Below are 57,671 nucleotides of genomic sequence, written 5' to 3' on the forward strand. Positions count from 1 at the left end.
AGATCCCACCTTGAGAATCACGTCAAAGGCTTTCATGCCCGCGGCAGCTGCCTCGCTCTTGCGCGCCACCTGCTTCACCATCAGGCCGTTTTGAATGCCGAGGTAGTCTGCCATCTGCGCCGTGAGCGGCTCAACCAGCGCGCCAACCTTCAGCGTGCTGTTGCCGACAAACGGCATGTGGAATCCGCCGGGAAGCGGCGCATCTCCGGCGCCTCCGGTCCCCAGAATGCCCAGGCCCTCAACCGGCGTGTTGATATCGCTGCCATCATTCAGCTTGTTCCAGATGTCGGTGTCGAGCTTCTTGCGATCGGCTAGCTGTACGGTAAGCGTCTGCGTTGCGCCGTCGCGGCTGACGACCATCGTCACCTTGCGGCCGGGCGGAATCTCGCGCATCATGCGGCCGAAAGCCTCCGCGCTCTCGACCGGTTGACCATTGACTTCGAGCAGCACGTCATTGACCCGAAGCCCGACCTGCGCTGCCGGTGCATCGTGATCAATGAGCGTAACTACCGCTCCCCGGACATCCTTCAGCTTGAGCTTGCTTGCCGATTCCGAGTCAACGTCGCCGACCAGCACGCCAAGATACCCCGGCACGCTTGAATGCAGCAGCAGACGGTTGGGTTCTTCAACAATTTGCGCTATACGTGTCGCCTGCGCCCGCGTCATCGATGGCGACAGTAGGATTGCGGCTCCCACCAGGGCGACTCCAGCTTGGATGTAAGGCCTCATTAGGCGGTTCATGATACTTTCCTCGTGTTCCTTCATCCAGGTCCGCACTCTTGTATTGACGGCGCGGTTGCCTGAAGGTAAGGGGTACGTTATTGAAACTCCGGGGCCCTGCTTAGAACTTCGCGAGACACCGTGCGGATATGGGGATTATTGTCCGAATTGGCAACGGTAGACAATACGCGTCTTACGCCCGTATCGGCTTCCACCGGCTCCAGTTCGCTGATCGCCGCCGCGCGGATCCGCGGATCGCTGTCGTTCAGCAATGCTTCCAGTACGGCGTCGCGAACACGCATGTCCTCGGCCACGTACGGCTGCAAGCCCTCGAGCGCTTTCTCCCGGACGGCCTCGCTCTTGTCATAGCGCAGCGCCACCATCAGCGCGTCGCGGATGCCCTCACCCTGGCAGGAATGCCCAGCCCGGCATTCGGCCGCCAGCAATCCAACTGAGTCGTCCCGCACGCCTTGCGAAGTTGCATTCTCCGAAGCCAGCATCAGCAACTGGCGGATCGCTGGATCGTCGAGCGAACCCTGGATATGCTGCGGCACCACCTGGTTATACGTCACATCGACTAACTCACTGTTCGGCTGGCGCACAATGCTGGAAATGTTGGCTACCTCCGCCGAAACCGGCGCCGCCAGTCCCCGATCACCTTTGTCGACCGGTGCATTCGCGATGCGTCCTGCGGCGTGCGCTGCACGCGCTTGCGCGTACTCATAGCCGCCCAACGTGCCGGCGCCACCCCCCACAATCAGCAGCAGAACTACCGCAACCGGAGCAGCCTGCAGGTTCGCGAAGTTGTTCAGCACGCGCTGACCAAAGCGCTCGAACCAACGCATAGGCGGAATCGCATCCAGAGACTCTTCCAGGCGGATGCGCGACCGCGTGACAAAATTCGGATCGGGCTCTACGACAGGATAGGCCGTGGCCAGCGTCTTCAGCGCCAGCAGCTGTTGCCGCTCCTGGCTGCAATCCGTGCAGGCAGCAAGGTGCCGGTCCAGCTCGTGTACCTGTTCATCAGGCAGCTCGCCGTACGCTGCCAGAACGATGCGTTCATGGGCAAGTTCGCAATTCATCTCTGTACGTCCTTCTAGCCTCTTGGTTCAGTAACGCAAATCCGGTCTAAAAATACCGTTGCCCGCAAGGGCGTTAGCGCAATCCCGCCAGTTGAGTTCTCAACTTTTTGGTCGCTCTGAAGAGCGTATTCTTGGCGGTTTCTTCCGTGGTATTCAACATCTCTCCAATCGTGCGCAGGCGGAGACCCTGGTAGTGCTTCAGTTCAAAAACCGTCCGCTCGCGCGGGGTAAGCTTGCTGAGCGCAGATTGGATGCGCTCGCCCAGCACCTTGCGATCCAGCTCCTTGCTCGGATTCGAAAATGACCGGTTGTCCGAGACCGAAGCCAGCACGTCGATTTCGTCGCCGGAGTGATCCACCACGACGGCCTGATCCTCGCGCCGCGTCTTGCGGCGGCGAAGCTGATCCAGGCACAGATTGGTCACGATCCGGTAAATCCATGTGTAGAACGAGCACTCGAACCGGAAGTTCCCAATATACCGGAATGCCTTGAGAAAGGCTTCCTGGTAGATGTCTTCCGCATCCTGCTCTGAGCCCGTCAGGTGCAGTGCCAGCCGCAATACCTGTTGCTCATACTGGCGCACCAGGGCGTCAAATGCCGCCCGGGACCCGGACTGCGCTTCGCGGATCAGTTCCATCTCCGGCGCACGGGCCTGCAAACGCTCTGCGGCGCGATCCGGTCCGTCCATTGCTCTGGAAGCCATGCCTGCGGAAGATTGTATCCTCCTTTTGGCAGGCCACGCTAAAGCGCCGGGCAAAGCCGTCGGCGAAGTTGGGTAGCTCACAGCATCCGATGCCATCGAGATTTTCGCTCCGGTGGTGCAGACGTTATCGCACTTGAGTAGACTGCGCCAAAGCCTGTTTGTGAGCGGCATTTGCGGCCTAAGCCAACCGAAGGTGACGACCAGAGTTCAGGTACCCGCCGTCCGCGCCTTCCAGGGGCTATCTGGACGACTTCCTTCGATAGAGCTGTCGGCCGGGCACCTTTACACTGGAGAAACATGACCGACACCCTCTTTTCAGGATTGGAAGCCACTCCCAGTGAATCAAGCGGCTGGTATACAGCGCATTGTGACGGCGGATCGCGGGGCAATCCCGGGCCGGCTGGCTACGGCGCCGTCATTGAAGACCCGAAGGGTCAGGTGGTGGCCCGCCTCAGCGCATTCCTCGGACCGCAAACAAATAATTTTGCTGAATACAAAGGACTTCTCGCCGTCCTCGCCTGGGCGAAGGAGCACGGCGTGCGCCAACTCCGCGTAGTTTCCGACTCAGAGTTGATGGTCAAGCAGATGAAAGGCCAGTACAAAGTAGCCAGCCCCGGCCTCCGGCCCTTGTGGGAAGAGGCCAAACTCCTCGCCCGCCAACTCGAGCGCCTCGATATGCGCCACACCCTGCGCGGCGGCAACAAGGAAGCCGATCAGCTCGCCAACGACGCGATGGACAAGGGAACCGGCCGGCCCGCGGCAGGCAGGCCCACTGCCGATCCCACTGCCCCCGGCGCCGGCAGAAATCCCGCCACACCTGCCGCAGCCAGCCAGGTCTTCGAGGGTTATGTAAAAGGCGGCGTCGTGCACCTGCTCGAAGGCGATCTCCCCGACGGAACCTTCGTAAAGATCACAAGAAAGTAGCAGCCCAGCCAAACATCAGGGTGGGAAAGTGCGGACGCGGCTGCGGGGAAATCGATCCCATACGAATCAAGGGGTGCACCGGTCTCGCTTTTGAGACCGGGGAAGCTATTCCATGCGAAACAGAGGGTGCCCCATTCTTGCGACGTACTTGTTTTTGTCGCAAGAGTGGGTGAGCACGAACCCACGTTCAACAGAGGCCAGAAGAGGATCGTCGCTACGCGGCGTTGGCCAGCTTTGCGTATTCCGCAAACTCGGCGGGACGATTGAGAACGACGCTCAAATTCATCAGCGCCCGCGACGAGCAAGCAGGGCACTCGCGATTGGCGTCACTCACGCAATTGCAGTCAAGGCAAAGTACGGCATGATCAAGCGGAATGGTCGATTTGTTCCTGAGAGATTTCATAACTGAGTTCCTACTTCCATTGGACTCCTGTAGGAAGGAAACCGACTCACACTCCGGAGTTGCGCCCTCTACCACCAAGGTCGCAGACCACCCTGCATTCCAACTCAATGTCCTGCAAGGTAGTGATACAAATCACGCAATCGTTTCAAGCAGGCCCGATTTGATGCGAATCTGGCCGGGACATAAAGCAAACACCAGACCCGCCCCCTGCCTCAACTTCTCACCCGATATTATTCCGCCACACGTGCCCCTCATGCTCCAGCAACCGGTCCGCGCAGTCCGGTCCCCATGTCCCCGCAAAATAATTCGGAAATACTTCGGGATTCTTCGCCGCCCACGCTTCGAGTATCGGCGTGTAGAGCGACCATGTCACCTCCACGCCATCGCGGTGCGCAAACAACGTCTGATCGCCGAGCATGGCATCCAGCAACAGGCGCTCGTACCCGTTCGCGGTTGAAGTGCCAAACGCCGCAGCATAATCGAAGTCCATATTGACCGGGCACACCGACATATTCGGCGTGTTGGGAACCTTCGCGCCAAACCGAAGCGCGATTCCTTCATTCGGCTGAATGCGAATGGTCAGCAGGTTCGGCTGGATATCCGTGCACGGTCCGCTCGATTGCATGCGGTTGAAAATCAGCAGCGGCGGCTGCCTGAATTGAATGCTGATCTCCGTTGCGCGCTTCTTCATCCGCTTGCCCGCGCGCAGATAAAACGGCACACCCGCCCAGCGCCAGTTCTCGATCCCCAGCTTCACGGCCGCGTACGTCTCGGTGCCCGACTCGGGATTCACGCGCTCTTCATCCCGATATCCGACTACCTTCTTCCCCTCCACGACGCCGGGGCCATACTGCCCGCGCACCGCGTCCTTGATGTTGATGCTCGGAATCGCACGCCACACCTTCACCTTCTCGCGGCGCACGGCTTCAGCCTCAAAGCTCGACGGTGGCTCCATGGTCACAAAACTCAGCAACTCCATCACGTGGTTCTGCACTACGTCGCGCAGTGCGCCGGCCTTCTCATAAAACGGCCCGCGCCCCTCCACGCCCAGCGTCTCCGCCGCCGTAATCTGCACATGATCGATGTAATTCCGATTCCAGATCGGCTCGAAGATCCCGTTGCCGAACCGGAAGACCAATATGTTCTGCACCGTCTCCTTGCCCAGGTAGTGATCGATGCGGAATACCTGATTTTCGTGGAAGACAGCATTTACCTGGTGATTCAAGTCACGCGCCGAATCGAGATCGTGACCGAACGGCTTCTCGATCACCACGCCCACGCGGCCCTGTTCCGGCTGAGCCATCCCCTGCGCGCCAAGGTTCTCGATAATCGGCGTAAAGTATTCCGGCGCCGTCGCCAGATAAAATAACCTGTCCGGCCCTATATTCTTCTCGGCAGCGATCTTGTCCAGTTCCTGCTTCAATCCCGCATAGTGCGAAGCGTCGTCGAAGCTCAGCGCGTAGTAGCCGATCTTCTTCGTGAACTCCTCGATCCGGGGATCGGCCTTGTCCACGTTTCCAAACTCGATGATGCCCTCGCGCATGTCCGCGGCGAACTCATCCCCCAGCGCCCGGCGCGCTACACCGACGATGGCAAAGTCCTTCGGCAGCAGGCCATCCTGCTCGAGATGGAACAGCGCAGGCAACAGCTTCCGCTTCGTCAGATCTCCTGAAGCGCCAAAGATCACCAGTATCCCCGGATTCGGAATCCGCTCGCCGCTCTTCGGAACCTGCTTGAGATCCTCCGGGCGAATCTTCATTTGCACAGTTGCTGATGCCATAGCGACCTCCTTCGTCAGTCGAGTGAACAATGTGCATGAACAGTGGGCAGTGTACGGCTGTCTCGTTGATGGGACTATCTAACACTCTGCGCCCGCCTTGTTCACTGTTCACTGCCCACTGTTCACTAGTCCTTTTTAACTGCATGTCCGCCGAACGCATTGCGCATAATCGCCAGCATGCGGTCGGTAAAGTTATTCTCTTCGCGCGAACGAATGCGCCGAATCAGAGATTCGGTAATCACCGGCGCCGACACATTCAGATCGATCGCCTCAAATACCGTCCAGCGTCCCTCGCCGGAATCCGCGACGTAAGCCTCCAGCCCATCGAGCGTCGGATTCTTGCTCAGCGCATCCGCCGTCAGATCGAGAAGCCAGCTCCGCACCACGCTGCCGAACCGCCAGATTTGCGAAATCTGCGCAAGGTCGAGATTCAGCTCTTCCTTCTTCTCCATGATGGTGAAGCCCTCGGCGTAGGCCTGCATCAGGCCGTACTCGATTCCGTTGTGCACCATCTTCACAAAGTGTCCCGCACCAGCTGGCCCCACATGGCCCCAGCCTTTATCTTTTTCCGGCGCCAGCGTTTCCAGGATGGGCCGCAGATAATCGACGGCTTCCTTGTCACCGCCCACCATCATGCTGTATCCCTCCTTCAAACCCCACACGCCGCCCGACGTCCCCACATCGACAAACTGAAATCCCTTCGCCGTCACTTCCTTGTAATGGCGCTGCGAATCCTTGTAGTTCGAGTTGCCGCCGTCGATCAGGATGTCGCCCTTGTTCAGCAAAGGCTCGAGCTTGGCGATGGTGTCGTCAACAGGCTTGCCCTGCGGCACCATGATCCAGATCGCCTTGCGGCCCGTGAACTTCTTCGCCATGTCTTCCAGCGAATTTACGCCGATATTGCCCGACGCCGTCAGCTTCTGCACCGCTTCCGCGCTGAAGTCAAAACCGATAACCTGGTGCCCGCCGAGGCGAATCCGCTCGGCCATGTTGCCGCCCATCTTGCCCAGACCAATCAATCCCAGTTGCATATCGCTCTCCTTCCAATCCGGTTAAAAAACTTCCAATGTCTGCAGGTTGCTGCGCAAAGCATCCGCTCCGGTGAAACAAATCACCTGCATTCCTGCGCTCGCGGCGGCGGCCGCATTTTCTGCTCGATCGTCGATGAACAACGTGCGCTTTGCCGGCGTCCCCAGAATATCCAGAGCGCGGCGATAGATCGCAGCACCCGGCTTGCGCAGTCCCATGTAGCAGGAACTGAATGCCACATCCACTTGATCGCGCAATCCGAAGCTTTGAAAGCGATACTCATTCGGCTCCCGGGCTTCATTGTTCAGAACACCGAGCATGCACCTATGCGATGCGGCCAACTCGCTCAGGATGCCAAGTGCACCGTTTGGCAAAGCTTTCGATTGCGCAAAGATCGCAGCCATAAATTCGTCTTTGCTGAAACTTCGCCGCTCGTAGAATACCGTTGCGTCAAGATACTGCGCCGCACTGATCGCATCGCGTTCCCAAGCATCGTTGGGTTCCGCGTGTCGCCGCTCAAACTCCGCGCGGTCCAGTTGAAATTGATCCACGACAGCCGCGCGTTCGCGATGGTCCCAGCCATTGGTCAGCAGGACTCCGCCAACATCGAAAAGAATTACGTCGAAGGGGAACATCGGCGTCTCATAAAAACAGTGATCAGTGAAGAACAGTGATCAGTGGTCGGTGAACAACGATCACAATGCCGGCGTGAGTTTCGAAGACATACGAGACTTAGTTGGAACCGCGTTGATACTTTGCTTCGATGGCCAGAACCTTCTTGAAGCGACGGGTAAACCGTGGTTCATTGGAGATGAACTTCGCCTTGAGGAACGCATCCACCAACTCGTAGGCAAGCGAAGCTCCCACAATCCGCGCGCCCAGCACAATCACATTCATGTCGTCGTGCTCCACGCCCTGGTGTGCGGAATAGGTATCGTGGCACATGCCTGCGCGAATGCCGGGAATCTTGTTGGCCGCCACGCACACACCCACTCCCGAACCGCAAATTAGAATTCCGCGCGGTGCTTCTCCCGCGCGAATTGCCTCGCCCACGCGCTCGGCAAAATCCGGATAGTCATCCTGCGGCTCAACCTTGTACGCGCCCAGATCGAGAATCTCGTACCCTTCACGCGTAAGGTAAGCGCGCACTTGTTCCTTCAGCTCAAACCCCGCGTGATCCGATGCAATCACTAACTTCACGTGCAACTCCTTGAAAAGTCGGAAAAGTGGGAACAGAGAAAAGCCGTCCTGATCCCTGCTCCCTGATCCCTATTTCTTAACCAGCGCCTTCGCTCGCGCTGCCACGTTCTCAGGCGTGAATCCATACTCGGCCATCACCTTCGGCCCTGGTGCCGATGCACCAAACCGATCGATGCCCACAACATCGCCGTCCAGGCCCACATACTTCCACCAGCCCAGCGTCGCGCCCGCTTCCACTGCGATCTTGGGCACTCCCGCCGGCAGCACGGTCGTCCTGTATTCGGCTGTCTGCTCTTCGAAGATTTTCCAGCTCGGCAGGCTCACCACGCGCGCGGCAATTCCCTCGCCGGACAACAATTTGGCCGCATCAATTGCCGTCGAAACCTCCGAGCCCGTCGCGATCAGAATCACTTTCGCGTTCGCCGCGTCCTCCAGCACATACCCGCCCTTGCTCACGCCGCCATACACATCGTGCTTTGTCGCGTCGATCACCGGCAGATCCTGCCGCGACAACGCAAAGAAGCTCGGCGTCGTGCGGTCCAGCGCCAGTCGCCAGCACGCTGCAGTCTCATTGGCATCGGCGGGCCGGAAATCCGTAAGCCCCGGCACCGCGCGCAGCATCATCAGGTGCTCGATCGGCTGGTGCGTCGGTCCATCTTCACCCAGTCCAACCGAATCGTGCGTGAACACGAAGATGGAGTGAATTTGCATCAACGCCGCCAGCCGCAAAGCAGGCTTGCAATAGTCAGAGAAAGTAAAGAAGGTCGAGCCGAACGGCACCAGGCCGCCATGGACCGCCATGCCATTCACCGCTGCGCACATGCCGAATTCGCGTACGCCAAAAAACACGTTGCGCCCGGCCGGATCGACATGGAAACTTGCCCCCGGCTTGAAGATCGTCTTTGTCGAGGAGGTCAGATCCGCCGCGCCGCCAAACAGTTCCGGCACCACATCTGCGACCGCGTTCATTACTGCGCCACCCGCGTTGCGCGTGGCCTGCTTCTTATCCACCGGGAACGACGGGATCGCCTTCTCCCAGCCTTTCTTGCGCTGCCCCTTCTGCGTGCGATCGAACTCAACGGCCAGGTCGCGAAACTCCGCTGCGTAATGCGTGAAGAGATGCTGCCATTCAGCCTCCGCCGTTGCGCCGCGATCGATAGCCTTGCGCCAGTTCTTCAGCGCATCATCGGATACATAAAAACTCTGGTCCTCCGGAAATCCATAAAACTTCTTCGTCGCCGCCGTATCCGCCGGTCCCAGAGCCTCACCGTGCACCTTGTTGGTGCCGGCCTTAGGACTGCCATAGCCGATCACGGTGCGCACCGCGATAAGCGAAGGCTTATCCGTCACCGCCTTGGCCGCTTCAATCGCGGCTTCAATGCTTTTCAAATCGTTTCCATCGCCAACCCGCTGCGTGTGCCAGTGGTACGCCTCAAAGCGCTCCAGCACGTCGTCGTTGTAGCTCAGCTCCGTGGGACCATCGAGCGAGATCAGGTTGTCGTCGTACAGCAAGATCAGCTTCCCCAGCCCCAGCGTGCCAGCCAGTGCGCAGGCCTCGTGCGAAACGCCTTCCATCAAATCGCCGTCGCCGCACAACACATACGTGTGATGATTCACGATCTCAAAGCCGGGCTTGTTGTAGATGGCGCCGAGATGCTTCTCCGCGATCGCCATCCCCACAGCCATCGCCAATCCCTGTCCCAGCGGACCGGTCGTCACTTCCACGCCATCCGTGTCGCCGTATTCGGGATGTCCCGGCGTGCGCGAGTGCCACTGCCGAAATCCCTGCAGGTCTTCGATCGTGACTTTGTACCCGGAGAGATACAACGTGGCATACAACATCGCCGAAGCGTGTCCGTTCGAAAGCACAAACCGGTCGCGGTCGGGCCATTTCGAATTCCCGGGGTTGTGCTTCATGATTTTGTGAAACAGAAGGTAGGCAATGGGGGCGCAGCCCAGAGGCGCGCCGGGATGGCCGCTATTGGCCTTCTGCACCTCATCGACGGCGAGCAAACGCAATGTATCAATCGATAATTCGTCCAATGAAAGATCCGCAAGAGTTGCCATAAAACTCGGTTCCCATTCCTTTCGAAAAAATGCTGCGGAATTTACGCCTCGTTCCGAGGCTCGATGCTGATGCCCACGTTGTACCCGAGCCAGCGGTTCTGCCGCGGCCAGTGGAGAGTCCATGATAGACCACCGCTCGCCAGGTTCGGAGCGGTGGAAAGGTCCACGCTGTAGCCCGCGCTGCCAAGACTGCGGCCCATTGTCGATTGCGATGTCTTCCATTGATCCGTCGTCCAAACCACTTCAAATGGCGCGTCGTCGAGGATGCGCAGCATGTCCCCTGCTGTGATCTTCTGGATCGGCCGCCGCAGGCTGTAGAACTCCAGGTTGGCCCGCCGCATCTTTTTCCCCTCCGGCTCGCAGTAGCGCTCATACACGCTGTCAATGCGATCGAAGACCTTGCCATCCACCGCCGAGCGCAACAACTTCAGATATTCGGCATGAGCCCACACCAGCGGAACTGCCGAACCTGCCGGCTTGCCCTTCTCGAATCCTCTCCGATCCGCCTCGTCCCACACCTGTTCCGGCATCATCTGGCCGAGGGTGGCGAAGCGCTCGTAGGTCGCAATCAGCGGCCCGGGGTCCCCGCCCGCAGCCAGTTCGTAATGGGCGCGCTCCCCGGTGAAGAGCGGCCATACGCGTCCCTGTCCCCATCCTTGAAATGGGCCGCCGTCGGGTCGCTGGCCGTAGCCATCCAGGTTATACCGATGCCAGCCGGGCCCCTGCGGCAGGTCTGTTTTGAGGATTGCGTCGACAACCTTAAGCGAATCGATCATCAGCGGATCATCGGCGCGGCGCACTCCATAACGAACCAGCTCGAGAAAACCGGCATCGATAATTTCGCGCGCTTCAAACTCCGTGCGCGCGCCGGGTGGCCGGTTGTTGATATGGATGGACTCCGTGCCGCAGTCTTCGCATGCGTAGGCTTCGCCCTGCTCCGGTGGCCGGATGCGCATGTAGTGCCGCTTGACCTCGGGCAGCAGCACGCCATTGTTGGTGACCGTCCAATCCTCCAGGTGCCGCTCGATCCAGTCCGCGAACTCCTCCAGGAATACCGCCATCTCCGTCGAATCGTGTGCGCGCGCAATATCCGCCGCGCAGATCAGCCCGCCGATCACCGCCGCAAGCGTCGAAGGCGAATAGCCCGCATTCTCCTCCCATCGGTCCTGGTGGGTAATAGGCGCATGCTGCACCAGGAATCCCGCCGCGCGTTCGATAAAGGGAAATATTTCCATCTCACCCAAAGCGTCGGCTTTCCAAAGGCGCCACGCTAGGATGATGGGGAAGGCCACCTCGTCCAGTTGCTCGCCGGACCAGTAAGGCCGCCCGTCCACCCAGAAATTCTGAGCGAAACCTCCATCCGGCTTTTGCGTACACGCCAGGTACACCAGCGCGCGCCGCGCCGTCTCAGCACGTCCGCAGGCCAGCAGGGCGGTCGCCGTCTGCACCATGTCCCGCGTCCATACCAGGTGATAACCACCCAGGTCGTCGTCGCCATGCGCCTGCCCCCACGGAATCGAGGCCGAGGCTACAAACGCGCCGGAGAATGTTTTGTCTTCGTGCGCCAGCAGCACGTTGTGGCTAGCCCGCATCAGCTTGCCACCGTCGCTCGCTTTCGCCGCCAGCCACTCGGGATTGGCCAACCGATGCCATTGCGCGATGAACCGGTCGCGATGTTGACCAAATGGAGTGGCCAACGCACTCACCGTCTTCTGAAGCGCGGTGTGGTTCCCTTCGCCAAGACCAAAAGCCAGCGTGAACTCGCGCGAGCCGTCTGTCCCTGCGGCGCCCAGGTTTAGTTCGCCGAACAATGCGATATTGCCGTTTGTGGCCGAACCGAATTCCCAATCCATCTCGTAGTTATCGCGCAAGTCGTGCCACCCGTCGCTCGTGCCCACAAACCCGCAACTCACGCGCGAAAAGCCGCAACTGGCGCCCATCGCCAGCGACCACTGGTTCTTCCAAGCCAGCAGCATCTTGTGGCCCGCCAGATCTAGCGCCCTTCCCGTGTTGCCCGCTCCGCCGCCATCCAGATGAGGCGCCAGCAGCGCATAAATCTTCAAGCGAGGAATCAAATCCTCGTGCCCCTCCAGCCGCACATGCTGCAGGATCACGCTGTGGTGCGGATCGCAGATGATCTCCTTGGTCAGTGTGTACCGGCCGCCTGGGTCGCGATTAATGTAGCGAACCCCCAGCGCCTCCGGGTGGATGTACTCAAACGTCGATACCAGGTCGCGCTTCTCCTCGTGCTTGAACGTCGCCCCGTCCGTCACCAGGAACCCCATATCGCGGACCTGGGCGCTGTCGATCGTGGGATGGTAGATCTCGTTCAAAATGCCGTGCGAGCAGGTGAACCAAACCCGGCTCGAAGCCGAATATGCGGTTCCCACTGCGTCTTTCACGCTCGAGGTCCATCGGGGCATCAGTCCGGGAGCGCCAAAAGCCTCACCCTGCTGGTCAAGCCAGCGGTACGACGGTCGATCATTATTCATGGATTCACACCGATAGTACGTTCGGGGAGGTTCGATTCCTGCGGCTCATCACCTTCTAGGGATGTTCCCACATCTCCCAAAGTTTCCATTTTCACACCGATTCGTTGGAACCTTCCCACAGTCTCACCGCATCCATCCAACCATAAGGCACGGCCCGCGGATATGAAGGTTTGGTTTCATTCATTACGGTTTTGCTCGGACCCATCGCACCCGGCACATCCACACACACCCTGCGATGACCTTCCATTGAAACAGTACAATCCCAAATGAGGAGATTTCCCCGATGGCATATGAACTTGCACCGCTTCCTTACGACTACGCCGCCCTCGAACCTTTCATCGACGCGGAGACCATGAAGCTGCATCACGACAAGCATCACCAGACTTACATCACCAACGTGAATGGCGCGCTCGCCAATCATCCCAATCTGGCCGCCAAATCGGTTGACGACCTCATCAGCGACCTGAATGCCGTTCCCGAAGACATTCGCACCGTTGTCCGCAACAATGGCGGAGGCCACTCCAACCACTCCATGTTCTGGACCATCATGGCCCCTCCCAAATCCGGCGGTGGCGGCGCACCCTCCGGCGCCCTCGCTGATCAGATCAACAAGGATTTTGGTGATTTTGAGGCCTTCAAGAAAACTTTCAATGAGACCACAGCCAAGCAGTTCGGCTCCGGCTGGGGCTGGCTCGTGAGCCAGGGTGGCAAGCTCAAGGTCATCACCTCCGCCAACCAGGACTCGCCCCTCAGCCAGGGCATTTACCCGATCCTCGGCAACGACGTATGGGAGCACGCCTACTACCTGAAATATCAGAACAAGCGTCCCGACTACCTCGCCGCCTGGTGGAACGTAGTCAACTGGACCGAAGTCACCAAGCGCTTCGAAAAGGCAAAGAAGTAGCGAATACCTCGTCCCAGAACGAGTAGCATATGTCTCGTCCCACAGGACGGACCCTGTGCCCCACTCATCGCGGTTTCATCGCGATGAGTGGGACCGGTCCACCACCCGCTTCAATCCAAACCAACTCTACAATCTCGCAACCAACAAAATGTCATTCCGACCGGAGCGCAGCGCAGTGGAGGAACCTGCAGTTGCCTTTAACGTCATTTCGCCACAGCGGTAATAGGGGTGAGTCCTTCACTCCGCCCTTCGACCCCACAACCTGCGGCGCTATTCCGTGTCTAATAAATCAGAAAGAAGAAAATGCGCCTCCGCACCCTGATCCCGTTGGTGGGACTTTTTGCCTTCGTTCTTCACGGAGCCACGGCCATCGCTGCGGCACAGTCGGCCGATTTTGCCGTCAGCCAGAATGGCAAACCCGTCGGCACTGCCAGCTTCACCTTCGCATCTAAACCAACCGGCGTCGACTCCGCTTCTCTCGTCCGCGTAGACATGCAGGGCCTCAACTACTCCCTCTCAAAAACCGAGGAGCTGTCTCCCGCCAACAGCCTGCTTCACGTCCAGCTCAGCGCCATCGTCAACAACTCCGCCGTCAGCGTTGTCGCCAAGCCTGATGGGGCGCAGTTCCTCATGAACATCTCGGCAAATGGCCGCGCCAACACCACGCGCCTCGACGTCCACAAATCAACCGTCTTCCTCCCCGACTTCGATGCCGGTGCTCTGCAGACGCTGCTCACCATCGCCGCCACCAACAACAATCGCGACCTATGGGCCATCCTCCCCAAACAGGCCGGATCTATCTCCCCAATTCAGCTCGCCACTTACCCCGATGAACAGGGAACACTGGACGCCAAGCCGATCACCGTCCACCACCTCATCGCCACCATTGCAGGAAACACCACCGATCTCTTCGCGGGCCCCGAAAACCAGTTGCTCCAAGCCGAACTCCCCCAGCAAGGCTTCGCCCTCGTCCGCAAAGGATTCGTCCTCACACCTCCCGCCAAACCGCTCGCCCCACCCCCGGCCCCGCCCGGCGCTGCACCAACCCAGTAATGCACCAGGATCAAGGTCGAGTCCTTCGTCCTACCACGGAACAAGGACAGCGAAATGATCGTCGTGGCTGATGAAGACCCGTTTGAAGTTCCCCGTTGACATCAGTCCATCGAATTCCGAGTTGCTGGAATCCTTCTGCCCGCCGACAAGGGTAATGAATGGCACTCTGGATAGTTCAAGAGAGCCTATCTTCACGTTCTGTGGTGGGAGCGCCGTGAAGGCATCTTGCCTTCCATTCGCGCCACTCCCGTGCCACGAAGCTCCACGGAACAGTCCAAGCGCCATGTACTTCGAAGTGTTGTACAGGAACGGCGTGTTGGTGCCAGAGTCGAGCTTCAACCGCACCGGCCTCAGTCCGTCGGAGAGGTGAGCCGAGACGATGAGTGAATTTCCCAAGGGTTCCCCGGGCGCTTGAGCCCGCGCGAGCAATGCAATATGCGATCCAGGGATGGCGGTACGCATCGCGGTCGAGTCGTCGAGACACAGAAATCGATGTCCATTGTCGATAAGCATGTCGAAATGTTCAAGAAAGTCTTCGCCCAGGATTCCCTGAATTTGAAGATCGGCAGATTTGAGCTTCTGCAGGTCGTACACCAGTACTTTCTGGTTGGCAGCGCTATGGGAGCCCATCGCAATCTCGTCAAGTCGTGAAAAGGAAGCAGCCGATTGGGACCCGATGCCTGCCACCACTGCGGTCCCATGAGTCTCCAAGTGAAGCTCACCTGCCAACGAGACATCGATCATCGTGATCTCAGTGCCTGTATCCAGGAGAAAGTTGTAGGGGCCGGAATTGTTCAAGGAAACCGCCACGATCATCTGATAGCGGTTCACCAGATGAAGGGGTACACTTGCAACATTTCCCGGGCAATGAGTTTCCGCCGACAGCGGTTGGATAATGGTTGCCGCAAGAACGAAGGAAGCGAACCACTTGTAAGTTGCCATCGCAAGAGCTCCTCAGCCGGTTGGGCTGAAGGAACACTGGGCGCATGGCTCCACATGGTCTTGATGGACTCCGGATCAATTTCGGAGCACGAGGATGAATTTCAGAGGGCGGATCAGGGAGCTTTGTGACGGGGAATAAGTCCATTGTTTTCAAATTCGCTGACGTGGAGGTTCGCGAGCGGGAGTTCCGCCTCGTTAAGGCCGGTGAGGTGATACCGGTCGAACCGAAGACGTTTCGCGTGCTCCTGTTCCTGCTGCGCAATCCTCAAAAGCTGATCGCAAAGGAAGAACTGCTGAATGCCGTTTGGGGCGACGCGGCAGTTACAGAGAGTTCCCTGACGCGCACCATCGCGCAACTCCGTCGCCTTCTGGGTGATGAAATCCGTAACCCCCGCTACATCGAAACCGTGGCTACAGTCGGATACCGTTTCCTGTACAAGATAGAGATTTCTGAAGATGCTTCGGGAAATCTGGATGCGACGGGCAAGCCGAATGGTCTCAGCAAGGGGGATTTTGTCCCCACACCTGTGCATGAAGACGTTGCGGAGGCCGCCGCCAAACCTTGGGTGCAGTTAGACAAAAGCGCGAGCGGCAAGGCACAAGACGGAAAGCAGACCGATGGAAGACCCAACAGCCTCAAGAGTTGGTTGCTTTCCGGCGCCGCCATCTTCGTTGTTGTCCTTGCCGTGGCAGCCTGGTACCTCCGCCGTCCGCTGCCGCCACTGCGGGTCGCTGAAAATGGCTATACGCAGATCACCCACGACGGTAACAACAAGGTACTGGCCGGAACCGACGGCAGCCGGCTCTATTTCACGCAGGAGTCCGTCATCGGACCCATTGCACAGGTTGCGATATCCGGCGGAGAGATCGCGCCAATTCCAACCGCATTGCGTGTTTTCTCTCTCCAGGATGTTTCGCCAGACGGGTCGTCGCTTCTCGTAACCACGTTCGATGGCGGCCAATGGGGGCTATGGAGCGTCCCGATTCCCGCCGGCTCGCGCCGCCAACTGTTGACAGGCGTTTCGGTCAATTCCGCAGCATGGTCTCCTGACGGGAAGTCCTTGGTGTACGGCGCGGGGGGCAACGAACTCTATGTCATCCGTAGCGATGGAACGGCAAATCGAAAGCTGGCCGATGTGGGAGGGCCTTCCAACACGCTCAGTTGGTCGCCGGACGGCAGCAAAATTAGGTTTGTCAAGGGTAGTCGGATTTGGGAGATGTCGTCGGACGGATCGGGGCTCCACGAGTTGCTGCCGGGTTGGCGCGCCTCGACGCCGCTTTGCTGCGGACGTTGGACTGCCGACGGCAAATTCTTCGTGTTCCTGCTTCAGTACCCTTTCCGTAATGGCTATGAACCCGAAAATCAGCTTTGGGCCCTCGATGAGCGTCGCGGGCTGTTCAGGCACTCGGCCACCGAGCCCGTTCAACTGACTTCAGGGCCAATCCGTTGGAACACGCCCATCCCCAGCAAAGACGGGACGAAGATATTTGCCGAGGGTGTCATCCTGCGGGGGGAACTGGTTCGCTTTGACGCTCAGTCCCATCAGCTCCAGCCCTGGCTCGGAGGCATCTCTGCGGAGTATGTAACCTTCTCTCCAGACGGCCACTTCGTGTCCTACGTTACCTTTCCCGATGGCGTCCTGTGGAGGGCCAATCGGGACGGAAGCAATCCCCTGCAACTCACCAACCCTCCCATGTATCCCATTGCTCCCCACTGGTCGCCCGACGGCGCCCAGATTCTGTTCTTCCAAATTGAAACGTCGGGACGCTCGCAAGGCTTCGTCGTATCTTCCCAGGGCGGTACACCCCGGTTGATTGTCCCGGAAGAAAAGGGGGGAACGGGCGACGCGAGCTGGTCCTCCGACGGACGCAAGATTGTCTTTTCTTCTGTGCATTCATTCGATGAAATTTCTTCTTTAAACTACGTCCTGCGGGTTCTCGACCTCGACAACCGTCAGATCACCACGCTGCCCGGGTCGCAGGGCATCTTTTCGCCTCGATGGTCGCCCAACGGGCGCTTTATTGCTGGGCTCCACATTGGCGCCCCGGGAGGGCTGAAAGTCTTCGACCTTCAGACGAACAGAGGGTTCGCGCTGCCAGAAAAGGGCCGGGTCGATTGGCCCACTTGGTCGTCCAATAGCCAATTCATTTACTTCCTGCGCGGAGGGGATAATCCGGGAGTTTTTCGAGTCCGCATTTCCGATGGCGCTGAAGGACGCGTTGTCGATCTGAAGGGATTCCGTTCCACGGGAGCGTTGACAGCCTGGTTCGGCCTCGATCCGAACGACGCACCGCTGTTGATTCGTGATGTGGGAACAGCCGATATTTACGCCCTGACTCTAGAGCAGAAATGAGGTAACTGGTGATACGCGTGCCGCCCGGAGAGAACGAAGCCCACGAGAAGAAACGAGAGCTCTCCTGCGCGATGATCGCGAATCAAAATGGACTTCTTCTGCGACCTGAGAGTCTGTCTCTATCCGACAACGACCCTAAACTGCTCTTCCCGCCGCAACCGCCGAGGCCCACGCCCACTGGAAGTTGAAGCCACCAAGATGGCCGGTCACATCCACGCCCTCGCCGATAAAGTGGAGACCCGCGACCGTACGCGCTTCCATGGTTTTGGAATTCAACCCATCCGTATCCACGCCCCCAGCCGTCACCTCGGCCTTCTCGAACCCTTCCGTTCCCGCTGGGTGAAACGGCCAACTGCGCAAATTGCGCTCCGCTGTATCGAGAGCCGCATTGCTCCAACCGGCAGGAGCGCCCACATCGGCCAAATGCCCTGCCAGCCGCTGCGGCAGTATCGCGCGCAACGTCTGTTTGAACGCAACGGCATCCCGGCGCGCTCCGTCTTCGCGCAAAGATTCAAGGAGCCTGCCTTGTCCGTTCGCTTCCGGAGCGAAATCCACCTGAATCGCCTCGCCCGGCCGCCAGTACGACGATGCCTGCAACACCGCCGGCCCGCTCAATCCGCGATGCGTCACCAGTAGCTTTTCGCGAAACTGTGGTCCACGGTCGGCCTGCGCCGTCACGTCCGCCGCAACCCCGGCCAGGTCCACCCAGCTCTTTTCCCGCCCACTCAGCACCAGCGGCACCAGCGCCGGCCGCGGCTCCACGACCTTCAGCCCGAATTGCCGCGCCAGCTCGTACACCAGGCCCGTCGCACCCATCTTCGGAATCGACAGCCCGCCCGTCGCAACCACCAACGCACCCGCCGTGAACGTGCCCGCAGAGCAATCAACTCGAAACGCACCGGATCTGCCCTCAACGGCAATCCCGCGCGTATTCAGCAGAACTTCAACATGCCCGCGCTCGCACTCCGCCAGCAGCATATCCACGATCTGTCGCGCCGAGTGATCGCAGAAAAGTTGCCCCAGCGTCTTTTCGTGCCACTTGATTCCATAGCGCTCGACCAGCTCAAGAAAGTGCGGCGGCTCGTAAAGCGCCAGCGCCGACTTCGCAAAGTGCGGATTCTCCGAGATGAAATTCGCAGGCGTGCAGTGAATATTGGTGAAGTTGCAGCGTCCGCCGCCGGAGATCAGGATCTTCCTCCCCGGCTGCGCGTTGTGCTCCAGCAGCAGAACCCGCCGGCTGCGCTGGCCCGCAACCGCCGCGCACATCAACCCCGCGGCCCCCGCGCCCAGCACAATCACATCGAATTTGCGAATTTCACCCGGCACATTCCAATTGTCGCCGAGCACGCTTGAAGGAATCTCGAATGCCTCGGCGCTAGGCGCGCGAATTGCCGAGCCAGCCTACTGCGCGACCTTTATCTTTTCGAGAATATGCGCCACATGGTCGGTCGCTTCAGCCAGTCCGATCTTCTGCGTGCTCCGCACCAGCTGAATTGCATCGATCCTCCGGCCCTGCTTCAGGAGCGAAACGACAGAAGCCTCGTCATCGATTCCGCCAACGAGGGGAGCGCCTTGGGCTGACTTGGCCTGGTCCGAATCCAGATGCAGGAATGCCAGAATCTCTTGTCTGATCGATTCGTAATGTCCCTGATTGCCGCTGTACACATCGGACATAGGAACCGGCTCGTCGCGGGTAAGAATCGTGAGGCGGTACGTCAGTACCCCATGGCTGGCCGTCGTAGTCTCCATCCCGATGCCTGTGATCTCGCTGAAAGGAACAGTTCCGCTCGCCACCTTGAAGGCGCGGCGGCGCTTCCATTCCGCCTGCTGGCGACCCGCGTCGAAGGTGACAATCTCCTTCCGCCAAAAGAGAAACGAGAAGAGCAGAAGGAAGCCAACAGCCAAAAACCCGCCACGGGAACTTTGAACATAACTTCTGTAAGCAGCAAAGATCGAGAACCCAAGAAGGAGAATCGCGAGCCAGATCGTACTGTCTACGAAAACCAGTTCCTGGTTCGTCTTGCGCAGGGCGTGCATGACTGTCACTATGCCACGAATCGGCTCAAACGCAACAAACCTTTGGCCATGCGCCCTGACGCTGGTCACCTGGAACCGTTCGCCTCTCCATTCCGTAATAAGCCAGCATGGAGCGCGGCTACAACTGGGCGTGGGTCGAGTCAGAAGTCTCAACAACCATCGCGGAGTGGCAATCTTGCGGCCTCTTCCGCGCCCCCTATTGTGCCCAGGATCGCCCTCGGTTCTCGCGCGCTGACCAGCAGCGAAAGGAGGACGCCTACGATCAAGCTCTTCGCACCGTTGAGCGCGAAGCGAAGCAGGCGCGGCGCAGCCATGCAGAGCGCATTGCCGCTCAACGCCGCATCGTAGCCGTCTTTCCACCGTTTGCCTCTGTTGCTCTCGGCCTTGAAGAGGATGCCGTCAACCTGCTCAAGCACGGTTTCCTCCCCATCGGCACGCAGTTTGCGCAATGGGCGCGCCGCTTCGATCCAAACCTGACCATGGCCGATACGATCCAGGCCTGCCGCAACGCCTGGACCGTCTGTGGTATTCAGCCGCTCTTCGGCGACCGCATGCAAATGACGCCGTCGATCCTTGGCTACAGCCTGCTTTATCCCTACAGCGACAACTATCTCGATTCCGAAAAAATCCCCACCGCCCGCAAACTTGAATTCAGCGCGCGCTTTCGCGACCGCCTGTGCGGCCTCCACTTAGTTCCACGCGACCGTCATGAATCCGCGGTATGGGCCATGGTGCGATTGATTGAAGAGCAATTCCCCCGCCCTCGCTTTCCGCGCGTATACGAATGCCTGCTCGCCATCCACCAGGCACAGGAAAACAGCATGGCGCAGCTGAAGCGCGGTGGGTGCGCGAGCGAGGCCGAACTGCTGCGGCTGAGCTGCGCGAAAGGCGGCACCTCGGTGCTCGCCGATGCCTGTCTCTCGCATGGATTTCTAAGCGATGACGAGGCGCACTTCGCCTTCGACTGGGGTGTCCTATTGCAGCTGGGCGATGACCTGCAGGATGTCCAGGATGACCTGAAGCACGGAGCGGCTACTTTATTCTCGCGCGCCGCCGCTGCCAGACTGCCGCTCGATAATCTCGTACGCCAACTGCTCGCCTTCAGCGAACGGGTCGCCGACAAGATTGAACAGTTGCCGCATGGAGACCCTGCACTTAAGAGCCTGCTGCGCACCAGCTGGCGATCGCTCATCCTCATGGCCGTAGCGCGCTCGCATCGATTCTTCTCCCGTGAATTTCTCGCTGAATTCGAGCCGGCGTCCCAGTTTCGCTTCGGATTCCTCCGCGCACGCCACAAAATGCTGGCCGGTCGCCGCGGGCTTTACAAAGTGCTGTTCGAGTCTTTTCTTGATTCCGGCGAGGCCGATCTTTCCCACCTGCCCCTGCCCGAAGGGTGGCTTGCATACGCGCTCGACCAGAATTGCGCGCGACCGCTTCAGGCTGTCGTCGGTTGACTGAGCCCCGCCTCCTCCGTGCGATAGAGTAGGTGCAGTTCCCTCAAGCTCAGCCGAGCATCAACGGAGCGAAGCAAATGGCCAGCAAAGGCACGCGCGAATCGGCGGCGAAAGAGCCTGAACCCGCATCCGTAGCGCCACTGAAAGAGACTCCATTCGAGACCCTCGCCGGCCTTTGCTCGGTCCTTGTCATTGGCCTGTTCGCGCTCGAGCTTCTCGGTCAGAATTTCGTAATCCCCAGCGGCTCAATGGAAGACACCCTGCTCGTCGGCGACCATCTGCTCGTCGATCGCATCACGTTTAGCCCCGCCACAAGCTGGATGCCGCTGGTCCATCACCGCAACCCGCAGCGCGGCGACATCGTTGTCTTCTATCGTCCCGCGCCTCAGCCCGAACCCGACGCAGACGGCAACCCCGTCTATTCCATCCTCGTCAAGCGCCTGGTCGGCATGCCTGGTGATCGCATTCATCTCCACGACGGAACGGTCTTCATCAATGGTGTCGCGCAGCCCATGCCCAAAGAAGGCCTCGACACTCCGATCGCCCCCAGCGAACGCGCCTACGCCGACGAATTTCCGTCAGTCTTGCCGACCGTGGAGGACTCACACGGTGCCGTCACCACGTGGGTGGTCGATCTGCCTAACCACATTGAGAACGGCGATCTCGTCGTGCCGCCCGATAAGTACTTCATGATGGGCGATCATCGACACGCCAGCCTCGATTCGCGCTTCTGGGGCCTCGTCCCGCGCGAGAACATCATGGGCCGGCCTCTCTTCAACTACTGGTCATTCAAGACGCCTGGAGATCAGGAGGATCAAAAGGGCCTGGGAAATCGATTGGCCTGGATGGGCCACGTTGCGATCCATTTCTTCACCGACACGCGTTGGAGCCGCACATTTCATCGCGTGCACTGACGCGAGCACTGAACGTATAATCGGCAAGTCAAAGGATCCGCGTCACGCAGGTCCCAATTTTTCTCGAACCAGTGCCAGCGCTTCTTCCTGCGTCCTGATCGATCCCTCCAGTTGCGCGTCCTCAACCGCTCGAAGCACTTCTTTGAACGCTGGACCAGGCGTGTAACCGGCGGCAATCAATTCGCGCCCGGTGATCAGCGGCGCCGGCCGCACCGCTTCCTCGGGCATGGATTCGTATCGCTCGCGGACAAAATTCCAGGTGTCGACGTTGCGATGCGCAGCCATGCAGTCCATCCGGTGCAGGGCAAGGTGCTCGGGAAAATTCTCAAGACGGAAAAAGCGCTTCAGCGTCGAGGCCCTCATCCGTGGAGCATCGGCAAAGCGCATGTGATTTTCGATCAGCGCAAGAATCTGATGCGTTTCGTCATTGGAGAAGCGGAAACTCCTGCAGATCTCCGCACCGATGGCCACGCCCACATCCACGTGACCGTCAAAACGAATGCGGTCGGGCGCCTCGCGATACGTCGGCGGCTTGCCCACGTCGTGCAGCAGCGCGCCCCAGGCCAGCGTCATCGCGCAGCCGGGCTCCAGTTGTTCCAGCAGCATGAGCGTGTGAATCCACACGTCGCCCTCGGGATGGAACTGCTGCGGCTGTGCGACTCCCTTCATCCTTGAAACTTCAGGGAGCACCTGGACGAGGAGATCGGTTTCATCAAGCAATTCAAAGGCGCGCCGGGCGTGCCCCTCAGTCAGCATTTTTGTCAGCTCATCGCGTATCCGCTCCCGGCTAACCGCATGGATGCGCGCCGCGAGTTTGCGCATCGCGGCGAGGGTTGCCGATTCAATCGAGAAACCAAAACGTGCAGCAAACCGAACCGCACGCAGCAACCGAAGCTGATCCTCTTCGAACCGTTTCTCGGGCAGGCCAATAGCGCGAATCAGGCCGGCATCGATGTCATCAAGACCGCCAACATAGTCGATGACATCAAGCCGAAGGTCGCCCGATTCGCGCAGCGGATCCAGCAGCAACCCGTTGATCGTGAAGTCCCGTCTCTGCACGTCCTCCGCGGCGGTCTTCGTGTAACGCACCGCGTCGGGATGTCGCCCGTCGGAGTAAGCCCCATCCGAACGGAACGTTGCCACCTCCGTCACGCACCTCTCCTCTACGGCGCCATCTTTGCAGGCATCGCCGGTCTCCGAAGCCACCAGCACCACCCCGAAATGCGCACCGACGGCGAACGTGCGCGGAAACATCTCCAGAACGGTGTCCGGCGTCGCCGACGTCGCAACGTCATAGTCCTTGGGTTCCCGCTCCAGCAGCAGATCGCGCACGCACCCGCCTGCAAGATAGGCCTCGTAGCCCGCCGCACGCAGCGTTTTGATGATCTCCAGCGCGGCTTCGAATTGAGGCGAAGTTGGCAACATCTCTCTGCTTGAGGATAGTCCGTCTCAGCCGCCAGATTCGAGACCGTTAAACTTGAAGTATGCCTCGCGGCCTCATCCTCGGCATTGAATCCTCCTGCGACGAAACCGCGGCCGCAGTCGTCGAGCGCGGTGCGCGCACCCTCTCGTCCGTCGTCGCCTCCCAGATCGCGACCCATCTGCGCTATGGCGGAGTGGTGCCGGAACTCGCCAGCCGCGAGCATCTGCGCGCCATCGTACCCGTGGTTCGCGCGGCGCTAGCCGAGGCAGGAGTAACGCTGGCCGATCTGGATGCCATTGCCGTCACTTCCGGCCCGGGTTTGGCAGGAGCGCTGCTCGTCGGCATCACGTATGCCAAGGCGCTCGCCTTCGCGCAGGAGCTTCCGCTCATCGCGGTGAACCATCTCGAAGGACACATTCACGCGGTGCTTCTCCAGGAGCGCTCCCTGCCCGACGCGCAATATTCTGAAGCCGACGAGGCTGCGCTGGCCCTCGTTGTCTCCGGCGGACACACGCATCTCTACCTTGCGCAGACCACAGATGGAAACTGGCGCTATTCACTGATCGGGCGGACGCTCGACGATGCAGCAGGCGAGGCCTACGACAAGGTCGCCAAGCTGTTGGGGCTCGCCTATCCCGGCGGCCCCTGGATCGACGCGCTGGCCCGCTTCGGTGACCCGCATGCCGTGCCGTTCGCGTTCGCGCAGATCAAGGCAAAGGCACATCTCGGCGGCGAGGCTCCCCGCACGAAGGCAGCGAAAACCGCGCCCATCGCCGCGCTCGACCCACATTTTCTTTTTTCTTTTTCGGGAATCAAGACGGCTGTCCTTCGCTATGTCGAGTTGCACGGCATGCGCGAAGAGGCCGTCGCGCGCGTTCCGCGCATGCTCGCCGCCGGACACCCGCCGCAAACCAAGGAAGCAGCCCTGGAATTGTGCCCCCAACCAACGCTCGACCTCATCGCCAGCTTTCAGCACGCCGTCGTCGGCGACCTCATGAAGAAGACCTTCGGCGCTGCCGAATCTCTCGACGCTAGCCGCATTCTGGTCACCGGGGGCGTTGCGGCCAATCGGGAATTGCGCGAGCGTTTCACCGCGGAAGCGGCACGACGCGGCATTCAAATCGCATTCCCCGCCCTCGCGCTTTCGACGGACAATGCAGCGATGATTGCCGCAGCCGCATGGCCGCGCTTCATAGCCGGACAGTTTGCACGACCCGACCTTTCCGCTGATCCCTCGCTCGCCCTGGGTGGATAATTCCGTCCGCAGTCAGCGCTCTAAGGCTTCCGAAACGTGAGGCAATACAGCTTCCCGCCGCAGATCTCCTTGGCAGTGATGTCCTTCATCTCGCTGGGAACGAGATCGGCGAGGCATTTCACTTTTTCAGTTCCCGGCCCGAAACTGTTTCTAACCACAGGCGTCCGCTGGTAGTTTTCCCGAACAGTGCGCTCCGTCTCGTCCACAATCACGATCTTGGTGCCCGACTTCGCCACCCAGATCATCTCCTTGATGGCGCGCACCTTGTCGGTGAAGAAGTTAATGCCGCCCACGTGAAAGACGCAGTCGAATGCTTCCACCTTGAATGGCAGCCGTTCAGCCTCGGCCTGGAAGATGTGGGCTTTCCGCTTCCAGGTGAGCAGATTGCGCTGGCACTTTTTCAGCATCCCCCACGAAATATCTACACCGTAGAAGTCAATGTCGCGCGGCAGAAAACGCAGGTTCGCTCCGGTACCCACAGAGGTTTCAAGCACCTGGGCGTTCGGCCTCAATTCAAGTTCACCGATAAAATCAAGCCGGTAGTTGGGCTTGCGGGTGAACCAGTGATAGAGCCGTTCGGCCAGGTCATAGCCTGGCGCGATGCGATCGTAGAGCGTCTGGTATTTCAGGTTCGATCCGGTGACCGTACTGACAAACAGAGGAATGCCGTCGCGAATCGGATAGATGCGTCCGGTCGCGGTATTCCGCAGATTGCCGCTGGACATCTCCAGGGCATAGCGGGTATCCGGGTCGCAAAGCAAAGATAAGACGCATTCTTCCATCTGATAGCTGACGACCACACGCCGCCTTGCACCAAGCATACGACGAAGTCAAGGTCACAATTTCGACCACAAAGGTAACCGGAATCCCACCCGTAATCCCCACTGCTACAATCAGAAAGGCCAACTTGCCTCTGTTTTTGACCCGAAATATGAGTCGCCTGCCCGCTGCCCCAATTCCTATGCGCCTGTTCAATACCCTCTCGGGACAAATAGACTCGCTCGTCCCCATGGATAAGAAAGAGTTGCGCATGTACGCGTGCGGGCCCACGGTCTACGACTATGGGCACATCGGCAACTTCCGCACATTTCTCGCGATAGACGTGTTGCGGCGCTCTCTGAGGCTGATGGAGATGCCGATCCGCCACGTTATGAACATCACCGACGTGGACGACAAGATCATTCGCAACGCGTCGGCAGCGGGAGTGCCGATCGGTGAGTACACGCCCAAATACGTCGACGCATTCTTTGAAGATCTCAACGCCCTGGGCGTGGAGCGGCCGGAGATCATTGCCCGTGCCACCGAAAACATCCCGCGCATGGTCGAGCTGATTCAGAAACTCGCCGAAGCAGGCGCTGCCTACCAGACCGACGATGGCTCCTGGTATTTCCGGCTGAAGTCATTCCGGGAATACGGCAAGCTGAGCAAAAAAGATTTGAGCGGAATGGAAGACGGTGCCCGCGTCGATGTCGACGAATACGAAAAGGACTCGGCGCGCGACTTCGCCCTCTGGAAGGCGGCGAAACCCGGCGAGACTTCGTGGGAAACCGCAATCGGCCGCGGCCGGCCGGGATGGCACATCGAGTGTTCGGCAATGTCGATGAAGTACCTGGGCGATAGCTTCGATCTCCACGCAGGCGGCGAAGACCTGATGTTTCCCCACCACGAGAACGAGATTGCCCAGAGCGAAAGCGTCACCCACAAACCGCTCGCCCATCACTGGATGCACGTGCGCTTTCTGCTCGTCGACGGACGCAAGATGTCCAAGAGCGAAGGCAACTTCTATACCCTTCGCGATCTGCTGCTGAAGGGTTACAAAGCGTCAGCTATCCGCCTGGCGTTGATCTCGGTTCCCTACCGGCATCAACTCAATTTCACCTTTGACGGGCTTGTCGATGCGACCGCAGCCATCGACCGCCTCCGCACCTTCCACGACCGGCTTGTCAAAGGCGCATTCCCCGCCGGTGAAAATCCTGAAGTCCAGGCCGCCGCATCGAAAGCCCATGTGGACTACCTGGCCGCTCTTGCCAATGACCTGAATACCGCCGAAGCGCGCGCGCCAATCTTCGAACTGGTGCGTCTCTCCAATACCGCCATGGATCAGGGCAAATTCTTCCAGACCGATCGAGAAGCAGTCGCCGCAGTGCTGGCAGCCTTCGATGCGGTGTTCGTCGTCATCGAGGACCGCGATACCGAGCCGACGCGACGCGCCGTCGAGTGGGCCGAGCAAGAAGGCCGCATCGCCGACGTCGCACCGGAGTTGCTGGCACAGCAGTCACTCACAGATGAGGCCATCAACGCTCTGATCGCCGAGCGGGACGCCGCCAAGAAGCGGCGCGACTTTGCCCGCGCCGATCAGATCCGCAAAGAGTTGACGGAAAAAGGCATCATCATCGAAGACTCGAAAGACGGCGTGCGCTGGAAGCGCAAATGACGCTGCCCCGACACATTCGTCACGGAGGAGATCACGCCCCCATGGAAGCCAATGAGGCCCAGGAACTGAAAGAACACGCTGAGCACGGCTCAAGTGAATCCGCCTTGCGCCCCGTCGCCTTCACGATGAGCGTGCTGGCCGTGTTGGTCGCAGTCACCACCGTTCTCGGCCATCGCACCCACACCGAGGCCGTGCTCGACCAGAACAAGGCCACCGACCAGTGGAATCAGTATCAAAGCCAGAAGATCCGCGCCTACAACACCGGCCTGAACGCCGACCTGCTGAATAGCTTGACCGTTGCCGATAAACAAAAGGCGCAGGAAACCCTTAAGCACTATGCCGATCATCAAGCGAAATGGAACGACGATCTGAAGGAAGATCAGGAAAAGGCCAAGGGGCTGGAAGAAAAAGTCGAACACGCCGAAGCTCGCGCCGATCGTTTCGACCTCGCCGAAGCCCTGCTCGAAATCGGCCTCGTCATCACCTCCGTCACGCTCCTCACGCGCAGCCGGATCTACTGGTACCTGGGGATTCTGTTTTCCCTTGGAGGCATCGCCTCCGCGCTTTCAGTGTTGCTGCTTAAGTAGTGCGCTTGAGTGTTCCTAGCAACCAGCGCACCCTCTCGGTCCGTGGTAGACTTGCCGCGAAATGAACATTCGCTATCTTGTACCGAGCCTTCTTCTGATCGCCGCACCATTGCTGGCGCAGGCTCGGCCTGCCACCCCTCCAACCGCCGAGGACTTCGGATTCACCTATCGCATCCCGGGAAGCTGGGACGCGATTGACGCGCAATCCACCCTCCCCGAGATAAAACAGCAACAGGCAGCGACAGCCAAGTCCGAAGACGAGAAAAAAGAGATCGCGTGTGTCCAGATCCCGATCAGTGCGCGACACGCAACGCCGCCCTCCTTTCTTGCGGCCATGGCGCTCCCCTTCGATTGCTTCGGGCAGATTCTTACAGCCAAGGATCTTCCCGGCTTTGCCCAAGGAAGCTCTGAAGGGCCAAGAAAGATTTTCGACTTCGGCGATCCCGTATACGGGTCCTATTCCATGGGAAGCCACAGTTTGTGGATCGAACGCGCGAAGGGAAACCCCAAGGGGCATCCCGAGATGCCGTATACCCTTGAGATCGCGTGCGGCCTGCTGAAGAAAGCTGCCGTTTGCTGGATGGTCGTCGCCGGCGACGATCAGGCGCTGAAGGATTTTGAGGGGACCGCCATCGTACTCGACGGAGATTTTTATCCCCAGCTCGTGCCTGCGACGGCATTCGACAAGAAGCCCGCTTCCTGAATCCGACTGACGAGCAGCAGCGCGGGTTTCAACATCAGGCGACTCTCGCTTTCATCTGCGCCGTCGTCAGCAGAAACACCGCAAATACCACTGCGGCCATGCCAATGAATTCCGCAGCTTGGGGACGCTCGTGCAGGATGAGAACGCCGAGCAGCACGGCGACCATCGGGTTCACGTAGGAATAGGAAGCGACCTTGGCGACGGGCACGTGCTCCAGCAGGTAAATGAAACCCGTATATCCAAGCAGTGATCCTCCCGTAACCAGCCACGCCAGCGATCCAATCGCCGCTCGAGTCAGATGAAACTGTGGCCACTGCCCAAGCAGCGATCCGAGCATGATGTTGAAGACTCCGGCAAAGAGCATCTGCCAGGATGCGGCGACGAAGCTGTTAACCGGCAGTTTGGTTCGGCGCGAAAGGATGCTGCCGACGGTCCACACAAGCGCTCCGGCGAGCAGAGCGATGATTGCTGCCAGCACCGAGCGATTGCCGGCGAGTCCCATGTGGAGCGAAGGCCACAGCAGCGCCGCCAGTCCAGCGAAGCCAACCACCATGCCCAGCCATCCGCGCGCAGGCACGGGCTCTCCACCCGGCAGAAACTTTTCGATAAGGGCAACATAGAGGGGCGTGACCGCAAGGATAAGCGACGAAAGCCCGCTGGGTAGTGTTTCTTCCGCGTAGACAAGGCCGAGGTTGCCGCAGCCAAGCAACAACAGGCCAATGATGGCGAGCATCAGCATCGTCTTTGCTGGGAACAGGAGTTGCAATCTGCGCCAGCGGCACCACGCGATCAGGATTGCGCCTGCAATGGTAAAGCGCACTCCGGTGAGCAGCAGCGCAGGCATCTCCGCCGCGCCAATCCGGATCGCTGTGTACGTCGATCCCCAGAAGAAATAGACGCTGGCAAATGCGAGCACAATGGACAGCCGTGTCGCCGGTTTGCTCGCGAAGTGTGGCGTTTCAGCAGTCACAGAGGGCATGCGTCAAATTCATCGTAGCCTGTAACGCTCCTCTTTGCTTCCCGCATATTGCGCCTTATTCGTTTTTTGATCGGCCCTATGCAGCGCAGGGTTTTCAGCTCACATGAACGATGGGCCGGCGCTCGATATCACGGACAGCCTTCCGCAACACTTCATGAGTAATCGGAGCCGCATCCCCCTCGCCAAGGAAGAGAAATCGAAAGATGTTCGCCACCGGATTTCCTTCCTTCCACTTGAAGTAGATATGCGGAACGTGTCCCGTCATCTTCTCGATATGAATCAGCAATGCCGCGATGGAGTTTGAGACCATGGGGCTTCGCGCGCGCAGAACGCAATGGCGACCGATCCTCTGGCCCTGCACCGAGAGGCGCTGATTGAACTCCGAAGCATCTGTGCGCTCCACCTGGAGAAAGAGAATGGGCACTTGCTCGGGAAGGCCTTGAATCTCACGGACAAAGGCTTCTGTTCGGTCAAGATCATCGGCCGTCGTCTCTTTGGGTCGATGTGGAATGATCCGTATCGGTTGATCGCCCGCGGAACGGATAAAGGCCGTCGCATCCTCTGAAAGTTCGACGCCGGTGACCCGAAGCTCCGTCGACCGAGTGGCGCGTGAAACAAACGAAACCAACATCATGGCTGCAATGAAGAAACAGGAAATCTTCAATCCTTCAGGACGCTCCCATATGTTCATGGCCGTGGTGTAGATAAAAACCAGCGTCACCAGCAAAGACGCCAGGCGCGCACGCGGAGTCTGAACCGAAAGCGTCACAGCGCATGCCGCGGACGTGATCAGCACCAACACGCCGGTCGCGTATGCGCCGCCCTGTGCATCGACGTTGGCGCGAAATGCATAGGTCACATAAAACGCCACGCCCATGAAAACCAGCACCAGCGGCCGCGATGCGCGCGCCCACTCGGGTGCCATGCCAAGGCGCGGAAGATAGCGAGGAATGAGGTTGAGAAGTCCCGCCATGGCCGAGGCACCGGCAAACGCAAGAATCAGGATCGTGCTGATGTCGTAGACAGACCCAAAAACATTCCCGAAATACTGATGCGCCAGGTAGGCCATGGCACGGCCATTGGCTTCCCCACCATCGGCAAATGCATGCGATGGAATCAGGACGGTAGTCACAAAACTGGTGGCAATGAGAAATACGCTCATGATTCCGGCAGCGGTCGTCAGCAGCTTTTGTGTGTTGCGGATGCGCGCCTTGAGATCAGCGCCAGCGATCAGCGGCATCACGGCGACTCCGGTTTCAAACCCCGACAGTCCCAGCGCGAGGCGAGGAAAAAGAAGCAGGCATATGGCAACGATCCCGAGCCAATGAGGATGCTGCGCAAAAAGTGAAATCCGCCACTGCATGACAAGTTCAGGACGATGCAATATCTCGAAGACCGCGCGCGCGGTGACGATCGCATTCAACACGAGGTAAGCAGCCACCAGAACGACCGCAATCTCAATCGCCTCCTTGAATCCCTTCAGAAAGATCGCCCCCAGGATTGCAAGCAGGACAAGGGTCACCAGCATCTGGCTGGCAAGCCATCGCGGTGCGAAGGGATTGTGAACGAAGTGTGCCGCCGCGTCCGCAGCCGAAAGCGTCATGGTGATGATGAAATCGGTCGTCGCGAATCCAAGCAGTGCAAGAACGAAGATCTTGCCGCCCCACTCGGGAAACAGCCTCTCCAGCATGGCGATGCTACCCTGCCCGTTGGGACTGGCCTGCGCCACCCGCTTGTAGAGCGGAAGTGCCGCAAACAGGGTAACCACAACAAGCACGAGCGTCGCAAACGGCGAAAGCACGCCGGCCGCGAGGAACGCGATTCCGGGCTGGTAACCCAACGTGGAGAAGTAATCCACGCCTGTAAGGCACATGACGCTCCACCATGGATGGATTGGTTCACAAGACCCGTGTGCTCCCAGAGGGTGTTTTTGATCGGCCAGGAGCCAGTCCGCCAAACTCAGTTTTGTCATCCGGTTCCGTCGCCTCTTCCAGAAGCCACCAAGTGATTTGGATGCTGAATGCACGTTTAAACAGCGATGCATATTGTATTGCTGAACCAGAGGTTCAGACGCCTCTAAGAGGATGCGAGGCCAGAACGCGCGGAAACCAATGGAAAGTCGTCCAAAGCGCGTGCTATCCTGCGACAAGCGGGGGCTCTCATGCACAGGCACTTCCCATGCGCTCTGCAGCCGATACCAGCTACAAAACGCTGGTCGCGGGCCCGCGCGCGGTGCATCTGCCCTCGACGCCACCTGCGCATACTGCCCATCCGCACACGACCTAGTCTCTTCGGCGGCGATTAGTTTAGACACCGCCGAAGGCCCTCGCCTTCTGTCGCAGACGTCGCCAGTCTGCGAAACGGAAATGCCCCTTCCCCGGGGCCACGGCGTTGCTACATCTTCCGCCGCGCAAACCAATCTGACGAGGAGACTAGAGATGCATAAACAAGAGCTACATGCCAAGTTCGGACCGAAACTGCTTGGACCCGTGCCGGGCCCCAAAGCCAGGGCCGCAGTCGAAACCGATGACCTCCTGATCTCGCCCAGCTATACGCGTTCCTACCCGCTGGTGGCCAGGCGTGGACGCGGCATTCGCGTCGAAGATGTGGATGGCAACGAGTTCATTGACTTCGCAGCCGGCATCGCCGTGACATCCACCGGCCATTGCCATCCCGAGGTTGTTGCCGCGATCCAGAAACAGGCGGCGGAACTGATTCACATTTCTGGCACCGACTTCTACAACGAGCCGCTGACGGATCTTGCCAAAAAGCTTTCGGCTGTTGCCCCCATGCCGGGACCGCATAAGTTCTTCTATGGCAACTCCGGCGCCGAGGCAATTGAATGCGCGCTCAAGCTGGCTCGCTATCACACGGGCCGCCAGCATATCATTGCATTCCTCGGCGCATTCCATGGACGCACAATGGGCGCGCTTTCGCTCACTGCGTCCAAGCCCCAGCAGAAGCGCCGTTTCGCACCGCTCGTTCCCGGTGTGACCCATGTGCGCTACCCCTATGCGTATCGCGGATGCACGGGTGGCCCTCAGGGGGAAGAAGCTTTCAGCCTCGGTTGCGCACGCTACATCGAGGAGAAACTTTTCAAGACGATCCTCCCTCCAGAAGAAGTAGCAGCAATCTTCGTCGAACCAATTCAGGGCGAGGGCGGCTACGTCGTCGCGCCAGACAACTTCCTGCGCGAACTGCGCGGCATCTGCGACCGGCACGGCATCCTGCTGGTTGCCGATGAAGTGCAATCAGGCGCAGGGCGCACCGGCAAGTGGTGGGCCATCGAGCACTCAGGCGTGCAGCCGGACATTGTCTGCATGGCGAAGGGCATTGCCAGCGGCATGCCGCTCGGCGTGTGCATGAGCCGCGCTGAAATCATGGATTGGGTTCCGGGCTCGCACGCTTCAACGTTCGGCGGCAATCCCGTTTCGCTTGCGGCGGCGCTGGCGACCGTCAATATTCTCGAGCAAGGGGCAATCGACAATGCTGCGAAGGTGGGCGCCAAAATGCTCGACCGGCTGCAAGGCTGGAAGACAACGCACCCGCTCGTCGGCGACGTACGTGGGCGCGGCCTCATGATCGGCGTCGAGCTAGTCAAGGACAAAACCACGCGCGAGCCCGCAACTGCTCTGCGGAATCGCGTCGAAACCCTCTGCTTCGAAAAAGGCCTGATGATCCTCGGCTGCGGAGAGACTTCCATCCGCCTCTGCCCTGCGCTGATCGTCACTGAGGATGAAGCCACCGTTGCTCTCGACATTCTTGAAGAATGTTTGTCGCAGGTTGAAAAAGAATCGGCCGCAACGCGTGAATTGGCGGGCGTCAACCGATAACAAGGTGCAGCGGCGCAAGCAACAAAGGCCGGGGCGAAGCTGCCCCGGCCTTTCATTTTCGTTTGGCTCATATGGCGGGATTTTCGAGACGCCAACGGAGTATCGCCGATTCGCCTCTCTGATTCCGTCTCTTTGTGCGTTGCGTCAGCGAATCCAGTACGTAGCGATTCCTCTGGCCGGCGCATCTCTTCCGATCCTGAGGTGATCGGCGTCGATTGAGCCTGAATGCATATCGTGCTACGATATATCTGTGGCAGTAAGAACAAAACCCCTGACTATCCGTGAGTTTCAAGCGCTGGCGGAGTTTCGATATCAAATCCGTCGGTTTCTACGGTTCAGTGAAGACCAGGCGCGTCGTAACGGAATCGAGCCGCAACAGCACCAGCTTCTCCTGGCCATCAAAGGCCTGCCAGACGGCGTGAAGCCAACTATCGGCGAGCTGGCCTCGCGGATGCTCATTCGCCATCACAGTGCGGTGGAACTTGTTAACCGGCTGGCAGAACACGGCGCGGTGAAGCGTGTCCCCGGAGAAGATGACCATCGTGAAGTGCTGCTTCGGCTTACCCCAAAAGGGGAATCTCAGTTGCACAACCTGTCGATTGCACACCACGACGAACTCCTGGATGGTGGCCCCGAATTAATGAAAACACTACGGAAGGTGCTGGACGGCGCATGAAGCTCTCGAAAGAACTTAGGAAGCTGGGCGATTTCACGACCACCATCAGAGTGCTGCCTATCGCTGGGTTAGCGATGGTAATCGGCGTGATTGCCGCGTATGTCGCGCTCGCGCTGTTACGCCTGATCGGACTCTTTACCAATCTGTTCTATTACCAGCGTATCGGCACTGCGATGGTCTCGCCCGCAGGCAATCACCTTGGTTGGTGGGCTGTCCTGGTGCCAGTCGCCGGCGGATTAGTCATTGGCTTGATGGCGCGCTACGGCTCGGAGCGAATCCGCGGCCACGGCATCCCGGAAGCCATTGAGTCCATTCTCATCGGCGGAAGCAAAGTGCAGCCACGGCTGGCCATTCTCAAACCTCTGTCGGCGGCGTTATCGATTGGAACCGGAGGACCTTTCGGCGCGGAAGGCCCGATCATCATGACCGGCGGTGCTTTCGGATCGATGATCGCACAGTTCTTCCATCTCACAAGCGTTGAACGGAAAACACTGTTGGTGGCCGGCGCAGCGGCAGGCATGTCTGCCACCTTCGCAGCGCCGTTGTCGGCGATCCTCCTCGCGGTCGAACTGCTGCTCTTTGAATGGAAGCCGCGCAGCCTCATTCCGGTGGCGCTGGCCAGTGCCACCGCTGGCGCTGGACGGCGATACCTCATTGGTCTCGGTCCGCTGTTCCCCACACCGGCGCATCCGGTGTTTATCGGTCCAGCCGGGCTCCTGGGTTGCGTTGTTTGCGGTATTCTCGCGGGCGCGCTTTCCGCGCTGCTGACCGGCGCCGTATATGCAGCTGAAGACGCCTTCGCCAAGCTGCCGATTCACTGGATGTGGTGGCCGGCAATCGGAGGTCTCGTAATTGGCGTGGGAGGCTTGATCTTTCCGCAGGCGCTCGGCGTGGGTTACGACACTATCGGATCGCTCCTCCAGGGCAACGGAACTATCGGCCTGCTGCTAGGCGTTCTTCTGGTGAAATCCACCATCTGGGCTGTCTCGCTGGGGTCGGGCACCTCTGGGGGAGTTCTGGCTCCGTTGCTGATGATGGGCGGCGCGTTGGGCGGCCTTGAAGCATCGTTTCTTCCTGCGGCGGGCGCCGGATTTTGGCCACTCGTTAGCATGGGAGCGATTCTCGGCGGCACCATGCGCTCCCCTTTCACGGGAATTGTCTTCGCAATTGAACTAACGCACGATGTCAACATGATTCTGCCGCTGCTGGTTGCAGCCGTCATCGCCCACACATTCACCGTCCTGGTGTTGAAGCGCTCGATTCTAACCGAGAAGGTGGCGCGGCGGGGATTTCATCTCAGCCGCGAATACAGTGTGGACCCGTTGGAGGTTATCTTCGTTCGCGAAGTGATGCGCACCAGACTCATAGCATTCGAGGGTACCGGCACGATTGCCGAGGCACGGAGCATGGTGAAGGACGGCCACTCTCCACGTGGGCAGCATCTTTATCCTGTTATCGGAGCCGACCGCCGGCTGAGCGGAGTGATCACGCGCAAAGACCTGGCCTCCCACCGCGGCGAATCGACTCGGATGTGCGATCTTGCGCGCCCCAACCCGATCATGGCGTTTGCCGAAGAACCGCTGTCGACCGTCGTCTATCGAATGGCAGAGACAGGTTACACGCGGATGCCTGTTGTGGATAGCAACGAAGATCGCAGAATAGTTGGGATGATCTCGCTCGACGACTTGCTGCGCGCACGCGCACGCAACCTTTCCGAGGAGCGCACCCGAGAGCGGGTGCTCCAAGTCCGACTGCCGTTCCGGAGCGCAGGAAGTTCGTCCCCGGCGACCAAGTAAGCGCTGTTGCCGTCGAAGCGACCATAGCCTCTGGCGGCCGATCACGCACCCGCTACAACCGGCTATCGTTGGCAGAGAGCAGTGCCCACACTCTGGAGATGTCTGTGATTGTCGATCCTACGCGATGCATGCTTGTTTCCACCTTCATTGCGGCATTTTTCCTGGCTGGCCCAAATGGCTCGTTAGCCCGGGATTGCGCGGTCTTGCCAGGCGTTCTGGCTTGCCCGGTTCTTCAGCAAGATGGGCCTCCCAATCCATCAACAAGACCGCTCTACGAGACCCGGGCGAACCATGACCCCAACGGTACGGGGAAGTTCTATATGGGACGGGAAATTGCTGAGGTGATGGGCCCAGGTGGCATTGAGTGGCTGGACCGGCGTGAGCGCGAAGAAGAGGAGCATCCTGCCAAGGTAATCGACGCGTTGGATCTTCGTCCCGGGGAAGTCGTTGCGGACCTGGGCGCAGGATCGGGTTATTTCACATTCCGAATGGCGCCAAAAGTAGGCGGAACTGGCAAGGTGCTGGCTGTCGAGATCCAGGAGGCGATGCTAAATACCCTCCGAACACGTGCGGCCGCTCTGAAAGCCACGAACGTGAAAGTAGTGCAGGGCAGCGAGATCGATCCTCACTTGCCCGTAACAGGCGTGGACCTGGTGCTTCTGGTGGACGTTTATCATGAGATGGCTTATCCATTTGAGGTGATGACGAAGGTTCGCGACGCGCTGAAGCCAGGCGGTCGAATAGTCTTTGTCGAATATCGGAAGGAAGACCCTCGAGTCCCCATCAAAGAAGTACACAAAATGTCAGTTGAGCAACTGGAGAAGGAAATGAATGCGGTCGGGTTGGTGCGCGTGCGTACAGTAGAGACCCTGCCGCTGCAGCACATCGTAATTTTCGAGAAACGCAAATAGACTCTCGGTGATCGAGGTTTCCGATTTAGGACCGATCGCGACAGCCATTTTGAAGCTCGCGCGGCCGACGAAATAGGCGCCGATCAGGCCAAGACCGAGTCCGATCGCGGCGAGAGCCACGCCATCACGAATGATGAGGCTGACAACCCGATGGCGCGTGGCGCCCAGAGCCATGCGAAGCGCGATTTCGTGCGCACGCTGGGCCACGGAAAACGACATCACGCCATAGATGCCGAGTCCGGCCAGAAACAAGGCAACAGCCGCGAAACTGGTGAAGAGGATGAGTGTGAATCGCTGGTTGGCCATAGATTCGTCGACGACTTCGTCGAGAGTCTTGGGCTCGGCAAGGGCGACGCTCGAATCGACCTGGTGCACCGCGGCGGAGATGCTGTTGAGCATCGCAGACGGGTTCTCAGACGTCCGCACTGCAAAGCCCGCCTGCGGCCAGGGGATCTGGTAAAAGGGGATGAGCATCTCGGGGTTTTCGTCGCGCTGATCCGCCATGTGCACATTGTGGTAGGTCCCGACGATCTGCCATGGAATATATCCGCCCAACTTGGTGACGCCGGGAATCAGCTCTTCGACAAGCACGCGCTGACGAAGAGGGTCCTTGCCCTGCAGGTATTTGTGCACGAAGTCCTGGTTCACCATGGCCACTTTGACCGTGGCTGCCGCGTCCTGATCAGTGAAACCGCGCCCCGAGATGAGTTGAACGCCAAAGGCCTTGAAGTAATCCGGAGTCACCATGCCGAAGCCGGTCCCTGGCCGTTGCGACGGATCTGCGTAGGTCTGGCCGCCTTCGAGCATGAACGGCATGCCAAAGCCCGCCCCGTAGGGCGGTTGGCCTGTCATCGCAGCGGTGTGTTGCACGCCAGGAACAGCAGCGATGTGGGCGAGAATGTCGCGGTAGTAGGCGGAGATGACTTGAGGATCTTTGGAGCGGGTTTCCGGCACCGGTAGAAAGAAGTTGAGAACGTGGTCGGTCTTGATGCCAAGATCGACATGAGCGAGATTCCAGAAGCTGTGAATGGTGAGGCCGGCGCCCGCGAGCAGAGCGAGCGCAAGCGCGAACTCGCCGATGACCAGAATTCGCCGCAGGAAATGCTTGCCGGCGCTGGTGGCGGCGCGTCCACCTTCTTTCAGTATCTCGGCGGGATCGACGCGCGATGCATACCAGGCGGGAGCGGAGCCGGCCAGAAGACCAGCCACCGTGGTGGCGACGAGAGCGAAGAGCAGGATGGGAATGTTGAGGCGCAGATCGGCCTCGCTGGGCAGTGTATTGCGCGGCATGGCGAGGACGAGGCCCTGCAGCATGGCGTAACCCGCGCCGACTCCCAGGGCTCCGCCGGCAAGAGCAAGGATCAGGCTTTCCGTAAGAAGCTGGGCGAAGATGGTGCTGCGGCCGGCACCGAGCGCGCCACGAACGGCTAGTTCCTTTTGCCGCGCCATGCCGCGCGCGAGCAGCAGATTGGCGACGTTCACGCAGGCAATCAGCAGCACGAACCCGACGGCACCCAGCAGCAGCCAGAGCATCTTGATGCGCTCTTTGGGCAGAAAATCGTTCTTAAGTCCCTCGACATAGGAGTTCCAGCCCGTGTCGCTTTTGGGATAAACCTGTGCGATGTGGGCAGTAACGGAGTCCATGTTTTGTTGCGCCTGCTTCAGGGTGACTCCCGGCTTAAGACGTCCCATGACGAGGAGCCAGTGAAAGTCGTGGTTGACCTGTTCCGGCTTGAAGACCAGGGGAACCGTCAGCTGCGGTTCCTGGCGATCGAAGATGCCGGGGCGCTGAACTCCGACGACGGTGTAGGGCGCTCCATCCATCCGCAGGGTGGTGCCGACGATGTTAGGATTCGCGCCCAGTTTGACCCACAGCTTATGGGTGAGGATGGCGACGTGATCGCGGCCGGCCACGCCTTCTTCCGGCAAGAAGTAGCGGCCCATGAGGAGCGGCTCACCCATCATCTGGGGCATGCTGTACGTCTCTCGAGTCCCATTGACGTATTCCGGCTTGTCTTTGGTGGCCAGGTTGAAGCTGGTGCCGGACCAGGCGCAAAGATCCTGAAACACCGTGTTCTGCTGCTTCCAGTCGAGGAAGTCGCCTGCGGCAACTCCATTGTGATAGGTCTGGATTTTTGACCAGACCATCACCAGCTGATCGGGTTGCGGATAGGGCAGCGGAGCCAGGAGCGTCGCATAGTCGACAGTAAAGATGGCGGTGTTCGCACCGATGCCGATGGCCAATGTAAGCAGAACCGTGACGGTCAAGCCGGGGTTTCGCGCCAGCATACGGAAGCTGAAACGGATGTTCTGAAGCAGAGTCTGCATACCTGTCTCCCCTGGGTACGTGTACTGGACAGCCCTCCAACATTCTCGAAGAAATTCGAGAGTCTAGCTTGGTTTTGTGACGACTGTATGGCAGGAATCTGCCGTGAAAATGACATCAGCACGAACGAAGGTGCCCCATCCAAGCTCCGCTCGGGTGCGAAAGCACGATCTGACCAGCAGCGATTTTCATTCCTTCCGGGTGTAGCGCAGCGACATCCACAACTGCTGTCGGTCTGTCGCAGCTCTGCCACGATGCTACGGAGCGGTCCCCAGTGAGCGGCATACAACAAGCAACGCACTCAAACCGCTCCTGCGACAGCCGCAGCGCTCGATCCATTAACTCCGTATCGGAATAGACGAATGAGGAAAGAAAAACGCGCCAATGCTCGATAAAATACTCGTCTCGCAGATCGCCGCGATGCAGCATTGCCGTGTGTTCCAAGGTTAGACGCGCTAGCCAATTCGGCTACACGTGCATAAATTTCCGCTTCGTGAGCGGACCTCGACAGCGACAATGTGCCGTGACCGTTGTATTCAAACCCGTGACGCTCGGCGCGGCCCCGCGAAAGCGGCTGTACCGAAGCGATTTGCACCTTCTCTCCAATCAGCTGAGAATGGTTGCAATGAATCTCAGAGAGATGCGCGTCAGCTTGGCGGAGCGATCGCTCGCCGGACTCAATAAGGTTGCCAGCAAGCGTGGACGGAATGCGCTGCCCGCTCATCTCACGGTAGGCATTGATGGCGAAGACGCTGCGCTGTTCTATCTGCAGCGCAAGGGATACACCATCGTCGCGAGGCGATGGTCCTCAGGCGAAGTCCCCGGCGATGTCGATCTGATTGCCTGGGACGGCCCCATGCTTTGCTTCATCGAGGTAAAAACCCGCACAGCCCGCGACCTCACCCCCGCCGAGACCGCCGTCGACAACCACAAGCGCAACGTGCTCCGCCGCCTCGCGCGCCGCTATCTGCGCCAGCTTCCGCAGACCACTGCTCCGCCGGTCCGCTTCGATGTAGTCAGTGTTTATCTCGTCCCAGGACAGAAACAGGAATTCCAGCACTTCGAAGCTTCATTTAGCTGGGCCGAAACCTGGCGCGACTAGCAACCCATCGTCCATTAGTTGATTCGCACCAGAATAACGGCCGCCCGCAAATATCGGCGTCAAGCCTCTTTTCTCAATCTTCCCGCCAAGTCCCTCATTCCATTCAGAATTTTCCCGGCGCAGCTTTGCAGATAATTTCCCGGTTCCGGCGCACAATGGAGTTGTGTCCGATCAGAAGCAGCAAAATCAGACCCACCGTGCCCGACTCTGCGTTCCTAAGCCGCTGCTCTCCGGGTCTCTCCCTCCCGTCCCCAGCCTTAACTCCTTTGCCGAGAGGACTCTATAGCGAACTTCAATAGGAAGAGGACTCTGGCGAGGGGTCTCGCTTTAAACCCATGAATCGAATAAACTTCCTGAAAGAGAGGGGATAATAGGGGTATCTCCGGTACCCGAGGGAGAACATAGCCAACATCTTTAACTGCGGAGATTCCTGACATCGCGACCAGGGCCCAAATCAGCCCTTCGCGTCCTTGAACTCTTCGTGCCACGCCATCTGGATCGCTTCAAGCCGCGCTTCGTTCGACTTTGCCGGATCATCCGCAAAGCCCTCAAGCTCCGTCACGTATTTGTGCAGATCCGTGAACCGCACGGTCAGCGGATCGACCTCTGGAAACTTCTCCTGCAATTGAATGCCGATCTCCTCGGAGTCGGTCCACATGATTTCGCGGGGCATGCTTTCCTCTTCGTTTTTTCTATTTGTTCTCGGCCATTGCCAGCGGTTTGCCTTCCGACGTGTAGTTCCGATTCCACTTGGGAATCTCGACCACATAGTTACCAGGCTTGGTGATGACCGCCTGGCAGCCAAGGCGCGAGTTCAATTGCTGATCGGCCGCCATATCCATCCGGTCGAGTTCGTCGTCGTCGGCAGGGCTGATGCCTTCCTGGTCCTTGATCCACAAGTGGCAAGTGGTGCAGGCGCAAACGCCGCCACAAGCGTGATCGAGAAAAATACCGAAGTTCTCCGCGACGTCGAGGAACGACATCGGTTTGCCATGATGCTCATAAGGCATGGTGTCGAATTCGAATTCGACAGTCTTGCCCTCAGGCATAAACGTAACCCGCACCAGCTTCTCCGGCGGAATGTTTGTAGTGTTCACTTCGCTCATATATCGACCCTCAAATCTCGTTCAACCACTCTCACTTGAATTCCGCACGCGCCATCGGATGCGGCGCGGTCACTTCTTCGCCCAGCTCTTCATCGGCGGCGCCCATCGTTTTGCCGCGTATAGCTGATCCGACTGCGGCATCCATCATCAATTCAGCCAGCCGTTGCGTCGAGCGATCAAGTGCAACGGTCGCCTCACGGATTGTGCTAAGGTCGTCTCCTGCCTTTGCCGAGGCAAGCCTGTCGCGCGCCGCATCGATCACTCCAATCTCTTCGCCGCGCAACTGTCCCCACGCGGGGTGGGTTCGCGCCATCTCGACCTTGGAGAGGATCGTATCAGCTTCAATCTTTGCCTCGATCAGCAGCCGCTTTGCAAAATCCTCTTCCGCATGATCGAACGAATCCAGAATCATCCCTTCGACCTGCTCGTCCGTCAATCCATAGGTAGCCTTCACTTCGATCTGCGCTGCCTTGCCGCTGCGCTGCTCCCGCGCGGAAACCTGCAGAATCCCGTCAGCATCAATGAGGAATTTCACTTCGATCCGCGGCAACCCCGCGCTCATCGGCGGAATCCCCTTCAAATCAAACCGCGCCAGCGATCGGCAATCCGCCGCAAGTTCGCGCTCCCCCTGCACCACATGAATCGCGACATTCGTCTGTCCGTCAACACCTGTGGTGAAATGCTCCGTCGCCGACGCCGGAATCGTCGAATTGCGCTGAATGATCCTAGCCACAGTCCCGCCAAGCGCTTCGATCCCCAGCGAAAGCGGCGTCACATCCAGCAACAACATCTCCTCCGTCGTCTTAGACGCGCCCGCCAGAATGTCAGCCTGCACCGCCGCACCGAGCGCCACCACTTCATCCGGATTCAATTCAATGTGCGGCTTCTTCCCCCGCGCGCCGAGATGAAACAGGTCGTCCACCAGCCTGCGCACCGCAGGAATCCGCGTCGACCCGCCCACGAGCACAACCTCATCGATCTGCTCTGGCGTAATGCCGGCATCGGTGATCGCCTGCTTACACGGTCCAACTGTCCGGTTCAGAACGGGCTCGATCAACTGCTCGAAAACAGCACGCGGAATCTCACGTCGGTAGCGATCGCCATTCGGCAGCTCAATATCGAAACGGGCAACACTCTCTGCAGAAAGCGCGATCTTCGCGTCAATCGCGGCCTTGCGGATCGCCTGCACCGCGCCGGGATGCTTGCGCAGATCCACACCGTGCTCGGCGTGAATCTCATCGAGCGCAATCGCCAGCAGCAGATTGTCGATGTCATCACCGCCAAGATGCGTATCGCCATTGGTCGACTGCACTTCGAAAATTCCATCGCGCAGCTTCAGAATCGAAATATCGAAAGTCCCGCCGCCGAGATCATAAACCGCAATCGTGCCTTCCTTGGCACGATCGAGTCCATAGGCCAGCGCTGCCGCCGTCGGCTCGTTCACCAGCCGAAGCACATCAAGCCCGGCCATGCGGCCCGCGTCTTTTGTCGCCTGCCGCTGCGCGTCGTTGAAGTACGCGGGAACCGTGATCACCGCCTGCGATACCGGCGACCCGAAAAAGCGCTCTGCATTCCGCTTGAGCTGTCGCAGAATGTACGCCGAAATCTCCGGCGGCGTAAACCGCATTTCGCCAAGCTGAATGCGCGGCACCTCGCCGGCCTCCACGTCGTCCGCAAGGCGAAACGGAAACAGCTTCAATTCGCTTTGCACTTCTTCGAGCCCGCGTCCCATCAGGCGCTTCACAGAGTAGATGACGCGCTCGGGCGTCTCGATCAGCACGCGGCGTGCGCTGTTGCCCACGGTAACGGTGGGCCTGCCGCCGTCCGCCGGCATGGGATCGAGAGCTACAACCGACGGCACCAGGTTCGAGCCGTCGACGCCGGGAATGACCACCGGCTTATCGCCCTCCATATAAGCGACTAGGGAATTCGTTGTTCCCAGGTCAATTCCAACTACGCGTCCTTCTGCCATGATTCTCTTAGGCTCCCAGTGTTTCCGTCACGTCGCGGACAAGATTGTTGATATAGCGCCGGCGATCGAGCAGCGCCACCATCTTTTTCTGCGATTCCTGGCGGACGTTTTCGTCACCCACATCCCATACCTTCCACTGCGCGCGCAGGTCGCGGTCGACTTCATCGAGCAAGCCGTCAAACTTTGTTTTCGCCTGTTCGAGACTCGATTGCAACTCCGGATCGGTGTCGCCCATCTTCTTCGCCATGCGCATCTCTTCAAGCTGCATGTTCAGATCGAATGCCTCTTCCAAAAGGTCCGCCGGCACACGCGACGGGTCTTTGCGATCCTTGCCGGCATGCTCCTCGCCAATCTCAGCCCCGTGCAACTTCAGCAGATACTCGGTGCGTCGAATCGGATTTCGCAACGTGCGATAGGCATCGTTGAGCAGCGCGGTGTCGGCCAGGCTCCATTGCTTTTCGTTTTCTTGTGCGCGCGCGAACCGATCGGGATGCAGCTTGCGGCTGAGTTTGTGGAACTGGTGCTCAAGCATACCCAGATCGAGGTCGAGCTGCGGCACAAGTCCGAAGACAGAAAAATAGTCCCCGCCCGGAGGAGGCTGAATCTTGCTGCAATGCGGACAGAACAACGTCGCATCATTGTGCGCAACGGCGCACGACCAGCACGCGACCGGTACTGCAGAATCGAGAACTTTCAACATGAACTGACTCCAGGGCGGAGGACTAAGAGAAGGACGAACCGCAGCCGCAGGAGCGCGAGGAGTTCGGATTGATAAAGTTGAAGCCCTGCCGCATCAGTGTCTCTTCATAGTCCAGCGTCATGCCGTGCAAATAGACGAACGACTTGGGATCGACGAAGACGCGCACGCCGTCAAACTCGTAAATGCGGTCCCGCTCGCGTGGGCGTGTGTCGAACTTGATCGAATACGAAAGCCCTGAGCAGCCACCGCCCATCACGCCGAGGCGCAATCCGCCTTCTGCCGGCGACACGCCTTCCTTTTCCATGGCCACACGAATGCGCTTAACCGCGCGGTCGGTAACCTGCAGGCCCTGCGCGACAGGCCCACCAGCCGGCTTGGCCTCCGGCTGCGCCGGTGCAGCGCTTGCGCCCTGCGCCGGCTTCGATTCGATGGATACAAAGTTCGACATTGGTTCCTTCTTGCCTTAAGAGCTGCTCTTACTTGGCTTCAGCAGCCACAGCCACGTTTTCCGCGACGCCGTTCTTTTTCTTCCAGTCGCCGATAGCTGCGCGGATGGCGTCCTCTGCCAGCACCGAGCAGTGAATCTTGACTGGTGGAAGCGAAAGCTCCTTCACGATGTCGGTGTTCTTGATCGTGAGAGCTTCTTCCACCTTGCGACCCTTGATCCACTCGGTGGCAAGCGAAGAGCTGGCAATCGCCGAGCCGCAGCCGAAGGTCTTGAACTTCGCTTCTTCAATAACCTGCGTCTCCGGGTTCACGCGGATCTGCAGGCGCATCACGTCGCCGCACTCGGGAGCGCCGACGAGACCTGTACCTACATCGCCGGAACTCTTGTCGAGCGTACCCACGTTGCGCGGGTTGTTGTAGTGATCTACGACCTTATCGCTGTATGCCATTTTCCAAATTCCTTCCCGCGGGGAAGCCGCGTTTCTTGAAAATCCTTGACCTCTTGTCAGCGGTCGGATCCGTCGATCATTGGATGCGCTACGTTAAATTCAAGGCGCATTTACTGACCACTGATCCCTGTTCACTGACCACTCGCTTCTAGTGCGCCTGCCACTCGATCTTGGTCAGGTCAATTCCCTCTTTCACCATCTCGTAAAGCGGTGAAAGCTCACGTAGTTTCTTCACAATGTCGATAACCTTCGCCGCAACATAATCCACTTCGGCTTGCGTGTTGAAGCGGCCCAAACCAAATCGAATAGAACTGTGCGCAACATCGTCGCCCAGCCCAAGAGCCTTCAACACATACGAGGGCTCGAGCGTCGCCGACGTGCATGCGGAGCCGCTGGATACGGCGACATCGTTGATCCCCATCAGCAGCGACTCGCCCTCAACATAAACGAAGCTCACGTTCAGGTTGCCTGGGAGCCGGCGCTCCATTGACCCATTCACGTGAATGTAGTCGAGCTCTGATTGGAGCTTGTCATTCAAGCGATCACGCAGGCCACGGAGATAGGCAGCTTCGTTCTCCATCTCGGCGTTGGCGATTTCGCATGCCTTGCCGAGTCCCACGATACCGGGAACATTCAAAGTGCCCGAGCGCATGCCCCGCTCGTGGCCGCCGCCATCGATCTGCGCGGCAATCTGCACGCGCGGATTGCGACGCCGAACATAGAGAGCGCCCACGCCCTTCGGCCCGTAGATTTTATGGCCCGAGAGCGACAGCACGTCGATGTTGTCGGCGAGCACGTTCACGGGAACCTTGCCCACCGCCTGCACCGCATCGGTGTGGAAGAGGACATTCTTCTCATGACAGATCTTGCCGATCTCGCGAATGGGCTGCAGAACGCCGATCTCGTTGTTGGCCGCCATGATCGAGACGAGGATTGTTTTGTCGTCAATGGCGCGCTTCAAGTCTTCGAGATCGATGAGCCCGTCAGCCTTCACCGGAAGATACGTCACGCGATAGCCGTACTTCTCCAGGCGCTTGCACGTGTCCAGCACGGCTTTGTGCTCGGTAACTTGCGTGATGATGTGGTTGCCGCGTTCGCGATACATCTCCGCGATGCCCTTGATGGCGAGGTTGTTTGACTCGGTTGCGCCCGAGGTAAAGATGATTTCCTTTGCCGTCGCGCCAATCAGCTTCGCGATCTGCTCGCGCGCGGTCTCCACGGCCTGCTCGGCCTCCCAGCCAAACGAGTGGTTCCGGCTCGCCGCGTTGCCGAATTTCGCTGTGAAATAGGGCATCATCGCTTCCAGCACGCGCGGATCCAGCGGGCTGGTGGCATGGTTATCCATATAGATAGGCAGCGTGACACCTTCCGGCACTTCAACGTGACTCGTAACTGTACTCATCCCGACCTCTCCATCGTTGTTGCTGCTCCGCTTCGTGCGGAGAGTTAGCTAAATCGTCAGCGAAACCAGCTTCGGCTCCAGGACGTGCCCTGGCGGATGCTCATGCTCGGCCAGGTCTTGAATGCTGATGCTTTTCAATACGCCCGCGATCGTTTCGTTCACTCGCGCCAGCGGTTCTTTGATCGTGCAACTCGGCGTCAGGTCGCATCCCTTGGCGCCTTTCGTACACGAGGTAATAAAAAACGGTCCATCGATTGCCAGGATTACCTCGTAAGCCGAAATCGACACCGCCGGCTTCGAGAGCGCATACCCACCGTTCATTCCGGCGTGCGACTTCAGCAACCCCGACTTCGTCAGTTGCTGCAGAATCTTGGCCAGCAGCTGCGACGGGATGCCGTATGCATCGGCAATGTCCTTGGCGCTCAGGGCAACCGTTTCCGGGTGTTCCGCCAGGTATTTCAGCGCCATCAGCCCGTAATCGGCCTTCTTGGTAAGCTTCAGCATAATATGCGACTTCTTCAGTCCGTATTTAGTATACGACCGATTATGTCGGCTTTTCAATCTTCCGATGCCCAATTCGAAGAAGGTCCTCCACGCCATGGTTGGCGTGCAAGCCATCCCCACGTCCTTCACGACTCCTCACGAAGATAGCCAACCCGGTAGCATTGGGTTCGCCACGAGACGTCAAGTCCCTGAGCCCATCATCATCGCCTAACTTGCTCAAAGAAAAGGGCAAAAAGTTTGCCCACTTTTGCAGGTTATTTCGCCGATCGGCCTATCCTGAATCTATGCGGCAAACCTCGACCACTCTTCTGATCTTCCCAAGCGGCGAACCTTCGACCACTCATCTGATTTGGGTGCTCACCACAGTTTCACAGGGGTGCTAAGCCTTACACATGCCCAAAACGGCGCAAAAAGTGTCAAAATGCCGCCAAAAAGCGCCAAAAATCACGTTTTAAAATTGCTTAACCATAAACTAATCAGTGAGTTAGTTCTTCCGTTATCCACTCTCAAATTTGGGTCCGCGAAACTGTGAAACTGTGAAACGGGAAAGCCCCGTAAGTCCAATGCTGAGAATATTCTTTGGCTAACTTAAATATAAAGAATAGTTTGCAGTCAATTATCTCTGGACGACTATTGAAGACAGGGACTTTGTTAATAGAGATAGGGTTCAGGGAACTACGTGCTCAAGACAAGCCATTTCCTCGCTTGCGTTTCCTCAGAGACAAAGATTCACCAAAATGCCGTTTGAAATTGTCGAAAAGCTCGCTACAATCTGCGGCAAAGAGTTTTCAAATCCAAGCCTGCCCAATACGATGGTTACCGCCTGCAAACACCCTAGGGTTCGAATTGTCTCCCGCCAAGAAGACACCGAGTACGTTGAATGCCTCGAATGTGGCGATGTCTTCGATTCCGACGAATTTCACGACATGGCGATTGAAGAATCTGCCGAAAAGAAAGAAGAAATCGAGGACGAATGAGGCGGATTCGCAAAAGAATCCGGGGGCCCATCACATTGACTTGGTCAACAAATCAACCGTATTAACGTTGACTCCGGCGGCAGTGCCGCATCAATTCGCGCCGGGTGGATTGGTCTGGGCGCTACTGCGGTGTGATGCGATCATCCACGCATAGTGCAGCCCTGAAACGATGGTGAGTCCGACCGTCGCATCCAGCGCCACCAGGCGCAGTATGACGACCCATTTTGCAGTCGTCAGTTGGTGCAGCAGCACAAATGCCACAGCCGCAACCTGGGCAACCGTGTTCGCCTTGCCGAAGATGCTCGGCCCAAACTCTCGTCGCCCCACCACGGCGTAAAGGACGGCCGCGACAAGCAGGATGCCGACGTCGCGGCCAAACACGAGCACTGTCACCGTCGTAGGCATGAGGCCCTTGTACATGAGGACCAGGAACAAAGTGCTTAAGAGAAGTTTGTCCGCAATGGGATCCAGATACTGCCCCAGGCTGGTGCGCTGCTTCAACATCCTGGCCAGTAATCCATCCAGTGCATCCGAAAGACCAGCCGCAATGAACAGCGCAAACGCCAGGCTAAACCGGTTTTCAAGGATTGCGGCCACCAGAAAGGGTGCCAGACAGATGCGCATCACCGTGAGTAGGTTTGGCGCTGTACGCAGCGGGTTCCGGCGCGTGGTTGGGACCTCAGTCATCGAAGCGCAGCTTCTGAGACGTTGTGATCTCGCCTCGCCTGCCCGTTTCGATCTTGCAAGCCTCGACGGACCTTGGAGTTGCAAGCGTCAACGTTTCGTTGATAGATGGTACAGCATTCAGAAGTTGCGGCGACAGCTCTTCTTTTCCCGCAGCACTGATCTTCTTTTCCCGCTCCATTGATGCTGGTAGACTACTAATGTCTGTCGCATTACAGGCGCGTAGCTCAGTTGGTTAGAGCGCTTCCTTGACACGGAAGAGGTCGCTGGTTCGAATCCAGTCGTGCCTACCAGGATTAGATTCAAAGACATCCAGAGAAATCCAATAGGCCAAGCTAAGCCGCTGAAAAATCAGCGGCTTCTGTCTTTTTGTGTCCAATGGGTATTGTGGATGCCAACTCCTAATTAATGGGGGTATGTGTGGGGGCATAGATTTCGGGATTGGGGACATTTCAAACTTCCACCTGAACTGGAGGCGTAAAAGACGGCTCTGACTGATACCGCAATTCGGCGCTCGCAACCTTGCTCGAAAGTTACAAACTTTTTGACGGTGGCGGCCTGCATCTTCTGATCACTCCCACCGGTAGAAAGTTCTGGCGCCGGAAGTACCGCTTCCAAGGGGCTGAGAAGCAGCTTGCACCTGGCAGCTATCCGGAGATCACTCTTGCTGAGGCACGCGAACGCAACGCCACGGCTCGCAGGCGCCTAGCGAACGTTTCGCGATGTCTGGGCAATTCCATCACGTGCGGACGGTCATAAGTCTTGTCGGCAAATTCCTTTGTCGTTTCATCATGATTCGCCGTGCCGACGATCCGATGCTGGCATCGAGGAGGACCATCGCCCGTTCACGTTGTTGAAGCCTCTTCAGAAGTGTCTGCAGTTCCTTAGGAGTGAGGAATTCCGGATTCGCGCAGCCATTTCGCCGACGTCCGAACAGCTGCGATTGGTTTACATACACTCCACGACCGGCCGAAGAAAGGGAATGTATCAAGCGGCCTAAAGCTTGTTGGAAGAATGTCGTTCGTCAACTTGGATTTGGGAACGAGAGAAAGGAAAACAGAGCTGGGCGCCGGGATGAAAACCCCGGAGCCCACAACTCCATCTGGAGCAGATTATCGTGCTGCGACAAGAACTGATTCTGTCGGTGGAAGTTTTGCCTCTTCCTGATGGGCACGCGCTTTCCTCTCTGACTTCGAGGAGCCAATATCCAAGTTCAGGCTGCTCGTAGAGGGATCCAAGATCCGGTGAAGGAAATAGTTGCTTCCATACCGGCTGAATACCAATTCTGTCCTAGCTTCCGCCTCATGATTGCTGTGAGAGGCGGTCACCTTCACAAACAGTTGGTGGTTAGCGCTCTGAATCTGGACAATCCCAGATGAGGAAGAGGAGAGGGAGTATTCACCAGCAGGCAATACTTTGTCGCCAACGGTGAAGTTGAAGGGAATGTTGGCTATCACGGCGCGCTCCTGGGCCCGAGCCCCGGCGGTAGCGCTAAGAGTAGCGATGGTCAGCAGAGCGATTGCATGGATCCGTTTCATGGAAAACCCTCCTTAGGTTGACTGGTCTTGATTCGACTGCCTTCGTTCAAAAAGCCGGATTCGACCACAATTAGTGACATCTGGCCCGCTTCGCTTCATCCATTTCCCAAAAAGGGGGACAAACTACTTCGCCTGGATCTTGCTTCGTGCGCGGCTTACGGAACCGGACACTGTGGTCGCCAGGAGGAGAGTAAGAATCAGGGATTCCTTCAAAGCGCCAGGTACACGTCGCCCGAATGCGAGAGGCCTGCCTCCAAGTGGCGGGACCGTACGATCCTCTCGTGCTTGGAGCCGGGGAAAGCGACGTTCATCCCGCAAGCGGAGCAAAGGATCTCGTGCAGGAAATACTGTTCGCCATACCTCGTGAAGACCAGCTTGTTCCGATTCGATATTTGGCTGTCGGGCTGAGCAATGGTCATCAGAACAACCTTGCGGTCCGCGCTCCGTATGAAAATGTGTTCGGGACTGTCTGCGTCCGAAGTTATGGTGTATGTCCCCGGAGGAACCCACTTAGCCCCCACGTTGAAACCGAAGGGAACCGTGGCTGTGGCAGCATGATCTTGTGCCGACACAGTGCCGACGACGGCAAAGCTCGCGAGAAGGCACACTGCAAATGCGATTACTGTGATTGGCTTCATTGGTGACTCTCCTTTTGTGAGGCGGCGATTCCCTCGCGCCTACACCATCTGGGGGTTGTAGCTGTTGACATCGCATTTTCAGGGAAGTTGAAAATGCATCAACAAGGCATATCCCAAAGACACTTCCAGGTCTCGTCGTTCATGGTGAACTCGGTACTTGGCTGTTAGGGAAGCCTTCATCTAGCTATGCGCATTTTGGAAAAACATTTCACGCAAAATCACGTGAACTCCCGAACGCATAGGTCTGCGCAATAAGTCCGGCAGATACGGAACACACGGACAGCAGACCGAAGCGCGACTCTTAGAGAGATAGCTTGGAGCAAAGTTATAAGCGTGCTACTGGAGCTTTAATACTGAGAACCAATAAGATATTGCGCCGTCCCCTGCGGTCTTTACCACAAGCTCGCATGTGCCCTGAGTAAGGACATCAGCAGGAATATCCAGTCTTAAGATTACGCCACCCGGAACGGCGATAGCATCGACTCCGTCCCGAGACCAAACCATCTTTCCGGTGTGTCGCAGCTCGACACGAGCGCTCCCGGGTGCGCTGGACGAGAGTGCGACTTCGACGTGGAGCAACTTGGTTCCTGAACTCACCTTGACCTCGGGTAGCTCCAGTTTCCCACGCAGTAAACCCGGCCTGAAGAGGTTGAGCATCGCGACTGCTGGTTGCAATGACTGTAAAGCGTTCTGTAGTTGCTGATTTGAGGCCGCCGAGCGCTGGCGCTCCTGACTTAGCTGCTCGTCTACTTGCTTTCTCGCGATATCGAGTTCGCGGCGTTGATTCGAAAGAGTCAGGATCGAAATAACGAACACGGCGGAGGCTGCGATTTCGGCACAAGTTCTGAAACTTGGCAATGCCCATCCGACTCGAAACACTTTAAACAGACTACGCACAGGTGCTGGCTGCTCCGTCGTCACGTTGCGGGATTCGCTTTCGAGGTATCGGCTGAATAATCGAGCAGTTTTGAGCTTGCGCTGCCGTTCGGGAGGGCGGAGGAAGTGTCTTTCTACTGCTAGCATATCTTCTGAGTTAAGGGAACCTTCTAGATATTCTTCGATAATCTCGTCTTCGGTCACATCCACACTTATTGAAAACTCAGGATCCATCAGAATCTTTTCGTCGATGCTTTCGACCAGTTCGAGATTCGAATCCAGACGACCAAGCAAATACTCGCGAATGTTCGCATCAGTGATCATGGGATTTTCTATATACTCCGTCTTGCATTCCTTAGTTCAAAGCCGAACCCTGCACACAGCTACTGATGCAATCGTGAAGTCGAGCGCGAATCCTGCAGGCTGTGATCCGCAGCTTGTTCAGTCCTCCGTATATCTGAGCAAGATGCTTGCGATTCTCAGCCTTTTGACGGCCTTGGAACCGGTGGTATTGCGTAATTAGCTCGCGATCACGTGACGAAAGCTGATCCAGACAGTGGCCTAGGCAATTCACTTCGTCTTCGGTAAACTCCTCCTCCGGCAGAGCGGGCACCGGAACATCCTTGTCTTCCAACGCTTCGGGCGTTGACTCCCGGAGATACTCCAACAAGACTTTTCTGCCTACGCCATAGCAAAGGGAGATTGGCGAGGTGTACTTTTTCGGCTCATGATGCACAATCAGCACGACGCGATCGAGCGTCCGGTCCGTTAACTCCTCAGAATGTGTGCAGCCCTTCCTGACAAAGAACTTCATAAGCGTCTTTCTGATGTCCAGATATTCTCGGGCCGCCCGTGCTGGATCAGTTGACAGCCAGAAAAGAAACGACGCAAACACCTCCGGTGTCAGGTATCGTTGCTTTTCCGTGGCTGGCTGAGGATCCATGGGACTTAAATTCTACACGCTCCTCAAAGTGGCCCGTTCCTCATTGGTAGTCTCCTTCCAATACGAATGCGGCCCAGTAATAGGGGTCCGACAATCGTGCGTTCTTGAGCAGATCGAGTTGCGCGCCCTGCAGGGCCCGAGCGGGGTTCTCACCTCGCTGGAGCCGGGAATAGAACATCTTCATTAAGGGCACAGTCGCCTCGTCATCCACCTTCCATAGGCTGGCGATAACGCTTCGCGCTCCCGCGTATAGAAATGCCCTGGGCAGGCCGTTGATTCCTTCCGAACCGAGGTCTTTCCCCAACGCGGACTCGCACGAACTGAGGACAACCAGATCGGCAGATAGCTTGAGATTGTAGATATCGCTCAGCCGTAGAAACCCGTCCTGGGCCTTTCCTCTCTTGTCAAACATTGAAAGTACCAGGCCCGACATCTCTGGATGACGAGTATCCATCATTCCATGAGTTGCGAAATGAATGATCCGTTGCCGCGCGATCGAACTACCCATGATCGCTTCACGGTTGGCCTCATAACCCATGACGAGTCGTGTGCGCGCGGACCCAGTTATCTGCTGAATTGCGAGTGCCTCGTTCCGCGAGCCCGGGAGGTTGGGAATCCACTGTGAGTCCCGCATATCGCGTAATGCTCTCGTCAATTCCCGCGAACGCGGAGATCCCGACGAACTGGAGACAGACGCCGGAATTGGCTTTCCTGGCGGTTCAAATACCGGGTCAGCGAAGACTGTCACTTCATCGGCCGGCTGAGGCCTCCTGCCTGCCGTCTTGCGCAGGGACACAAGTGCAGAAGCCGAAGGCAGCATCGCCAATTCATAGAGCTCTACCAGCGGCACAGCATCGCGCCCATTCTCCGCGATAGACAACGCTGCGAAGGGCAGGTACTGCAGGGAACCGTCAGGCACGATCAACAATCGTCTTCGTGCCGGAAGATGCACCGGCCCGAGCAGAAGATTTGCCAACCTTCTTGATTGGAGAAGCAAGGTGCTCCTTGCGGCCGCACGTCTTCGCAAATAGTCGGTCGGCGCCTCATTCGCCTTTGTCTCAATCGGTAAGAGGACTTCTCGAAACCTGCGGACGCGATTGCGGATCTCCGCTGCAGGTCCGATGTCAAAAGCCGTCAGATTATCCCCTTCTATCAGAAAGGCAAAGCTACGATCCTCACCGAGCGCGAATTCCAACAGGAGCGTATTGCCATCTCCGATCTGGGCCTGTACGTCACCCAGGGTCAGCGGCTGTGTACTGGACCGCGCTGGGGTTTCCGAAGATGCCTTATCCGTATCGATCGTGGCAGAGTTCGAATTACGCGCCAGCAATGTGTCACAGGGAAAGGTTTGCTGGCTATTGTCGAGCAGATCCAGCAAAGACCGTACCTTGCTTCTTTCCGCGGCTTCAAACGCCAATTGCGCATACTTTTGATCGGGATGGAGCTTATCCAGCGCCATGAGCACTTGGATGTACAACGAATAATATTCGTGCACCGAAGAGAAGTAGTGCGCCCGCGAATCAAATTTCGCGATACGCAACCTCTGCGACTCAATAATAGCGATGGGCTTCTCAATTTCGAAGCGCGCCTTTTCCAGATCATTGAGCTGGAGATAGATTCGTGCACGCGAATATTGAATTCTGGCAAGGTCTTCGATCTCGCCAGCCTGATCCCTCAAGGCTTGAGCCTCACCTAATATCTGAAGGGCCTGCTGGAATCTTCCCTGTTCGGCTTGGAGCCTGGCCATTCGCTCCAGTGCGATGCTTTCCCCATCGGAGTTTCCGGACACACGATACTCTGCCATGCCTCGCTGATAGGTCTCGTCAGCTTGCGCGTATCGATGTTGCCGAGCGTAAACGCCGGCCAGGTCCAAAAGAGCGGAGGCCAGAAGAGCATTGTTTGAGGTTTTTTGAGCCAGATGAAGCTTGCGAGCGTACAGCGGCTCGAGATCGACGTATCTGCGCTGGCTTAATAGAATGTCGGCTATCGCGCTGATTGATTCTGCCTCGCCCAAATCGTCTTGCACGGAAGCGAAGTCATTCCGGGCACGCTGGTAATCGCTCAACGACTCTTCGAGATCGCCAGCCTCTCTGGCAACCATTCCAAGAATATTCAGTGCAATCGCCGCATTGTCCTTGTCCGCGATGCGCTGGAAAACGGGCAGGGCGCTTTGGCAGTGACACCGTGCTCCCTCGAAATCCCCTTCGCCGCTGGCAAAATAGGCCAGATTCAAGTGTGCTCGCGCGGCACTGTATTCATCACCGGATTCGATGAAGTCGGTCAGCGCGGACCATGCCAGCCGGTTTGCCTGCGGACGGTCGTGTGCATTAACGGCCTCAGACAGCATCATCGTAGCTAGCGCCTGCCCATTGCGATCCTCGACTTCTGATGCAAGCTCGCGCGCCCGGGTAAACGAGGTTATCGCGTCGGTCATGTTGCCCGACCAGAAGCGCGTCTCACCCTGGGCCTCAACTGCGTCCGCTTGTGCTTTCTTATCAGAAATGGTCATGCAAACAGCCACGGCTTGATCGGAGTACTGCTGCGAATCAGGAAACCGACCGACGTTGGCGTAAGTACGCGCGATCCGGCTCAGCGCCGTGCACCGCAGATCCACGCGACCCTCAGACATCCTGAGTGCCTGGCGGTAAGCGACAAGTGCTTGTGGATAGCTGCTCATCATGAGATACACATCGCCGGCTTCGAGTTCTGCAGCAGCTGCTCGGTACAAAAGTCCTGAAGAGGCCAACCTCTGCGCGCTGTCTGCAAGCAAACGAAGAGCCATCCGGAGATCACGCTCGCTGAGTCTTTTGCGCAGCACCCGCGCTTGTTCCAACTCCGTCTCCGGGTTGGCCATTTTCGCGGAGTGTACGACCTGGTAATCCACCGTCCTCTGGGCAACGGCTGGCTGTTGAGTTGGGCCGGTTCCGTTTACCTGCGCGACGTTAACCGCACAGACTCCCAGCCCGAGTGCAGTCAGGGTGCATGCAAAGCGAACCATAGTGCCAAGCGAACCTGTCTTGTTCATTTACGTAGCATTGTGGGCCCATGGGAGACGAGGTTGATAGCACTTTGACGGGCCGAATACCGCAAGTCAAGTTCTGCCGGAACCGTCTTGATGAGGATTCTCGGCCACGAGCCGGCTATAAAGTCGTACCAGCTTTTTCCAGTGTTGTCAGACACGAGCTGCAGACGCGGGTAATAACTTTCGGTGATCATAATCAGGTCACGCCGGGCAGAGATCCGATAACCGATGGCGGCATTGTTCAAGAGGTCACTGACGCTGAAGCCCTTACCGACCGTTTCTCGTCCACCTTTCACCATCGGCTTGTCCACCTGTGCGGATTGTTCATCGCTGAGATAGGGGAAATAAATCGAAATCCCATTGCCTGTCGTATCAGCCGAGTAATTTTCCAGGATGAGGGAATCTGATGATCCTTCGGCCAACGCATCCAGCACGCCCTGACATGCAGCCCGGATAGGCTTCTTAACATCTGATCCACTCCCGTTAAGCCGCCCATTGAGCTGCTTGCATAATTCAGCGAGGTCAACGTACAAGCCGCCGGCATAGTCTTGTGATTTCTGGCGGGCCCCGATTAGCAGACCCGGTAAGTCTCCATCGTCCTGTGCATCCAGGAGTGCGGATGCAAGGGCGTCCACGGCAGTCTTGAGACTGGAGCAATTATTCAAACGAAGTGCTGAAAGAGTGACCGGTTTCATTCCGGTGATTGGGCCGCAGATGGAATCCCGGTAGGCGCTGACATATGCTTGTACGCCTTCTTTCAGCAATGAATCAGGATTTCCTCCGAATTTCCGGAAGAGCTCGATCAAGCGGTCATAAGGGAAACTTGGATCAGGGACCTCCTCCTGAGAAGCGACCATATAATCAGCCAGGTCTCGTATCTCATAGGCCATCTCGAACATGCTCATGGAGCAGGCATCGAAACCAACGATGTCAAGGCGGCTACCCCCTGGGGGGGTACATGACTTCAGGGCCTGGCTCAACTGATCGGGAGCTAGGTAAAGACTGGCGGGATCGCCGGTCGGACGGCCCGGAGGGGGCTGAAGGAAGAGTTCGGGCCCGTGTGACCAGAGAATTAGAGCATAGCGGGTGCTCTTGTTGCACTCCGGATTGGTATACACCCAGTTCAGGAAATTCTTCAGCGCCTGCTCCTCTGTCATGTCATCTGGCGCATTCAGAGGATCCCGAGTGCCGCTACCGAGAGTCTCGCCGATGGAGTCATTGAAGATATATCGCGGAATACTCTGTCCGCCAGGAGCATCGATGGAAAACTGGGCCGCGACAACCACACTTGCCTGGTCATCGTTACCGGGAGCTGTGCTGGCGGACTTACTCAGTTGCTTGAGCGACTCGACCGCGAAGTTAGCTAGGAGACCATCGGCCGCGATGTACAACATGATGGTCCAGCTTGTCTTTGTTGCCGGAGTCGCAACTTTCGTGGCCTCCAGAGAATTCTGTATCGTGTCCATCTGTTTTTCCTCCTTCGGACGCAAAGCATCTTTCCGAGCGATGCCTGATCGTCTCGATCGGCAGCACAAGCTTGTTGAACCTCCGGAGAATTGGCCTCGATTCCCAAACGGGTGTTTCCGAGGCTTCTCCGCCGGTGAGGACATAGTGGTCATGCCACGCCCTCGTAATGGCATCCCTGTCGATGCCTCCGCTGCCTTCTAATTTGATATGCGGATTCTGCCCGAACCATTTCAGTCAAAAGCTAGACTTGGCCCATTAGGTATTGGGCAGCCAAAGGCCGTACTTCAACGAGGACATCGGTTGTGCATAGAATAATGATCGTGTATCCCGGTCGAGGCAAGCGAAATCTCCCGAGTACGATTGGATTCGGATCGCATGACGATCGACAAAGTATCAATAATTTAGAGCAACAGCTACCAAGCATACCGCCAAACATCCCCCGGCTCTGTTTGGCAGGAGCGAGACTTGTTTTGGCTGAAGTCGCCAAGCAGTTCCTTGACCGCGGTTGCCTATCCCTCCTTCGGTGATCGTCAGTTTCTACATGTCGATGGTGATCCGGCCGTCAGCGTTCGGCGAATGGGGCATCTTTGCTGGGGCCACTTGACAGATGGCTTTGGATGATCAACAAACGCGTCGTGCTCTCTCGCGACCCGCCTCTTTTGACCTCTTCTTTCTGCGCGAAAACATGGTTCGATCTTGGTTCGATTGCCTGAAAATCGGTGCTTGTAAACGCTTTCTGAGCAATGGCTGTGTTCCGTTCCTCTGAACTGACGGGAAGAGGTAGTCCTGATCGGAGCGGTAGAGCGACGATTCGCGCCAACGGGTCAATTAGCCCATCATTAACGGTTGCAGAGGAACTGGTT

50 protein-coding genes and 1 tRNA gene (1 of these 51 cut by a window edge) are annotated in these 57,671 nt (G+C 58.1%); 18 read left to right on the forward strand and 33 right to left on the reverse strand.

What is annotated here, in order from left to right:
* From VK574_RS12315 to VK574_RS12325, 3 genes are all read right to left on the reverse strand, one after another.
* Window positions 1-741, reverse strand: partial view of a PDZ domain-containing protein gene (locus VK574_RS12315; RefSeq protein WP_472800158.1) — the 5' portion only. It extends 564 nt beyond the left edge of the window; 741 of the gene's 1,305 nt are visible here — the first part of the coding sequence; its start codon is at window positions 739-741; the stop codon falls past the left edge of the window.
* A gap of 77 nt (window positions 742-818) precedes the next feature.
* On the reverse strand, window positions 819-1,802 hold the full coding sequence (locus tag VK574_RS12320) for an anti-sigma factor family protein (RefSeq protein ID WP_472800159.1): 984 nt from the start codon (window positions 1,800-1,802) through the stop codon (window positions 819-821).
* Between the two features lie 73 nt (window positions 1,803-1,875).
* Window positions 1,876-2,505, reverse strand: coding sequence for an RNA polymerase sigma factor (locus VK574_RS12325; protein ID WP_472800160.1), 630 nt, complete (start codon window positions 2,503-2,505; stop codon window positions 1,876-1,878).
* A gap of 297 nt (window positions 2,506-2,802) precedes the next feature.
* Here VK574_RS12325 and VK574_RS12330 point away from each other — a divergent pair, with 297 nt between their 5' ends.
* A complete protein-coding gene (locus VK574_RS12330) occupies window positions 2,803-3,429 on the forward strand; it encodes a ribonuclease HI family protein (protein ID WP_472800161.1) in 627 nt (208 codons plus the stop codon).
* Window positions 3,430-3,643: 214 nt separating this feature from the next.
* Here VK574_RS12330 and VK574_RS12335 read toward each other — a convergent pair whose 3' ends face one another.
* From VK574_RS12335 to VK574_RS12365, 7 genes are all read right to left on the reverse strand, one after another.
* Window positions 3,644-3,832, reverse strand: coding sequence for a hypothetical protein (locus VK574_RS12335; protein WP_472800162.1), 189 nt, complete (start codon window positions 3,830-3,832; stop codon window positions 3,644-3,646).
* Window positions 3,833-4,052: 220 nt separating this feature from the next.
* Window positions 4,053-5,612, reverse strand: coding sequence for a glucose-6-phosphate dehydrogenase (gene zwf, locus VK574_RS12340; protein ID WP_472800163.1), 1,560 nt, complete (start codon window positions 5,610-5,612; stop codon window positions 4,053-4,055).
* A 125-nt stretch (window positions 5,613-5,737) separates the two neighbouring features.
* Window positions 5,738-6,643, reverse strand: a complete 906-nt coding sequence (gnd, locus tag VK574_RS12345) for a phosphogluconate dehydrogenase (NAD(+)-dependent, decarboxylating) (protein ID WP_472800164.1) — start codon at window positions 6,641-6,643, stop codon at window positions 5,738-5,740.
* Between the two features lie 21 nt (window positions 6,644-6,664).
* Entirely contained in the window at window positions 6,665-7,276 is a 612-nt protein-coding gene (locus VK574_RS12350) for an HAD-IA family hydrolase (protein WP_472800165.1), read from the reverse strand.
* A 97-nt stretch (window positions 7,277-7,373) separates the two neighbouring features.
* Complete coding sequence (rpiB, locus tag VK574_RS12355) at window positions 7,374-7,841, reverse strand: ribose 5-phosphate isomerase B (RefSeq protein ID WP_472800166.1); 468 nt, start codon at window positions 7,839-7,841, stop codon at window positions 7,374-7,376.
* A gap of 69 nt (window positions 7,842-7,910) precedes the next feature.
* Window positions 7,911-9,908, reverse strand: a complete 1,998-nt coding sequence (tkt, locus tag VK574_RS12360) for a transketolase (protein WP_472800167.1) — start codon at window positions 9,906-9,908, stop codon at window positions 7,911-7,913.
* Window positions 9,909-9,949: 41 nt separating this feature from the next.
* A complete protein-coding gene (locus tag VK574_RS12365) occupies window positions 9,950-12,400 on the reverse strand; it encodes a glycoside hydrolase family 15 protein (protein ID WP_472800168.1) in 2,451 nt (816 codons plus the stop codon).
* 283 nt (window positions 12,401-12,683) lie between these two features.
* On the opposite strand from VK574_RS12365, the gene VK574_RS12370 reads away from it, so the two are divergent.
* Window positions 12,684-13,304: a superoxide dismutase gene (locus tag VK574_RS12370; RefSeq protein WP_472800169.1), complete on the forward strand. Its 621-nt coding sequence runs from the start codon at window positions 12,684-12,686 to the stop codon at window positions 13,302-13,304.
* A 303-nt stretch (window positions 13,305-13,607) separates the two neighbouring features.
* A complete protein-coding gene (locus tag VK574_RS12375) occupies window positions 13,608-14,357 on the forward strand; it encodes a hypothetical protein (protein ID WP_472800170.1) in 750 nt (249 codons plus the stop codon).
* A 30-nt stretch (window positions 14,358-14,387) separates the two neighbouring features.
* Here VK574_RS12375 and VK574_RS12380 read toward each other — a convergent pair whose 3' ends face one another.
* A complete protein-coding gene (locus VK574_RS12380; protein WP_472800171.1) occupies window positions 14,388-15,299 on the reverse strand; it encodes a retropepsin-like aspartic protease in 912 nt (303 codons plus the stop codon).
* 125 nt (window positions 15,300-15,424) lie between these two features.
* Here VK574_RS12380 and VK574_RS12385 point away from each other — a divergent pair, with 125 nt between their 5' ends.
* Entirely contained in the window at window positions 15,425-17,653 is a 2,229-nt protein-coding gene (locus VK574_RS12385) for a winged helix-turn-helix domain-containing protein (protein ID WP_472800172.1), read from the forward strand.
* Window positions 17,654-17,788: 135 nt separating this feature from the next.
* On the opposite strand, the gene VK574_RS12390 is transcribed toward VK574_RS12385, so the two are convergent.
* Together VK574_RS12390 and VK574_RS12395 are read right to left on the reverse strand one after the other, a co-directional pair.
* Window positions 17,789-19,000 (reverse strand): BaiN/RdsA family NAD(P)/FAD-dependent oxidoreductase, encoded by a 1,212-nt coding sequence (locus VK574_RS12390; protein ID WP_472800173.1) that lies wholly within the window; start codon window positions 18,998-19,000, stop codon window positions 17,789-17,791.
* A 54-nt stretch (window positions 19,001-19,054) separates the two neighbouring features.
* Entirely contained in the window at window positions 19,055-19,759 is a 705-nt protein-coding gene (locus tag VK574_RS12395; RefSeq protein ID WP_472800174.1) for a hypothetical protein, read from the reverse strand.
* Window positions 19,760-19,797: 38 nt separating this feature from the next.
* Between VK574_RS12395 and VK574_RS12400 the strand changes: the two genes are divergently transcribed.
* A complete protein-coding gene (locus VK574_RS12400) occupies window positions 19,798-21,144 on the forward strand; it encodes a hypothetical protein (protein ID WP_472800175.1) in 1,347 nt (448 codons plus the stop codon).
* 77 nt (window positions 21,145-21,221) lie between these two features.
* Window positions 21,222-22,058, forward strand: coding sequence for a signal peptidase I (gene lepB / locus VK574_RS12405; RefSeq protein ID WP_472800176.1), 837 nt, complete (start codon window positions 21,222-21,224; stop codon window positions 22,056-22,058).
* Between the two features lie 42 nt (window positions 22,059-22,100).
* Here lepB and VK574_RS12410 read toward each other — a convergent pair whose 3' ends face one another.
* Window positions 22,101-23,483 (reverse strand): CCA tRNA nucleotidyltransferase, encoded by a 1,383-nt coding sequence (locus VK574_RS12410; protein ID WP_472800177.1) that lies wholly within the window; start codon window positions 23,481-23,483, stop codon window positions 22,101-22,103.
* Window positions 23,484-23,542: 59 nt separating this feature from the next.
* Here VK574_RS12410 and tsaD point away from each other — a divergent pair, with 59 nt between their 5' ends.
* Window positions 23,543-24,736: a tRNA (adenosine(37)-N6)-threonylcarbamoyltransferase complex transferase subunit TsaD gene (tsaD, locus tag VK574_RS12415; protein WP_472800178.1), complete on the forward strand. Its 1,194-nt coding sequence runs from the start codon at window positions 23,543-23,545 to the stop codon at window positions 24,734-24,736.
* Between the two features lie 20 nt (window positions 24,737-24,756).
* Here the strand turns inward: tsaD and VK574_RS12420 are convergent, their stop codons facing one another.
* Entirely contained in the window at window positions 24,757-25,557 is an 801-nt protein-coding gene (locus VK574_RS12420) for a methyltransferase domain-containing protein (RefSeq protein WP_472800179.1), read from the reverse strand.
* Between the two features lie 134 nt (window positions 25,558-25,691).
* On the opposite strand from VK574_RS12420, the gene cysS reads away from it, so the two are divergent.
* The 3 genes from cysS (at window position 25,692) to VK574_RS12435 (ending at window position 28,460) form a co-directional block, all read left to right on the forward strand.
* Complete coding sequence (gene cysS / locus VK574_RS12425) at window positions 25,692-27,170, forward strand: cysteine--tRNA ligase (protein ID WP_472800213.1); 1,479 nt, start codon at window positions 25,692-25,694, stop codon at window positions 27,168-27,170.
* Window positions 27,167-27,757 carry a DUF4337 domain-containing protein gene (locus VK574_RS12430; protein WP_472800180.1) on the forward strand — a complete coding sequence of 197 codons (591 nt, stop codon included), beginning with the start codon at window positions 27,167-27,169 and terminating at the stop codon, window positions 27,755-27,757. The genes cysS and VK574_RS12430 overlap by 4 nt, the downstream gene beginning before the upstream one ends.
* A 61-nt stretch (window positions 27,758-27,818) precedes the next feature.
* Window positions 27,819-28,460: a hypothetical protein gene (locus VK574_RS12435; RefSeq protein ID WP_472800181.1), complete on the forward strand. Its 642-nt coding sequence runs from the start codon at window positions 27,819-27,821 to the stop codon at window positions 28,458-28,460.
* Between the two features lie 34 nt (window positions 28,461-28,494).
* Here the strand turns inward: VK574_RS12435 and VK574_RS12440 are convergent, their stop codons facing one another.
* Entirely contained in the window at window positions 28,495-29,439 is a 945-nt protein-coding gene (locus VK574_RS12440) for an EamA family transporter (RefSeq protein WP_472800182.1), read from the reverse strand.
* A gap of 94 nt (window positions 29,440-29,533) precedes the next feature.
* Window positions 29,534-31,312: an APC family permease gene (locus VK574_RS12445; RefSeq protein ID WP_472800183.1), complete on the reverse strand. Its 1,779-nt coding sequence runs from the start codon at window positions 31,310-31,312 to the stop codon at window positions 29,534-29,536.
* Window positions 31,313-31,877: 565 nt separating this feature from the next.
* Here VK574_RS12445 and VK574_RS12450 point away from each other — a divergent pair.
* The 4 genes from VK574_RS12450 to VK574_RS12465 all read left to right on the forward strand — a co-directional run bounded on the left by VK574_RS12450 (window position 31,878) and on the right by VK574_RS12465 (window position 36,655).
* On the forward strand, window positions 31,878-33,272 hold the full coding sequence (locus tag VK574_RS12450; RefSeq protein ID WP_472800184.1) for an acetyl ornithine aminotransferase family protein: 1,395 nt from the start codon (window positions 31,878-31,880) through the stop codon (window positions 33,270-33,272).
* A 250-nt stretch (window positions 33,273-33,522) separates the two neighbouring features.
* A complete protein-coding gene (locus tag VK574_RS12455; RefSeq protein ID WP_472800185.1) occupies window positions 33,523-33,948 on the forward strand; it encodes a MarR family winged helix-turn-helix transcriptional regulator in 426 nt (141 codons plus the stop codon).
* Entirely contained in the window at window positions 33,945-35,744 is a 1,800-nt protein-coding gene (locus VK574_RS12460) for a chloride channel protein (RefSeq protein WP_472800186.1), read from the forward strand. Before VK574_RS12455 ends, VK574_RS12460 begins: the two co-directional genes overlap by 4 nt.
* 320 nt (window positions 35,745-36,064) lie before the next feature.
* Window positions 36,065-36,655 carry a class I SAM-dependent methyltransferase gene (locus tag VK574_RS12465; RefSeq protein WP_472800187.1) on the forward strand — a complete coding sequence of 197 codons (591 nt, stop codon included), beginning with the start codon at window positions 36,065-36,067 and terminating at the stop codon, window positions 36,653-36,655.
* Here the strand turns inward: VK574_RS12465 and VK574_RS12470 are convergent.
* Window positions 36,548-38,983 carry an ABC transporter permease gene (locus VK574_RS12470; RefSeq protein ID WP_472800188.1) on the reverse strand — a complete coding sequence of 812 codons (2,436 nt, stop codon included), beginning with the start codon at window positions 38,981-38,983 and terminating at the stop codon, window positions 36,548-36,550. The two genes, VK574_RS12465 and VK574_RS12470, sit on opposite strands and share 108 nt — an antisense overlap.
* 623 nt (window positions 38,984-39,606) lie before the next feature.
* Here VK574_RS12470 and VK574_RS12475 point away from each other — a divergent pair.
* On the forward strand, window positions 39,607-40,083 hold the full coding sequence (locus VK574_RS12475; RefSeq protein WP_472800189.1) for a YraN family protein: 477 nt from the start codon (window positions 39,607-39,609) through the stop codon (window positions 40,081-40,083).
* A gap of 454 nt (window positions 40,084-40,537) precedes the next feature.
* On the opposite strand, the gene iscX is transcribed toward VK574_RS12475, so the two are convergent.
* The 8 genes from iscX to VK574_RS12515 all read right to left on the reverse strand — a co-directional run bounded on the left by iscX (window position 40,538) and on the right by VK574_RS12515 (window position 46,663).
* Window positions 40,538-40,756, reverse strand: coding sequence for a Fe-S cluster assembly protein IscX (gene iscX, locus VK574_RS12480; protein ID WP_472800190.1), 219 nt, complete (start codon window positions 40,754-40,756; stop codon window positions 40,538-40,540).
* A 19-nt stretch (window positions 40,757-40,775) separates the two neighbouring features.
* Window positions 40,776-41,189 carry a 2Fe-2S iron-sulfur cluster-binding protein gene (locus tag VK574_RS12485; RefSeq protein WP_472800191.1) on the reverse strand — a complete coding sequence of 138 codons (414 nt, stop codon included), beginning with the start codon at window positions 41,187-41,189 and terminating at the stop codon, window positions 40,776-40,778.
* A gap of 31 nt (window positions 41,190-41,220) precedes the next feature.
* A complete protein-coding gene (gene hscA, locus VK574_RS12490; RefSeq protein WP_472800192.1) occupies window positions 41,221-43,161 on the reverse strand; it encodes a Fe-S protein assembly chaperone HscA in 1,941 nt (646 codons plus the stop codon).
* A 7-nt stretch (window positions 43,162-43,168) separates the two neighbouring features.
* Complete coding sequence (gene hscB / locus VK574_RS12495; RefSeq protein WP_472800193.1) at window positions 43,169-43,861, reverse strand: Fe-S protein assembly co-chaperone HscB; 693 nt, start codon at window positions 43,859-43,861, stop codon at window positions 43,169-43,171.
* Window positions 43,862-43,883: 22 nt separating this feature from the next.
* On the reverse strand, window positions 43,884-44,309 hold the full coding sequence (locus tag VK574_RS12500; RefSeq protein ID WP_472800194.1) for a HesB/IscA family protein: 426 nt from the start codon (window positions 44,307-44,309) through the stop codon (window positions 43,884-43,886).
* 28 nt (window positions 44,310-44,337) lie between these two features.
* Complete coding sequence (gene iscU / locus VK574_RS12505; RefSeq protein ID WP_472800195.1) at window positions 44,338-44,757, reverse strand: Fe-S cluster assembly scaffold IscU; 420 nt, start codon at window positions 44,755-44,757, stop codon at window positions 44,338-44,340.
* Window positions 44,758-44,905: 148 nt separating this feature from the next.
* A complete protein-coding gene (locus tag VK574_RS12510; protein ID WP_472800196.1) occupies window positions 44,906-46,159 on the reverse strand; it encodes an IscS subfamily cysteine desulfurase in 1,254 nt (417 codons plus the stop codon).
* Window positions 46,160-46,207: 48 nt separating this feature from the next.
* Entirely contained in the window at window positions 46,208-46,663 is a 456-nt protein-coding gene (locus VK574_RS12515) for an RrF2 family transcriptional regulator (RefSeq protein ID WP_472800197.1), read from the reverse strand.
* A 737-nt stretch (window positions 46,664-47,400) separates the two neighbouring features.
* Between VK574_RS12515 and VK574_RS12520 the strand changes: the two genes are divergently transcribed.
* Window positions 47,401-47,640 (forward strand): hypothetical protein, encoded by a 240-nt coding sequence (locus VK574_RS12520; RefSeq protein WP_472800198.1) that lies wholly within the window; start codon window positions 47,401-47,403, stop codon window positions 47,638-47,640.
* Window positions 47,641-47,730: 90 nt separating this feature from the next.
* Here the strand turns inward: VK574_RS12520 and pgsA are convergent, their stop codons facing one another.
* The gene (pgsA, locus tag VK574_RS12525) at window positions 47,731-48,327 is read right to left on the reverse strand and encodes a CDP-diacylglycerol--glycerol-3-phosphate 3-phosphatidyltransferase (protein ID WP_472800199.1); all 597 of its coding nucleotides are present in this window, start codon (window positions 48,325-48,327) and stop codon (window positions 47,731-47,733) included.
* Between the two features lie 213 nt (window positions 48,328-48,540).
* On the opposite strand from pgsA, the gene VK574_RS12530 reads away from it, so the two are divergent.
* Together VK574_RS12530 and VK574_RS12535 are read left to right on the forward strand one after the other, a co-directional pair.
* Window positions 48,541-48,617: transfer RNA gene (locus VK574_RS12530), tRNA-Val, on the forward strand.
* Window positions 48,618-48,846: 229 nt separating this feature from the next.
* A complete protein-coding gene (locus VK574_RS12535) occupies window positions 48,847-49,083 on the forward strand; it encodes an Arm DNA-binding domain-containing protein (protein WP_472800200.1) in 237 nt (78 codons plus the stop codon).
* 353 nt (window positions 49,084-49,436) lie between these two features.
* Here VK574_RS12535 and VK574_RS12540 read toward each other — a convergent pair whose 3' ends face one another.
* The 6 genes from VK574_RS12540 to VK574_RS12565 form a co-directional block, all read right to left on the reverse strand.
* Window positions 49,437-49,862 carry a hypothetical protein gene (locus VK574_RS12540; RefSeq protein ID WP_472800201.1) on the reverse strand — a complete coding sequence of 142 codons (426 nt, stop codon included), beginning with the start codon at window positions 49,860-49,862 and terminating at the stop codon, window positions 49,437-49,439.
* Window positions 49,863-50,071: 209 nt separating this feature from the next.
* Window positions 50,072-50,500 (reverse strand): hypothetical protein, encoded by a 429-nt coding sequence (locus VK574_RS12545; protein WP_472800202.1) that lies wholly within the window; start codon window positions 50,498-50,500, stop codon window positions 50,072-50,074.
* A 336-nt stretch (window positions 50,501-50,836) separates the two neighbouring features.
* Window positions 50,837-51,700 (reverse strand): hypothetical protein, encoded by an 864-nt coding sequence (locus VK574_RS12550; RefSeq protein ID WP_472800203.1) that lies wholly within the window; start codon window positions 51,698-51,700, stop codon window positions 50,837-50,839.
* A gap of 31 nt (window positions 51,701-51,731) precedes the next feature.
* Window positions 51,732-52,190, reverse strand: a complete 459-nt coding sequence (locus VK574_RS12555) for a hypothetical protein (RefSeq protein ID WP_472800204.1) — start codon at window positions 52,188-52,190, stop codon at window positions 51,732-51,734.
* 169 nt (window positions 52,191-52,359) lie between these two features.
* A complete protein-coding gene (locus VK574_RS12560) occupies window positions 52,360-55,344 on the reverse strand; it encodes a CHAT domain-containing protein (protein WP_472800205.1) in 2,985 nt (994 codons plus the stop codon).
* Window positions 55,341-56,807 (reverse strand): clostripain-related cysteine peptidase, encoded by a 1,467-nt coding sequence (locus tag VK574_RS12565; protein ID WP_472800206.1) that lies wholly within the window; start codon window positions 56,805-56,807, stop codon window positions 55,341-55,343. The genes VK574_RS12560 and VK574_RS12565 overlap by 4 nt, the downstream gene beginning before the upstream one ends.
* Window positions 56,808-57,671 lie beyond the last annotated feature (864 nt).

Origin of the sequence: Occallatibacter sp., assembly GCF_035317045.1 — a bacterium.
Classification (GTDB): domain Bacteria; phylum Acidobacteriota; class Terriglobia; order Terriglobales; family Acidobacteriaceae; genus Telmatobacter.

Coding starts and splice junctions, on each gene's coding strand:
- VK574_RS12320 (WP_472800159.1), bottom strand. CDS start 1,802: ATGAATTGCGAACTTGCCCATGAACGCATCGTTCTGGCAGCGTACGGC.
- VK574_RS12325 (WP_472800160.1), bottom strand. CDS start 2,505: ATGGCTTCCAGAGCAATGGACGGACCGGATCGCGCCGCAGAGCGTTTG.
- VK574_RS12330 (WP_472800161.1), top strand. CDS start 2,803: ATGACCGACACCCTCTTTTCAGGATTGGAAGCCACTCCCAGTGAATCA.
- VK574_RS12335 (WP_472800162.1), bottom strand. CDS start 3,832: ATGAAATCTCTCAGGAACAAATCGACCATTCCGCTTGATCATGCCGTA.
- zwf (WP_472800163.1), bottom strand. CDS start 5,612: ATGGCATCAGCAACTGTGCAAATGAAGATTCGCCCGGAGGATCTCAAG.
- gnd (WP_472800164.1), bottom strand. CDS start 6,643: ATGCAACTGGGATTGATTGGTCTGGGCAAGATGGGCGGCAACATGGCC.
- VK574_RS12350 (WP_472800165.1), bottom strand. CDS start 7,276: ATGTTCCCCTTCGACGTAATTCTTTTCGATGTTGGCGGAGTCCTGCTG.
- tkt (WP_472800167.1), bottom strand. CDS start 9,908: ATGGCAACTCTTGCGGATCTTTCATTGGACGAATTATCGATTGATACA.
- VK574_RS12365 (WP_472800168.1), bottom strand. CDS start 12,400: ATGAATAATGATCGACCGTCGTACCGCTGGCTTGACCAGCAGGGTGAG.
- VK574_RS12370 (WP_472800169.1), top strand. CDS start 12,684: ATGGCATATGAACTTGCACCGCTTCCTTACGACTACGCCGCCCTCGAA.
- VK574_RS12375 (WP_472800170.1), top strand. CDS start 13,608: ATGCGCCTCCGCACCCTGATCCCGTTGGTGGGACTTTTTGCCTTCGTT.
- VK574_RS12380 (WP_472800171.1), bottom strand. CDS start 15,299: ATGGCAACTTACAAGTGGTTCGCTTCCTTCGTTCTTGCGGCAACCATT.
- VK574_RS12400 (WP_472800175.1), top strand. CDS start 19,798: ATGGAGCGCGGCTACAACTGGGCGTGGGTCGAGTCAGAAGTCTCAACA.
- lepB (WP_472800176.1), top strand. CDS start 21,222: ATGGCCAGCAAAGGCACGCGCGAATCGGCGGCGAAAGAGCCTGAACCC.
- VK574_RS12410 (WP_472800177.1), bottom strand. CDS start 23,483: ATGTTGCCAACTTCGCCTCAATTCGAAGCCGCGCTGGAGATCATCAAA.
- tsaD (WP_472800178.1), top strand. CDS start 23,543: ATGCCTCGCGGCCTCATCCTCGGCATTGAATCCTCCTGCGACGAAACC.
- VK574_RS12420 (WP_472800179.1), bottom strand. CDS start 25,557: ATGCTTGGTGCAAGGCGGCGTGTGGTCGTCAGCTATCAGATGGAAGAA.
- VK574_RS12430 (WP_472800180.1), top strand. CDS start 27,167: ATGACGCTGCCCCGACACATTCGTCACGGAGGAGATCACGCCCCCATG.
- VK574_RS12435 (WP_472800181.1), top strand. CDS start 27,819: ATGAACATTCGCTATCTTGTACCGAGCCTTCTTCTGATCGCCGCACCA.
- VK574_RS12440 (WP_472800182.1), bottom strand. CDS start 29,439: ATGCCCTCTGTGACTGCTGAAACGCCACACTTCGCGAGCAAACCGGCG.
- VK574_RS12445 (WP_472800183.1), bottom strand. CDS start 31,312: ATGTGCCTTACAGGCGTGGATTACTTCTCCACGTTGGGTTACCAGCCC.
- VK574_RS12450 (WP_472800184.1), top strand. CDS start 31,878: ATGCATAAACAAGAGCTACATGCCAAGTTCGGACCGAAACTGCTTGGA.
- VK574_RS12460 (WP_472800186.1), top strand. CDS start 33,945: ATGAAGCTCTCGAAAGAACTTAGGAAGCTGGGCGATTTCACGACCACC.
- VK574_RS12465 (WP_472800187.1), top strand. CDS start 36,065: ATGGGACGGGAAATTGCTGAGGTGATGGGCCCAGGTGGCATTGAGTGG.
- VK574_RS12470 (WP_472800188.1), bottom strand. CDS start 38,983: ATGCAGACTCTGCTTCAGAACATCCGTTTCAGCTTCCGTATGCTGGCG.
- VK574_RS12475 (WP_472800189.1), top strand. CDS start 39,607: ATGAATCTCAGAGAGATGCGCGTCAGCTTGGCGGAGCGATCGCTCGCC.
- iscX (WP_472800190.1), bottom strand. CDS start 40,756: ATGCCCCGCGAAATCATGTGGACCGACTCCGAGGAGATCGGCATTCAA.
- VK574_RS12485 (WP_472800191.1), bottom strand. CDS start 41,189: ATGAGCGAAGTGAACACTACAAACATTCCGCCGGAGAAGCTGGTGCGG.
- hscA (WP_472800192.1), bottom strand. CDS start 43,161: ATGGCAGAAGGACGCGTAGTTGGAATTGACCTGGGAACAACGAATTCC.
- hscB (WP_472800193.1), bottom strand. CDS start 43,861: ATGTTGAAAGTTCTCGATTCTGCAGTACCGGTCGCGTGCTGGTCGTGC.
- VK574_RS12500 (WP_472800194.1), bottom strand. CDS start 44,309: ATGTCGAACTTTGTATCCATCGAATCGAAGCCGGCGCAGGGCGCAAGC.
- iscU (WP_472800195.1), bottom strand. CDS start 44,757: ATGGCATACAGCGATAAGGTCGTAGATCACTACAACAACCCGCGCAAC.
- VK574_RS12510 (WP_472800196.1), bottom strand. CDS start 46,159: ATGAGTACAGTTACGAGTCACGTTGAAGTGCCGGAAGGTGTCACGCTG.
- VK574_RS12515 (WP_472800197.1), bottom strand. CDS start 46,663: ATGCTGAAGCTTACCAAGAAGGCCGATTACGGGCTGATGGCGCTGAAA.
- VK574_RS12520 (WP_472800198.1), top strand. CDS start 47,401: ATGCCGTTTGAAATTGTCGAAAAGCTCGCTACAATCTGCGGCAAAGAG.
- pgsA (WP_472800199.1), bottom strand. CDS start 48,327: ATGACTGAGGTCCCAACCACGCGCCGGAACCCGCTGCGTACAGCGCCA.
- VK574_RS12540 (WP_472800201.1), bottom strand. CDS start 49,862: ATGAAACGGATCCATGCAATCGCTCTGCTGACCATCGCTACTCTTAGC.
- VK574_RS12545 (WP_472800202.1), bottom strand. CDS start 50,500: ATGAAGCCAATCACAGTAATCGCATTTGCAGTGTGCCTTCTCGCGAGC.
- VK574_RS12550 (WP_472800203.1), bottom strand. CDS start 51,700: ATGATCACTGATGCGAACATTCGCGAGTATTTGCTTGGTCGTCTGGAT.
- VK574_RS12555 (WP_472800204.1), bottom strand. CDS start 52,190: ATGAAGTTCTTTGTCAGGAAGGGCTGCACACATTCTGAGGAGTTAACG.
- VK574_RS12560 (WP_472800205.1), bottom strand. CDS start 55,344: ATGAACAAGACAGGTTCGCTTGGCACTATGGTTCGCTTTGCATGCACC.
- VK574_RS12565 (WP_472800206.1), bottom strand. CDS start 56,807: ATGGACACGATACAGAATTCTCTGGAGGCCACGAAAGTTGCGACTCCG.